General features: G+C 74.6%; 54 protein-coding genes and 2 riboswitches (2 of these 56 cut by a window edge). Of the genes, 10 read left to right on the top strand and 44 right to left on the bottom strand.

What is annotated here, in order from left to right; all coding sequences use genetic code 11:
- Window positions 1–25: riboswitch (FMN riboswitch) on the bottom strand (it extends 99 nt beyond the left edge of the window).
- 218 nt (window positions 26–243) lie between these two features.
- On the bottom strand, window positions 244–912 hold the full coding sequence (gene rpe / locus CCE02nite_RS03370) for a ribulose-phosphate 3-epimerase (RefSeq protein ID WP_141388181.1): 669 nt from the start codon (window positions 910–912) through the stop codon (window positions 244–246).
- A gap of 53 nt (window positions 913–965) precedes the next feature.
- On the opposite strand from rpe, the gene CCE02nite_RS03365 reads away from it, so the two are divergent.
- Complete coding sequence (locus CCE02nite_RS03365) at window positions 966–1565, top strand: GNAT family N-acetyltransferase (protein ID WP_255318607.1); 600 nt, start codon at window positions 966–968, stop codon at window positions 1563–1565.
- A 120-nt stretch (window positions 1566–1685) separates the two neighbouring features.
- Here CCE02nite_RS03365 and CCE02nite_RS03360 read toward each other — a convergent pair whose 3' ends face one another.
- The 25 genes from CCE02nite_RS03360 to CCE02nite_RS03245 all read right to left on the bottom strand — a co-directional run bounded on the left by CCE02nite_RS03360 (window position 1686) and on the right by CCE02nite_RS03245 (window position 26861).
- A complete protein-coding gene (locus tag CCE02nite_RS03360; protein ID WP_141388179.1) occupies window positions 1686–2972 on the bottom strand; it encodes a type II toxin-antitoxin system HipA family toxin in 1287 nt (428 codons plus the stop codon).
- Complete coding sequence (locus tag CCE02nite_RS03355) at window positions 2969–3196, bottom strand: helix-turn-helix domain-containing protein (protein WP_141388177.1); 228 nt, start codon at window positions 3194–3196, stop codon at window positions 2969–2971. The genes CCE02nite_RS03360 and CCE02nite_RS03355 overlap by 4 nt, the downstream gene beginning before the upstream one ends.
- Window positions 3197–3318: 122 nt before the next feature.
- A complete protein-coding gene (locus CCE02nite_RS03350; protein ID WP_141388175.1) occupies window positions 3319–4884 on the bottom strand; it encodes an RsmB/NOP family class I SAM-dependent RNA methyltransferase in 1566 nt (521 codons plus the stop codon).
- Between the two features lie 134 nt (window positions 4885–5018).
- A complete protein-coding gene (fmt, locus tag CCE02nite_RS03345) occupies window positions 5019–5972 on the bottom strand; it encodes a methionyl-tRNA formyltransferase (RefSeq protein ID WP_141388173.1) in 954 nt (317 codons plus the stop codon).
- Between the two features lie 96 nt (window positions 5973–6068).
- Window positions 6069–6716, bottom strand: a complete 648-nt coding sequence (locus CCE02nite_RS03340; protein ID WP_170227204.1) for an HAD family hydrolase — start codon at window positions 6714–6716, stop codon at window positions 6069–6071.
- The gene (locus CCE02nite_RS03335) at window positions 6713–9052 is read right to left on the bottom strand and encodes a primosomal protein N' family DNA-binding protein (protein ID WP_141388171.1); all 2340 of its coding nucleotides are present in this window, start codon (window positions 9050–9052) and stop codon (window positions 6713–6715) included. The genes CCE02nite_RS03340 and CCE02nite_RS03335 overlap by 4 nt, the downstream gene beginning before the upstream one ends.
- Window positions 9049–9192, bottom strand: a complete 144-nt coding sequence (locus tag CCE02nite_RS20360) for a hypothetical protein (RefSeq protein ID WP_170227203.1) — start codon at window positions 9190–9192, stop codon at window positions 9049–9051. The genes CCE02nite_RS03335 and CCE02nite_RS20360 overlap by 4 nt, the downstream gene beginning before the upstream one ends.
- Window positions 9189–10385 carry a methionine adenosyltransferase gene (gene metK / locus CCE02nite_RS03330; RefSeq protein WP_141388169.1) on the bottom strand — a complete coding sequence of 399 codons (1197 nt, stop codon included), beginning with the start codon at window positions 10383–10385 and terminating at the stop codon, window positions 9189–9191. Before metK ends, CCE02nite_RS20360 begins: the two co-directional genes overlap by 4 nt.
- 63 nt (window positions 10386–10448) lie before the next feature.
- Window positions 10449–11735, bottom strand: a complete 1287-nt coding sequence (coaBC, locus tag CCE02nite_RS03325; protein ID WP_141388167.1) for a bifunctional phosphopantothenoylcysteine decarboxylase/phosphopantothenate--cysteine ligase CoaBC — start codon at window positions 11733–11735, stop codon at window positions 10449–10451.
- 104 nt (window positions 11736–11839) lie between these two features.
- A complete protein-coding gene (rpoZ, locus tag CCE02nite_RS03320) occupies window positions 11840–12118 on the bottom strand; it encodes a DNA-directed RNA polymerase subunit omega (RefSeq protein ID WP_047234226.1) in 279 nt (92 codons plus the stop codon).
- Between the two features lie 177 nt (window positions 12119–12295).
- Window positions 12296–12946: a guanylate kinase gene (gene gmk / locus CCE02nite_RS03315; protein WP_141388165.1), complete on the bottom strand. Its 651-nt coding sequence runs from the start codon at window positions 12944–12946 to the stop codon at window positions 12296–12298.
- Between the two features lie 61 nt (window positions 12947–13007).
- Window positions 13008–13319: an integration host factor, actinobacterial type gene (gene mihF, locus CCE02nite_RS03310; RefSeq protein WP_021482878.1), complete on the bottom strand. Its 312-nt coding sequence runs from the start codon at window positions 13317–13319 to the stop codon at window positions 13008–13010.
- A 221-nt stretch (window positions 13320–13540) separates the two neighbouring features.
- Window positions 13541–14437 carry a tyrosine-protein phosphatase gene (locus tag CCE02nite_RS03305; protein ID WP_141388163.1) on the bottom strand — a complete coding sequence of 299 codons (897 nt, stop codon included), beginning with the start codon at window positions 14435–14437 and terminating at the stop codon, window positions 13541–13543.
- A gap of 128 nt (window positions 14438–14565) precedes the next feature.
- On the bottom strand, window positions 14566–15432 hold the full coding sequence (pyrF, locus tag CCE02nite_RS03300) for an orotidine-5'-phosphate decarboxylase (protein ID WP_304363320.1): 867 nt from the start codon (window positions 15430–15432) through the stop codon (window positions 14566–14568).
- Window positions 15429–18797 carry a carbamoyl-phosphate synthase large subunit gene (gene carB, locus CCE02nite_RS03295; protein WP_141388161.1) on the bottom strand — a complete coding sequence of 1123 codons (3369 nt, stop codon included), beginning with the start codon at window positions 18795–18797 and terminating at the stop codon, window positions 15429–15431. Before carB ends, pyrF begins: the two co-directional genes overlap by 4 nt.
- A gap of 2 nt (window positions 18798–18799) precedes the next feature.
- Window positions 18800–20059, bottom strand: a complete 1260-nt coding sequence (carA, locus tag CCE02nite_RS03290) for a glutamine-hydrolyzing carbamoyl-phosphate synthase small subunit (protein ID WP_170227202.1) — start codon at window positions 20057–20059, stop codon at window positions 18800–18802.
- Entirely contained in the window at window positions 20056–20760 is a 705-nt protein-coding gene (locus tag CCE02nite_RS03285; protein ID WP_141388159.1) for a PH-like domain-containing protein, read from the bottom strand. The genes carA and CCE02nite_RS03285 overlap by 4 nt, the downstream gene beginning before the upstream one ends.
- The gene (locus CCE02nite_RS03280; protein WP_141388156.1) at window positions 20757–22121 is read right to left on the bottom strand and encodes a dihydroorotase; all 1365 of its coding nucleotides are present in this window, start codon (window positions 22119–22121) and stop codon (window positions 20757–20759) included. Before CCE02nite_RS03280 ends, CCE02nite_RS03285 begins: the two co-directional genes overlap by 4 nt.
- Window positions 22118–23215: an aspartate carbamoyltransferase catalytic subunit gene (locus CCE02nite_RS03275; protein ID WP_141388154.1), complete on the bottom strand. Its 1098-nt coding sequence runs from the start codon at window positions 23213–23215 to the stop codon at window positions 22118–22120. The genes CCE02nite_RS03280 and CCE02nite_RS03275 overlap by 4 nt, the downstream gene beginning before the upstream one ends.
- The gene (gene pyrR, locus CCE02nite_RS03270) at window positions 23212–23862 is read right to left on the bottom strand and encodes a bifunctional pyr operon transcriptional regulator/uracil phosphoribosyltransferase PyrR (protein WP_141388152.1); all 651 of its coding nucleotides are present in this window, start codon (window positions 23860–23862) and stop codon (window positions 23212–23214) included. The genes CCE02nite_RS03275 and pyrR overlap by 4 nt, the downstream gene beginning before the upstream one ends.
- 186 nt (window positions 23863–24048) lie before the next feature.
- A complete protein-coding gene (gene nusB, locus CCE02nite_RS03265) occupies window positions 24049–24468 on the bottom strand; it encodes a transcription antitermination factor NusB (RefSeq protein ID WP_087472016.1) in 420 nt (139 codons plus the stop codon).
- 40 nt (window positions 24469–24508) lie between these two features.
- Window positions 24509–25072 (bottom strand): elongation factor P, encoded by a 564-nt coding sequence (gene efp, locus CCE02nite_RS03260; RefSeq protein ID WP_047234234.1) that lies wholly within the window; start codon window positions 25070–25072, stop codon window positions 24509–24511.
- A gap of 112 nt (window positions 25073–25184) precedes the next feature.
- Entirely contained in the window at window positions 25185–25676 is a 492-nt protein-coding gene (locus CCE02nite_RS03255) for a hypothetical protein (RefSeq protein WP_255318606.1), read from the bottom strand.
- Window positions 25673–26323 (bottom strand): hypothetical protein, encoded by a 651-nt coding sequence (locus tag CCE02nite_RS03250; RefSeq protein ID WP_141388150.1) that lies wholly within the window; start codon window positions 26321–26323, stop codon window positions 25673–25675. Before CCE02nite_RS03250 ends, CCE02nite_RS03255 begins: the two co-directional genes overlap by 4 nt.
- A gap of 91 nt (window positions 26324–26414) precedes the next feature.
- Window positions 26415–26861: a type II 3-dehydroquinate dehydratase gene (locus tag CCE02nite_RS03245; RefSeq protein WP_141388149.1), complete on the bottom strand. Its 447-nt coding sequence runs from the start codon at window positions 26859–26861 to the stop codon at window positions 26415–26417.
- Between the two features lie 263 nt (window positions 26862–27124).
- On the opposite strand from CCE02nite_RS03245, the gene CCE02nite_RS03240 reads away from it, so the two are divergent.
- Window positions 27125–27907 (top strand): glycerophosphodiester phosphodiesterase family protein, encoded by a 783-nt coding sequence (locus CCE02nite_RS03240; RefSeq protein ID WP_255318605.1) that lies wholly within the window; start codon window positions 27125–27127, stop codon window positions 27905–27907.
- Window positions 27908–27947: 40 nt separating this feature from the next.
- Here CCE02nite_RS03240 and aroB read toward each other — a convergent pair whose 3' ends face one another.
- The 3 genes from aroB to aroC all read right to left on the bottom strand — a co-directional run bounded on the left by aroB (window position 27948) and on the right by aroC (window position 30960).
- The gene (gene aroB, locus CCE02nite_RS03235; RefSeq protein WP_141388397.1) at window positions 27948–29066 is read right to left on the bottom strand and encodes a 3-dehydroquinate synthase; all 1119 of its coding nucleotides are present in this window, start codon (window positions 29064–29066) and stop codon (window positions 27948–27950) included.
- A 71-nt stretch (window positions 29067–29137) separates the two neighbouring features.
- A complete protein-coding gene (locus CCE02nite_RS03230; RefSeq protein ID WP_141388147.1) occupies window positions 29138–29743 on the bottom strand; it encodes a shikimate kinase in 606 nt (201 codons plus the stop codon).
- Window positions 29743–30960 carry a chorismate synthase gene (aroC, locus tag CCE02nite_RS03225; protein ID WP_141388145.1) on the bottom strand — a complete coding sequence of 406 codons (1218 nt, stop codon included), beginning with the start codon at window positions 30958–30960 and terminating at the stop codon, window positions 29743–29745. Before aroC ends, CCE02nite_RS03230 begins: the two co-directional genes overlap by 1 nt.
- Window positions 30961–31184: 224 nt before the next feature.
- On the opposite strand from aroC, the gene CCE02nite_RS03220 reads away from it, so the two are divergent.
- A complete protein-coding gene (locus tag CCE02nite_RS03220; RefSeq protein ID WP_170227201.1) occupies window positions 31185–31733 on the top strand; it encodes a prepilin peptidase in 549 nt (182 codons plus the stop codon).
- Between the two features lie 367 nt (window positions 31734–32100).
- On the opposite strand, the gene CCE02nite_RS21270 is transcribed toward CCE02nite_RS03220, so the two are convergent.
- From CCE02nite_RS21270 to CCE02nite_RS03175, 9 genes are all read right to left on the bottom strand, one after another.
- Entirely contained in the window at window positions 32101–32514 is a 414-nt protein-coding gene (locus tag CCE02nite_RS21270; protein WP_371861895.1) for a peptidoglycan-binding domain-containing protein, read from the bottom strand.
- A gap of 84 nt (window positions 32515–32598) precedes the next feature.
- Complete coding sequence (locus CCE02nite_RS03210) at window positions 32599–33477, bottom strand: shikimate dehydrogenase (protein ID WP_141388139.1); 879 nt, start codon at window positions 33475–33477, stop codon at window positions 32599–32601.
- Entirely contained in the window at window positions 33474–34628 is a 1155-nt protein-coding gene (gene mltG, locus CCE02nite_RS03205) for an endolytic transglycosylase MltG (protein WP_141388137.1), read from the bottom strand. Before mltG ends, CCE02nite_RS03210 begins: the two co-directional genes overlap by 4 nt.
- Window positions 34625–35161 carry a Holliday junction resolvase RuvX gene (gene ruvX, locus CCE02nite_RS03200; RefSeq protein ID WP_255318604.1) on the bottom strand — a complete coding sequence of 179 codons (537 nt, stop codon included), beginning with the start codon at window positions 35159–35161 and terminating at the stop codon, window positions 34625–34627. Before ruvX ends, mltG begins: the two co-directional genes overlap by 4 nt.
- On the bottom strand, window positions 35158–37845 hold the full coding sequence (gene alaS / locus CCE02nite_RS03195; protein WP_141388135.1) for an alanine--tRNA ligase: 2688 nt from the start codon (window positions 37843–37845) through the stop codon (window positions 35158–35160). Before alaS ends, ruvX begins: the two co-directional genes overlap by 4 nt.
- Before the next feature lie 71 nt (window positions 37846–37916).
- Window positions 37917–38276, bottom strand: a complete 360-nt coding sequence (locus tag CCE02nite_RS03190; RefSeq protein WP_141388133.1) for a hypothetical protein — start codon at window positions 38274–38276, stop codon at window positions 37917–37919.
- Complete coding sequence (locus CCE02nite_RS03185) at window positions 38276–38671, bottom strand: DUF948 domain-containing protein (protein ID WP_087472004.1); 396 nt, start codon at window positions 38669–38671, stop codon at window positions 38276–38278. The genes CCE02nite_RS03190 and CCE02nite_RS03185 overlap by 1 nt, the downstream gene beginning before the upstream one ends.
- A 249-nt stretch (window positions 38672–38920) precedes the next feature.
- Window positions 38921–39547 (bottom strand): 30S ribosomal protein S4, encoded by a 627-nt coding sequence (gene rpsD / locus CCE02nite_RS03180; RefSeq protein ID WP_047234514.1) that lies wholly within the window; start codon window positions 39545–39547, stop codon window positions 38921–38923.
- A gap of 197 nt (window positions 39548–39744) precedes the next feature.
- Window positions 39745–41217, bottom strand: a complete 1473-nt coding sequence (locus tag CCE02nite_RS03175; protein WP_141388130.1) for a replication-associated recombination protein A — start codon at window positions 41215–41217, stop codon at window positions 39745–39747.
- A gap of 126 nt (window positions 41218–41343) precedes the next feature.
- Between CCE02nite_RS03175 and CCE02nite_RS03170 the strand changes: the two genes are divergently transcribed.
- Both CCE02nite_RS03170 and CCE02nite_RS03165 read left to right on the top strand, forming a co-directional pair.
- Entirely contained in the window at window positions 41344–43590 is a 2247-nt protein-coding gene (locus CCE02nite_RS03170; protein ID WP_308463677.1) for an MMPL family transporter, read from the top strand.
- Window positions 43591–43695: 105 nt separating this feature from the next.
- Entirely contained in the window at window positions 43696–44454 is a 759-nt protein-coding gene (locus CCE02nite_RS03165; RefSeq protein ID WP_064316078.1) for a response regulator transcription factor, read from the top strand.
- On the opposite strand, the gene CCE02nite_RS03160 is transcribed toward CCE02nite_RS03165, so the two are convergent.
- The 3 genes from CCE02nite_RS03160 to aspS all read right to left on the bottom strand — a co-directional run bounded on the left by CCE02nite_RS03160 (window position 44430) and on the right by aspS (window position 48346).
- Window positions 44430–44816, bottom strand: coding sequence for a hypothetical protein (locus CCE02nite_RS03160; protein WP_141388127.1), 387 nt, complete (start codon window positions 44814–44816; stop codon window positions 44430–44432). The genes CCE02nite_RS03165 and CCE02nite_RS03160 overlap by 25 nt on opposite strands.
- Window positions 44813–46273, bottom strand: coding sequence for a glycosyltransferase family 2 protein (locus CCE02nite_RS03155; protein WP_141388125.1), 1461 nt, complete (start codon window positions 46271–46273; stop codon window positions 44813–44815). Before CCE02nite_RS03155 ends, CCE02nite_RS03160 begins: the two co-directional genes overlap by 4 nt.
- 258 nt (window positions 46274–46531) lie before the next feature.
- Window positions 46532–48346 (bottom strand): aspartate--tRNA ligase, encoded by a 1815-nt coding sequence (gene aspS / locus CCE02nite_RS03150; RefSeq protein WP_141388123.1) that lies wholly within the window; start codon window positions 48344–48346, stop codon window positions 46532–46534.
- A gap of 221 nt (window positions 48347–48567) precedes the next feature.
- Here aspS and CCE02nite_RS03145 point away from each other — a divergent pair, with 221 nt between their 5' ends.
- Window positions 48568–49035, top strand: a complete 468-nt coding sequence (locus tag CCE02nite_RS03145; RefSeq protein ID WP_141388121.1) for a PPOX class F420-dependent oxidoreductase — start codon at window positions 48568–48570, stop codon at window positions 49033–49035.
- Between the two features lie 35 nt (window positions 49036–49070).
- Window positions 49071–49385, top strand: a complete 315-nt coding sequence (locus CCE02nite_RS03140) for a DUF1330 domain-containing protein (RefSeq protein ID WP_141388119.1) — start codon at window positions 49071–49073, stop codon at window positions 49383–49385.
- Window positions 49386–49451: 66 nt separating this feature from the next.
- Here the strand turns inward: CCE02nite_RS03140 and CCE02nite_RS03135 are convergent, their stop codons facing one another.
- Window positions 49452–51113 carry an Rv2578c family radical SAM protein gene (locus CCE02nite_RS03135; RefSeq protein WP_141388117.1) on the bottom strand — a complete coding sequence of 554 codons (1662 nt, stop codon included), beginning with the start codon at window positions 51111–51113 and terminating at the stop codon, window positions 49452–49454.
- A gap of 163 nt (window positions 51114–51276) precedes the next feature.
- A riboswitch (TPP riboswitch) is annotated at window positions 51277–51396 on the top strand.
- A gap of 107 nt (window positions 51397–51503) precedes the next feature.
- On the opposite strand from CCE02nite_RS03135, the gene CCE02nite_RS03130 reads away from it, so the two are divergent.
- The 3 genes from CCE02nite_RS03130 to CCE02nite_RS03120 are packed head-to-tail and all read left to right on the top strand — an operon-like array spanning window position 51504 to window position 54830.
- On the top strand, window positions 51504–52211 hold the full coding sequence (locus CCE02nite_RS03130; protein WP_141388115.1) for an ECF transporter S component: 708 nt from the start codon (window positions 51504–51506) through the stop codon (window positions 52209–52211).
- The gene (locus CCE02nite_RS03125; RefSeq protein ID WP_141388113.1) at window positions 52204–54045 is read left to right on the top strand and encodes an ABC transporter ATP-binding protein; all 1842 of its coding nucleotides are present in this window, start codon (window positions 52204–52206) and stop codon (window positions 54043–54045) included. The genes CCE02nite_RS03130 and CCE02nite_RS03125 overlap by 8 nt, the downstream gene beginning before the upstream one ends.
- Window positions 54042–54830 (top strand): energy-coupling factor transporter transmembrane component T family protein, encoded by a 789-nt coding sequence (locus tag CCE02nite_RS03120; RefSeq protein WP_170227199.1) that lies wholly within the window; start codon window positions 54042–54044, stop codon window positions 54828–54830. The genes CCE02nite_RS03125 and CCE02nite_RS03120 overlap by 4 nt, the downstream gene beginning before the upstream one ends.
- 34 nt (window positions 54831–54864) lie before the next feature.
- On the opposite strand, the gene CCE02nite_RS03115 is transcribed toward CCE02nite_RS03120, so the two are convergent.
- Both CCE02nite_RS03115 and hisS read right to left on the bottom strand, forming a co-directional pair.
- Window positions 54865–55533: a M23 family metallopeptidase gene (locus CCE02nite_RS03115; RefSeq protein ID WP_218027015.1), complete on the bottom strand. Its 669-nt coding sequence runs from the start codon at window positions 55531–55533 to the stop codon at window positions 54865–54867.
- A 41-nt stretch (window positions 55534–55574) separates the two neighbouring features.
- Window positions 55575–56190: the 3' portion of a histidine--tRNA ligase gene (gene hisS, locus CCE02nite_RS03110; protein ID WP_141388107.1), read on the bottom strand. It continues 791 nt past the right edge of the window; only the last 616 of its 1407 coding nucleotides appear in the window; its start codon lies beyond the right edge, outside the window; its stop codon occupies window positions 55575–55577.

Raw genomic sequence — 56190 nt, 5'->3', positions numbered from 1 at the left:
AATTGCACCGACCCCGGAGCACGTTCGTGCGTACTGCTGCTCTCAACCGAGCATGCTACTCGCGCATTCCTCGGGACCGGCACGTCCGCCCGTCGAGCGAACGTGAACCGGGCCACCCCCCGCTTCTCCGTGCTGGTTGGTGAGGCGTCTCGGTCGGGTGGGGTGGTGATGATCGCTTGGCACACTATTTTTGTCGCCACGAGAGAAGGAGCCCTCTGCTCGGGCTCCTTCTCGGGTCGGCCGTCAGTGAGCGTGCGCCGAGGCGTCCGCCAGCTCGCGCAACGCCTGGATCTCACCCGGCACGCTCTCCGCCCCGTACACCGCCGACCCCGCGACGAAGACGTTCGCCCCCGCGTCGGCCGCCCGCTCGATCGTCGAGCGCGACACTCCCCCGTCGACCTGGATCCACACGTCCAGACCCGACTCGCTCACGGCCTCGCGCGCCCGTCGGATCTTGGGGAGCGTCCCGTCGATGAACGACTGCCCGCCGAAGCCCGGCTCGACCGTCATGACGAGGATCATGTCGACCTCCGCCAAGAGGTCCAGGAAGGGCTCCACAGGCGTCGCAGGGCGCAGTGCGAGGCCCGCGCGGGCACCGAGGCGCCGCAGCTCGCGAGCGAGCCGCACAGGGGCAGCAGCGGCCTCGGCGTGGAACGTCACGGACGACGCCCCGGCCTCCGCGTACGCCGGCGCCCAGCGGTCCGGGTCCTCGATCATGAGGTGCGCGTCGATCGGGACCGGTGACACCTGCGCCAGGCGCTCGAAGACCGGCAGCCCGAGCGTGAGGTTGGGCACGAAGTGGTTGTCCATCACGTCGACGTGCGCGTAGTCCGCGGTCGAGATGGCGTTCAGGTCGCGCTCGAGGTTCGCGAAGTCGGCGGACAGGATGCTCGGTGCGATGAGGGCTGCCATGGGCCCCAGCCTAGGGCGCGTCCCGCCGACGCCCGCGCTCGTACGCTCGTCCCGTGAGCACCCACTCCTCCCCCGGCCCGACCGCCCCGCCGGACGCTCCTGTCGCGTCGACCGCGGTGCACCCGACCGTGACGGTGCGACCCGTCACCGCGGACGACCTCGCGCGCGTCGCCGAGATCGCCGCTCCGTACGTCCGCGACACGTGCGTGACGTTCGAGGAGGAGGTCGGGGACGTCCCGGCCTGGCAGCGCAAGCTCGACGACGTCACCGCGCGCGGTCTGCCGTTCCTCGTCGCGGAGGTCGAGGCCCCGTCCCGGCCGGGCGGCACGAGCGACCCGGTGGTCGCGGGCTACGCCTACGCGTCCGCGTGGCGACCCAAGCCGGCGTACCGGCACACCGCCGAGGACACGATCTACCTCGACCCGGCCTTCGCCGGGCGCGGGATCGGCACCGCGCTCCTCGCCGCGCTCCTGGAGGCCTGCGCCGCGGCGGGGGTCCGCCAGGTCGTCTCCGTCGTCGCCGACGTGCCCGAGGCCGCAGGCTCGCTCCCCCTCCACCGCCGCTTCGGCTTCGTCGAGGCCGGCCGCCTGACCGCCGTCGGCTTCAAGCACGGCCACTGGGTGGACACGATCCTCCTCCAGCGTTCCCTCTGACCCGTCCTGCGGCGAGGCGGGCCGCCGACCAGGCGGTCTCGGCAGGTCGAGCAGGCGGAGCCTGTGCGTCAGGCGGTGCGGACGCGGCATGAGCACCTGCTCGGCCGGCGCGGTCGACGCTCAGGCGAGGAGGCCGCGGCGGAGGTCGGTCGTGCGCTGCTCGACGGTGCGCCAGGCGTGGCGGCTGACGCCGGGGTGGGCGTCGCGGTCGACGTCCGCGAGCGCCGCGAGGAGTCCGTCGAGGGTCTGGGCGACGGCGCGCTGGGCGCGGCGTCGGGGCAGGCCCCAGGTGGTGCCCTCGGTGACGAGGTCCTCGGCGGTGAGGCGGTCCATGTCGCGTTCTCCGGCGACGTCCATGGCGAAGACGCGCGAGGCGTGGTCGTGGTGGAGGTGCATGGAGACGTCGTAGGCGGGGGCGAGTCGTACGGTGCCGTCGGCGTGGCGCAGGACGGAGATGTTCTTGGCGTGGGCGTCGGTGTTGCCGATGGCGAGGTTGAAGGTGGTGAGGGCGAGGAGGGGGTCGGGGCGGGTGCCGTCGTCACGGAGGGTGCGGGCGATGGCGGCGAGGGAGGGGAAGCGGCGTCCGTGCTGGAACTTGCGTTCGGGGTCGCGGGTGTTGATGCCGAGGGCCTGTGCGGTGTCCTCCTGGTGGAGGCGTGCGGTGCCGGTGGGTTCGGCGGGGTCGGGGACGCGGTCGTAGCGGGTGACGACGATGGCGCGTTCGCCGTCGAGCTCGGTGACGTGGGCGTCGACGGTGGTGAGGCCGATGCGGCGGGCGAGGTCGAGGGCGGCGGCCTCGGTGTTGACGAGGTCGGCGGTGGGTGAGTCGGCGGGGCGGGCGACCTTGAGGATGTGGGTGGTGGGTGCGGAGCCGTGGGGGCGGGCCCAGCCGTGCTCGTCGTGGAGGAGGGTGATCTTGGGTTCCATGCCGGGCAGGGAGCTGGTGAGGTGGTCGGTGCGTCCTTCTCCCCCGCTGCGGGCGACGGCGGCGCGCAGGAGCCGCGCGACGGCGGTGTCGTCGAGTCGTTCGGGGGTGCCGGGGGTGGGGAGGGGCTGTCCTTCGGGCGCGAGGAGGACGGCGCCGGCGGTGTCGTGGCCGTAGTGGACGAGGAAGGCGAGGGCGTCGTCGGGGTCGATGCCGGCGTCGATGGCCATGGCGTCGCGCGTGCGGCCTTCGGGGAGGAGTCCGTCGAGCCAGGCGGCGACGCGCGCGGGGTGGGGCGAGGGTTCGTCGGGTGGGGTGATGGGGAGCAGGTGGGAGAGGACTCGGGCGTCGTGTCCCCAGCGGTCGAGGGCGTCGGCCGTCCAGGTGAGGGTGACGCGGGGCGTGCCGTCGGTGGTGCGCAGGCCGGCGGGTGCGAGGGTCGCGACGGGGGTGCCGTAGAGCCAGGCGGTGACGGTGGTCATCGGCGTTCCTGGAGTCGCAGGTCGACGTCGAGGGTGTCGAGGAGCTCGAAGAGTCGTTGGACCCAGAGGTTCTCGACGCCGTTCTCGAGCTCGGAGAGGTACTGGCGGGTGATGCCGAGCTCGTCGGCGACCTGTGCCTGCGTGAGCCCTCGGGTCCGGCGGACGCGGCCGAGGTAGGCGCCGAGGTCGCGGGGGCTCCGGGGGGTGGTCCAGGTGTCGGCCATGCTCGCTCTCCTGCCGTCGGCACGCGGGGCGCGTCAGGATTCCCTGACACGCTACGGCGTCAGGTTACTCCGACACACGTAGGTTGTCGAGATATGCCGACATCCATCTCGAGGCTCCGCCGTCACACCATCCTGCGCAGGAGAGTCAGGTGCATGGCGTCGGTGCCGTGGACGTGCGGCCAGAGCTGGACGTCCTGGCGGTCGCCGAGCTCGATGGTGCCGCGCGCCTCGGGACGCACGACGTCGCGCACGACCGCGGGGGCGTCGAGGAGCTCGACGTCGTCGCGGCGGCGCAGCACGTCGGCCACGACGACCTGGGTCTCGGCGAGGTGGGGCGAGCACGTGACGTAGCCGACCACTCCCCCGGGCCGGACCGCGTCCAGGGCGGAGTCGAGGAGCTCGCGCTGGAGACCGGTGAGGGTCGCGAGGTCGGCAGGGGTGCGGCGCCAGCGGGACTCGGGGCGACGGCGCAGCGCCCCCAGGCCCGTGCAGGGGGCGTCGAGGAGCACCCGGTCGTACGCGCCCGGCTCGTCCTGCCCGACGGCGCGCCCGTCGCCCGTGCGGACGGCCTCCACGGCGTCGGCCGGGACGGCGGCGAGCGCCTTCTCCACGAGGCGTGCACGGTGCGGCTGGACCTCGTTGGCGACGAGGCGCGCGCCCCGCTCGGCCGCGAGCGCCGCGAGGAGCGCGGCCTTGCCCCCGGGGCCGGCGCACAGGTCGAGCCAGCGGGCGTCGTCGGTCCCGGCGAGCGGTGCCGCGGCGAGGGCGAGGGCGACGAGCTGGCTGCCCTCGTCCTGGACGCCGGCGCGGCCGTCGCGGACGGCGGAGTACGCGGCGGGGTCGCCGCCCTCGAGCCGCAGCGCGGTGGGTGCCCACCGGGCGGGCGTGACGCGGTCGTCGCCGTCGGCCAGCTCGTCGGGGTCGGCGAGGCCGGGGCGGGCGACGAGCGTGACGCGAGGGGCGTCGTTGTCGGCGGCGAGGAGCGCGTCGAGCTCGGCGACGGGGCGTCCGTTGCCGGCGAGGGCGTCGCGCAGGGCGCGGGCGATCCAGACGGGGTGGCTCTGGGTGGCCGCGAGCGCCGCGAGGTCGTCGGGGGCGTCGTCGGCGATGGTGGTGAGCCAGTCGTCGAGGGTGGTGCGCGCGACGCGGCGCAGGACGGCGTTGACGAGCTGGGCGCTGCCGGCGCCGGTGCGTTCCCGGGCCAGGCCGACCGTCTCGGAGACGGCGGCGTGCTGGGGCACGCGCATGCCGAGGAGCTGGTGCGCGCCGAGCCGCAGGACGTCGAGCACGGGCGGGTCGAGGCGGTCGAGGGGGCGGTCGAGGCAGAGCGCGAGGATCGCGTCGTAGCGACCGCGCAGGCGCAGGGTGCCGTAGGCGAGCTCGGTGGCGAACCCGGCGTCGCGGCCGCGGATGCCGCGCTCACGCAGCAGCGGGGGCAGGACGAGGTTGGCGTAGGCGTCGGAGCCGTCGACCTGACGCAGGACGTCGAACGCGACGGCGCGGGCCGGGTCGGTGCCCTTGCGGCGCTGGGAGGGCGCGTTCGAGCTGCGGGACGTCTCGCCGCGGGATCGGGCGGCGCCGCGCTGGCGGCCGCGCGCGTCGCGGCGCTCGTCGTCACGGCGCTCCCGGCCGCCGTCCGCACTGTTCGAACGGGCGTCCGAGCCGCTGCCGCGGGTGGCTCCAGACATGTTCGAACGCGCGTTCGAGTCCCGTCCCCCACGCCGGTCCCCGCTCGCCGAGTCGTTCGAACGTGCGTTCGATCCACCGGTCGACGGGCGGCGGGACGCGTCGTCGCGGTCGCGGTCCGCGGGCGTGCCGCCGCTCATCGGACGACCTCCGCGCCGAGCACGAGATCCTCGGGGAGGCGGGCCCCTCGGGCCCAGTCGGCGGCGGGCATCTGCTTCTTGCCCACGGGGGCGACGTCCCCGAGCTGGACGGCGTGCGTCGCGGTGCCGACGAGCACCTCCTTCTTCCCGGCCCGCACGCGCCCGGGGGCGAGGTCGGTGACGTCGGGGCGCGGCGTCACGGGGCCGAGCCCGAGGCGGACGGGCGCGCCGTCGGGACCGGGGACCGTGGTCCAGGAGCCCGGCGCAGGGGTGCAGCCGCGCACGAGCCGGTCGACCGCGAGCGCCGGGTGGTCCCAGCGGACCTCTGCGTCGGCGGGCGTGAGCTTCGCGGCGTGGGAGACGCCGTCGGCGGGCTGGGGCTGCGGGCGCAGGGTCCCGTCCTCGAGCGCGTCGAGCGTCGCGACGAGCAGCCCCGCGCCGGACCGGGCGAGGCGGCCCAGGAGGTCCCCGGCGGTGTCCCGGGGTCGGATGGTCTCGGTCGTCGTGCCGAGCGTGGGGCCGGAGTCCAGGCCCTCCTCGATGAGGAACGTCGTGGCGCCGGTGACCTCGTCCCCGGCGATGATCGCGCGCTGCACGGGCGCGGCGCCGCGCCAGGCCGGCAGGACGGAGAAGTGCAGGTTGACCCATCCGTGGCGCGGCACGGCGAGCACGTCGGGGCGCAGGATCTCCCCGTACGCGACGACGGGTGCCGCGTCGACGTCGAGCTCGGTCAGGCGTGCGAGGAAGTCCTCGCCGCGGGGGCGGTCGGTGATCACGGGGATCCCCGCCTCCTCGGCGCGCACGCGGATGGGGCTCGGGGTCAGGCGCCGTCCCCGGCCCGACGGCGCGTCGGCGCGCGTGAGGACGGCGACGACGTCGTGGCGGGAGTCGAGGAGGGCGTCGAGGGACGGGACCGCGGTATCCGGGGTCCCGGCGAACAGCAGGCGCATGGGCCCGAGTCTAGGTGCCGCCCCGCTCCCGCCCCGCAGGACGTCGTCGGTCGCGGTCGTCGTCCTCGCACGGCCATCGACGTCCCGTCGTCACCGTCACGGCGCGACGTGGACGCCGAGGTGTCGCAGGGCGGCGCGCAGGCCGGGCGTGCCGTCGAAGAGGTGCGTGCGCAGGCCGAGCCGGGCGGCGGCGTCGATGTTCGCGGCGCTGTCGTCGGTGAAGAGCGTGCGGGCCGGGTCGAGGCCGAAGCGCTCGACCGCGAGCGCGAAGATCGCCGGGTCCGGCTTGGCCAGGCCCTCGCGCCCGGAGACGAGCACGTCGTCCATGAGCGTCGTCGCGGGCGCGGCAGGCGCGGCGTGCGGGTAGAGCTCCGCGGACCAGTTGGTCAGGCCGTACAGGCGCAGCCCGAGGTCCCGCAGCTCGCGCACGAGCGCCTCCGAGCCCTCCACGGGACCGGTGAGCGTCGCGGGGAACTCCGCGACGTACCGGTCCAGGAGCGTCACGTGGTGCGGGTGGGAGGCCTCGACGGCGGCGCGTGCGTCCGCCCACGTGGCTCCCGCGTCGCGCTCGTGGTTGAGGACGCGGAAGTCGACGTCGGCGAAGAACGCGTCGACGACCTCACGGTCCAGCCCTGCGTAGGCGCCGTACGGGTCCCAGCCCACCAGGACGTTGCCGAAGTCGTACAGCACGGCGTCGATCGCGCGCGCCGGGGCGCCGTCGGCCGTCGCGGGGTGGTGCGTCACAAGATCTCCTTCGGGTCGAGCTCCACCCGCACGCTACCCGGCTCGCGCCGCGCCGAGCGCACCGCGAGCGACGCGGCGAGCTCGCGCGCGAGCCGCCGACCGTCGCGGACAGGCACGCGCACGACGGCGCGCACCGGCGGGGCGTCCAGCAGCCCCGGTCCCGCGCCGTCTCCGGTCCCCGCGCCCGACCCCGTGCCCGTCCCGGCGCCCGGCGCACGCCCGCGCGGCGGAGGCGCGGGCACCTCCACCGGTCCGAGGACGGCGTCGGGCCGCGCCAGCTCGACCCGCCCCAGCAGGGCCGCGACCGCCGGACGGTCGCCCGTCACCGCCGCCACCCGCACGGCGGGCGGCAACGACAGCTCGGCCCGCTCGTCGAGCTCGCGGTCCGCGAGGAGCGCCGGGTCCCAGCGCACGAGCGCGTTCGTCGGTGCCGGGGCGGCGTCGCCGACGAGCAGCACCTGCCCGCCCGCCGTCGCCGGACGCACCAGCGCTGCCGCGGCGAGCCAGCGCGCGAGCGCGTCCTGCGCGACGTCCAGTCCGACGTGCGCGGTGCTCACCGCGGCGTCGAGCAGCAGCGCGGCCACGTACCCGCCCTCGGCGACGGGCTCGGCACCCGGCGTCGCGACGACCAGCGCCGGACGCGAGGACACCGCGCCCAGCACCCCGCCCGCCGCGGCGGCGCCCGACACCTGCACGGGGACGCCCGCGAACGCGCGCCCCAGCTCCTCCGCCGTGCGCTGCGAACCGACCCGCACCGACCGCAGGCCCGTCCAGTGGCACTCCGCGCACGACCAGCCGCCCGCGAGCGCCCCGCACCACGCGCACTGCGGGGTCGCGCCCGCTCCCGACAGCGCGAGCGGGCCGTGGCACACGGTGCAGCGCGCGGGGGTGCGGCAGCGCCCGCACGCGACGACGGGCACGTACCCGGAGCGGGGCACCTGCACCAGCACCGGTCCCTGCTCGAGCGCGGCGCGTGCCGCGCGCCACGCCGCCGTCGGGATGCGGGCCGCGGCGCCCGGGCCCTCGGCCGCGAGCTCCACCGACGTCAGTGCCCGCACCCGGGGCGCGCGCGCCCGCACGACGTCGCGCGGCGCGGCCAGGTCGTGCGCCCAGCCCCGCGCGACGAGCGCGTGTGCCGCGACCGTACGGCCGTGCGACCCGAGGAGGAACGCGGCCCCCTCCTGGTCGCTGCGCAGCGCGAGCACCTCGCGCGCGTGCGGGTAGGGCGCGCGCGGCTCGGCGAGCGTGTCCTCGCCGTCGTTCCAGCACACCACGAGCCCGAGGTCCGCGACCGGGGCGAACGCCGCCGCCCGGGTCCCCACGACGACGCGCGCCCGCCCGTGCAGCACGGCGAGGAACCCGCGGTACCGGGGGGCCGGCCCCTCGTCCGCGGTCAGGCGCACCACCTCCCCGCCCGTGGCCGCGTCCCACGCGGGCAGGCCCGCGGCGTCCAGGGCGGCGCACACCTGGTCCACGTCGCGCGCGTCCGGCACGACGACGAGCGCCCCCCGGCCGCCCGACCGCGCGGCGCGCACCGCCTCCGCGACCGCGGCGGCCCAGTGCGTCACGGGCAGGGGGTCCGCGCCCCGGCGCGCCCGCCCGGCGCCACGCCCGCGCTCGACCGAGGCTGTCCCCGAGTCAGGAGGGGCGGGCGGCGCGAGGCCGGGCAGTGCGGTCCACACGGCCCGCGGGGCGCCCCCGCCCGCGACGTGCGCGAGGAACGCCGCTCCGGCGCGGTACGGGGCCCACACGGACCCGCCGGACGCTGCCGGGGACCCTCCGGCCTCGGGCGCGTCGAGGTACGGCTCGCCGGCCCCGGCGTCGCCCACCGGTGGCGTGCCACCCGTGGCGTCGCCCTCGGGTGCCGCGGCGACGGCGGCCGCGAGCGCCTGCTCGGCGCGCGCGTGCCGCGGGGGGACGGCGAGGCGGAGCACGTCCGACAGGGTGCCCGCGTAGTGGTCGGCGACCGAGCGCGCGAGCCGGGCCACGGCGGGCGAGAGCACCTGCTCGGGCGAGACGACGCGGCGCAGCGGCAGGAGGCGGCCGTCGTGGTCGGACCGCTCGGTCCGCTCCAGGACGTACCCGTCGACGTCGCGGCCCGCGAACCGCACCTTGACCCGGACGCCGGGTCGCGCGTCGTCGGACATCGCCGCGGGTACGAGGTAGTCGAACGCGCGGTCCAGGTGCGGGGGCGCCAGGTCGAGCGCCAGCCTCGCGACGGGCAGGTGTGCGGCGACCTCCTGGGACGGCGCCGCCGGACGCCGCGGAGCGGGGGCCACGGAGACACCCGGCAGGGTGTCCTGCACCGCCTGCGACGTGTCCTCGGGCTCGCTCACGACGTCATCGAACCACGCGCCGCCGTCACGACCGGGTGGGCGGACAGCGCCTCGGCGAGCACGAGGACCGGCGGGTGGACCGGCTGGTGGGCCAGCAGCCGGACCAGGACGGCCGCGCGAGGCCGGGCCGGCCTCCTCACACCTGGGACTGCAGGTCCGCGACGCGGTCCGTGCGCTCCCACGTGAACTGCTCCAGCTCGCGCCCGAAGTGCCCGTACGCGGCCGTCGCCGCGTAGATGGGGCGCAGCAGGTCCAGGTCGCGGATGATCGCCGCGGGACGCAGGTCGAACACCTCGCGGATCGCGGCCGTGATGCGCTCGACCGGCACCTTCTCCGTGCCGAACGTCTCGACGTACAGGCCCACGGGGTGCGCCTTGCCGATCGCGTACGCGACCTGCACCTCGCAGCGGCGCGCGAGGCCCGCCGCGACGACGTTCTTCGCGACCCAGCGCGTCGCGTACGCGGCAGAGCGGTCCACCTTCGACGGGTCCTTGCCGGAGAACGCGCCGCCGCCGTGACGGGCCATGCCGCCGTAGGTGTCCACGATGATCTTGCGCCCCGTCAGGCCGGCGTCGCCCTGCGGGCCGCCGACGACGAACGTCCCCGTCGGGTTGACGAACAGGCGCGTCTCGCGCGTGTCGAGGTCCACCCCCGCGGCCTCGAGGACCGGCGCGACGACGTCGTCCGCGACGAGCCGGTGCAGCGCGTCCTGGAGCACGTCCGGGTCGTGCTGCGTGGACAGGACCACCGTGTCGAGCGTGACCGCACGGTCGCCGTCGTACCCGATGGTGACCTGCGTCTTGCCGTCCGGGCGCAGCCCCGGCACCGTCCCGTCCCGGCGCACGAGCGCGAGGCGCTCCGCGAGGCGGTGCGCGAGCCAGACCGGCAGCGGCATGAGGCTCGGGGTGTCGTCGCTCGCGTACCCGAACATCAGACCCTGGTCACCCGCGCCCTGCGCGTCGAGCGGGTCGTGGTCGCTCTGGTCGTCGCGCTCCTCGAGGCTCTTGTCGACCCCCTGCGCGATGTCGGGCGACTGCTGCCCGATCGACACCGAGATCCCGCACGAGTCCGCGTCGAACCCGATCGCCGAGGACGTGTACCCGATGCGGCGCACGACGTCGCGCACGATCTGCGGGATCTCGACGTACGCGTCGGTCGTCACCTCGCCCGCGACGTGCACGAGGCCCGTGGTGACCATCGTCTCGACCGCCACGCGGGACGTCGGGTCCTGCGCCAGGAGCGCGTCGAGGATGGAGTCGGAGATCTGGTCGCACACCTTGTCCGGGTGCCCCTCGGTGACGGACTCGGACGTGAACAGACGCAGATCAGCCATGCCGCACAGCCTACTGTCCCGAGGCGTGGGCGCGGGCATCCGGTAGGCGAGACGAGACGCGGGTCACTCCGCCCGTGCGACCCCGCCGCCCAGGGACCCCGCGGCCACCCGGCCCGCGACGGCGTCCCACACGGCGTCCGCCACCGCGCGCTTGGTGCCGCCCGCCGTCGCGACGACCTCGCCGGCCCCGTCGACGACGGTCACGTCGTTCGCGTCGACGCCGAACCCGAGCCCCTCGCCCACCGCGTTCACGACGAGCAGGTCCGCGCCCTTGCGGCGCGCCTTCGCCCGGCCGTGGTCGAGCACCGACCCGTCCGCGTCGCCCGTCTCGGCTGCGAACCCCACGACGACCTGGCCGGCGCGCAGCCGGTCGTGCGCGAGCTCGGCGAGCACGTCCGGGTTCTCCACCAGCGCGATCGGCTCCGGCCCGCGGCCGGGCACCTTCTTGATCTTCGCCCCGGGCGCGTGCGCCGGGCGGAAGTCCGCGACCGCCGCGGCCATCACGACGACGTCCGCCGACGCCGCCGCGGCGCGCACGGCCTCGCGCAGCTGGGCGGTCGTCTCGACCGCGACGACGTCGTCCAGGGCGGCGCCCTGCACCAGCGCGGCGACGTCCGGGGCGAGGTTCGCCGCGACGAGCGTCACGTGGGCGCCCCGCGCCCGCGCCGCCCGCGCGAGCTCGACCCCCTGGCGCCCGCTGGACCGGTTGCCGATGAACCGGACCGGGTCGATCGGCTCGCGCGTGCCGCCCGCGGACACGACCACCCGTCGGCCCGCGAGGTCGCGCCCCGCAGCGGCGTCCGCGACGCCGGGACCGTCGCCGGAGCCCTGCGCGACGGCCAGCGCGACGCGCGCGATCTCGTCCGGCTCGGGCAGGCGGCCCGGGCCCGTGTCGGCACCCGTCAGGCGGCCCGACGCCGGCTCGATCACGTGCACGCCGCGCTCGCGCAGCGTCGCCACGTTCGCGCGCGTGGCCGGGTGCTCCCACATCTCGGTGTGCATCGCGGGCGCCATCACGACCGGGCAGCGCGCGGTCAGCAGCGTCGAGGTGAGCAGGTCGTCCGCCCGGCCCGACGCCGCCCGCGCGAGCAGGTCCGCGGTCGCGGGCGCCACGACGACGAGGTCCGCGCCCTGGCCCAGCGCGACGTGCGGCACGTGCTCCACGTCCTCGAACACCTGGTCCGTCGCGGGCTCGCCCGACAGCGCCTCCCACGTGGGCGCGCCCACGAACCGCAGCGCCGACGCCGTGGGCACCACGCGCACCCGATGACCCTGCTCGCGCAGCAGCCGCAGCAGCAGCACGGCCTTGTACGCCGCGACCCCGCCGCTCACCCCGAGCACGATCCGCATGTCGCTCCTCCCGCCGGTCCGGCTCCACACCGCGCCCGCCCGGCCCGGACGGCCGTGGACGCACGAACGCCGCGCCCCCCTGCGGAGGTGCGCGGCGTACGGGCTCAGGCCTCGTCGGCCTCGTCGGGCTCGGCCTCGATCGTCAGCAGGCCCGCGTTGATCTCCCGCATCGCGATCGACAGCGGCTTCTCCTGGTTGCGCGTCTCGAGCAGCGGCCCGACGTTCTCCAGCAGACCCTCGCTGAGCTGCGAGTAGTACGCGTTGATCTGGCGCGCACGCTTGGCCGAGTAGATGACCAGCGCGTACTTCGAGTCGACGTGCTCCAGCAGGTCGTCGATCGGCGGGTCGGTGATGCCCTCGGGGGCGGCGACGGTTCCGGACACAGTTCGCTCCGTGGGTTCAAGGGTCTGCAGCCGAGGGCTGCAGCTGGTCGATGGCGGCGGCGCGCCGACCGCTCCGTCCGGGGCCGGGCGGGCGCGGCCCCGAGCTGTCGCCGGGTCCGCGGACCGGGCCTGCGGCCCACCGGGGAGCGGGCCCGCGCGCGGGCACCGCAGGACAGTCTACTCGCTGTGCTGCTCGGTGCGCCCGGACGTCGCGCGGCCCGCCGATCGCGCGGGCTCGCCCGTCCCGCCCTCGACGGGCCGGGGCTCGAGCCCCATGACGCGCACGAGCTCGTCCGTCGCGCGGTGCACCTCGTCGTTGACGATGACGTGGTCGAACTCCGACTCCGCCGCGAGCTCGACCCGCGCCGTCGTGAGCCGGCGCTCGCGCTCCTCCGCGTCCTCCGTGCCGCGGCCCACGAGGCGGCGCACCAGCTCGTCCCAGCTCGGCGGGGCGAGGAACACGAACCGCGCCTCGGGCATCGAGGCGCGGACCTGGCGCGCACCCTGGAGGTCGATCTCCAGGAGCGCCGGCACGCCCGCGGCGAGCTTTTCCTCGACCGCGCGCCGGGGCGTGCCGTAGCTGTTGCGACCGTGCACCACCGCCCACTCGAGCAGCTCGCGCTCCGCGACCATGCGGGCGAACTCGTCCGTGCCGACGAACAGGTAGTGCACCCCGTCCACCTCGCCCGGCCGCGGGTCGCGCGTCGTCGCCGACACGGACAGCCACACCTCCGGGTACCGGGCGCGGATGTCGGCCGAGACCGTCCCCTTCCCGACGGCGGTCGGTCCGGCCAGGACGGTCAGACGGGCGGGGCTGGGTGAGACCACCGGCGCCGTCGCCCCCTCGGCGGGGACGGACGGCGTCGGCTCGGACGGGTGCGCGGAAATGTCAGCCAAACCTCTCGATGAGGGCCGCGGACTGGTGAGGACCGAGGCCGCGGACACGACGTGTCTCGGCGATCCCGATCTCCTCCATGATCGCCCGAGCCTTCACCTTACCCACGCCGGGCAGGGACTCCAGCAACGAGACCACCTTGAGCTTGCCGATCATGTCGTCCGTCTGCCCACGCTCGATGACCTCCTTCAGGGAGCCCTGGGAGTACTTGAGCCTGTTCTTCACCTCGGCGCGCACGCGTCGGGCCTCTGCGGCCTTCTCGAGCGCCGCCGCGCGCTGTTCTGGGGTCAGGGGTGGAAGTGCCACGCAAGTCACCTACTCGTCGTCAGGCGGATGGGCCCACACAGTCGTCCCGGCGTGCCCGACGAGGAGCCCTAATCGGGTGAATCACCCGGGCGACCTGCGCCGACGCACGGAGCCGACCCCTCGAAAGTAGCGAGCCGCGACCGATCGGGCAACGACTGGGCAGGGCGCGTCGCGCGCCGTCGGCGCGGCGAGGGGCGCCGTGAGGTGACCGAAGAGGACCCTCAGGACGCCACGAGGCGCGCACCGAGCGCGTCCCGCACGGCCGTGGTCACCCCGCACGCGACGAGGTAACCGTCCACGCTCCCGTGCTCGCGGGCCGCGAGCTCCCACGCGCCCTCGAGGTACTCCGGCTCCACCGTGAGGACCGGGGCCAGGGCTTCCGGGGACAGACCCGGGATGGGCGGCACGAGCGCGGCGAGGCCCTCCACGGCCGAGCGGCTCGCGAGGTACTCCGCCAGGCGGTCCTCCTCCCCGACGCCCGCGACGTACTGGGCGAGGGCGACCACCCACCCGGTGCGGTCCTTGCCCGCCGAGCAGTGCACGACCGCGGCTCCCTCCGACGACGCGACCTCGCCGAGCACGCGCCCGACCGTCGCGCGGATGCCGGGGTCCTGGACGAACGTCGCGTACACGCCGTGCATCATGCGGCGCGCGACCGCCGTCGGGTCGTCCGCCGCCAGCAGGCCCGCGATGAGCGCCGCGGGGTCGGCCGACGCTCCCCCGCCGTCGCCGCTCCCGGCCTGGAGGCCCCGCGCGGGGTCCATGCCGCGGCGCAGCACCTGGACACCGCCCGGCACCGCGTCCGCGCCGTCGCGCTCGAGCTCGTCGTCCCCGCGCAGGTCGAGCACCGTCGACACCCCCAGGTCGGAGAGCGCCGCCTGGCCCGCCGGGGTCAGACGCGACAGGCTCGCCGTCCGCAGCAGGACGCCGGTGCGCAGGGGCTCGTCGTGACCGACCGGCACCGCGCGCCCCCCGACGTCGCGCGCGTTCCAGGTGCCCGGCACGTCCAGCGCACCCGGCACCGCACCGGCCACGGGCGCGGGCGCGGGTACGGGGGAGCTCTCCTCACCGCGCTCGGGCGTGGCGGAGGGGCTCGAGGTCGCGTCGTGGGAGGTCATGGGCGCAGTCTCGCACGGCACGACGGCGGGGCGGCTCCGGCGGGACGCCGGCGTCAGCCCCCTGACGTCGGCGCGACGACGGGGCCGGCACCCGCAGGTGCCGGCCCCGTCGCCCAGGTGGGTGACGCTCAGCCGCGCAGGGCGCGCGCGACCTCGTCCGTGGCCGACCGGGCCGCCGCGCGCAGCGCGTCGACGTCCGGTCCCGCGCGCAGGACGCCGCGCGAGGAGGACGCGAGGACCTGGCGACGCGCGTCCCCGAACACGGCGGCGAGCTCCCGCTCCCCCGCGCCCTGGGCGCCCACGCCCGGCGCGAGCAGCGGCCCGTTCACGGCGGTCAGGTCCGTCCCGGTCCGCTCCGCGGCGTCGCCGACGGTCGCCCCGACCACGAGGCCGACCGAGCCCATCGGCTCGGCGCCCTGGTTGAGGGCGGCCGCGTGGGCGGCCATCGCCGCAGAGACGCTCGGCCCGGCCGGCCGGCCGTCGGTCGTGAGCGTGCGCGCGTGCTGCACCTCGTGCCCCTCCTTGTTGGAGGTGAGGCACAGGACGAACAGGCCGCGGCCGGACGACAGGGCGAGGTCGACCGCCGGCGCGAGCGACCCGAAGCCGAGGTACGGCGAGACGGTCAGCGCGTCCCCCGCGAGCGGCGAGCCGTCCCGGAGGAACGCCTCGGCGTACGCGTCCATGGTGGAGCCGATGTCGCCCCGCTTGGCGTCGACGACGACGAGCGTCCCGGCCGCCCGGGCGGCGGCGATGACGTCCTCGAGGGCTGCGACCCCGCGCGAGCCGTGGCGCTCGAAGAACGCCGCCTGCGGCTTGACCGCGGCCACCCGCCCCCCGACCGCCTCGACGACCCGCAGGCCGAGCTCACGGACGCCGTCGGCGTCGTCGGGCAGGCCCCACGCGTCGAGGAGGCTCGCGTGCGGGTCGATCCCGACGCACAGCGGTCCGTGGTCGTCCATCGCGGCGGCGAGCCGCGCGCCGAAGGCCGCGCTCACGCGCCCACCCGCTCCGCGGCGGCGGGCAGCGTGACGCCGGCCGTCAGGCCCTCGCCCGCCATGTGCTCCTGGAGGCTGGCCACCGCGAACGGTCCCGCCAGGACCGCCTCGATGCCCTGCACCGCCGCGGCGAGCTGGTCGACCGTCGTCGCGATCGGCTTGTCCGCCGCCGTCGTGGCGGCGCGGATCTCGTAGCCGTCGGCACGCGCGCCCTGACCGGACGGGGTGTTGATGACCATGTCCACCTCGCCGGCCGTGATGAGGTCGACGATCGTCGGCTCCCCGTCGGCGCCGCGGCCCGCGGAGAACTTGCGCACCACGCGCGACGCGATGCCGTTGCGGCGCAGCACGCTCGACGTGCCGTCCGTCGCGAGGATCTCGAAGCCCAGCTCCGCGAGCCGCTTGACCGGGAAGACGATCGAGCGCTTGTCACGGTCCGCGACCGAGACGAACACGCGGCCCGACGTCGGCAGCCCGCCGAACGCCGCGGCCTGCGACTTGGCGAACGCGTGCGGGAAGTCGCGGTCGAAGCCCATGACCTCGCCCGTCGAGCGCATCTCCGGGCCCAGGACCGTGTCCACGACCACGCCGTCCGCGGTGCGGAAGCGCTTGAACGGCAGCACCGCCTCCTTGACCGCGATCGGCGCGTCGAGCGGGAGCGTGCCGCCGTCGCCCTCGGCGGGCAGCACGCCCGCCGCACGCAGCTCGGCGATCGACTCGCCCGCCATGACGCGCGCCGCGGCCTTCGCGAGCGACGTGCCCGTCGCCTTGGAGACGAACGGCACCGTCCTCGACGCGCGCGGGTTGGCCTCCAGGACGTAGAGCACGTCCGAGACGAGCGCGTACTGCACGTTGAGCAGGCCGCGCACGCCGACGCCCTTCGCGATGGCCTCGGTCGAGCGGCGGATGCGCTCGATCTCCTGCTCCGAGAGCGACACGGGCGGCAGGACGCACGCCGAGTCGCCGGAATGGATGCCGGCCTCCTCGATGTGCTCCATCACGCCGCCGAGGAACAGCTCGGTGCCGTCGTAGAGCGCGTCGACGTCGATCTCCATCGCGTCGTCGAGGAACCGGTCGATGAGCAGCGGTGCGGGCAGCGTCCCGGCCGTGCGGTCCTCCGCCGCGGCAGCCACGAGCGCGCGCTCGACGTAGCCCGTGAGCTGCTCGGCCGAGTACACGATCTCCATGCCGCGCCCGCCGAGCACGTAGGACGGGCGCACGAGCACCGGGTAGCCGATGCCGGCCGCGACGTCCTTCGCCTCGTCGAGCGAGCGCGCCGTGCCGAACGCCGGGGCGGGCAGGCCCGCCTCGACGAGCACGCGGCCGAACTCGCCGCGGTCCTCCGCGGCGTCGATCGCCTCGGGGCTCGTGCCGAGGATCGGCAGGCCCGCGTCCGCGAGCCGCTGCGCGAGCGCGAGCGGCGTCTGGCCACCGAGCTGGACGATGATGCCCTTCACCGGCCCCGCGGCGAGCTCCGCCTGGTAGACCTCGAGCACGTCCTCGAACGTGAGGGGCTCGAAGTACAGGCGGTCGGACGTGTCGTAGTCGGTCGAGACCGTCTCCGGGTTGCAGTTGACCATGACCGTCTCGTAGCGCTCGCGCAGCGTGAGCGCCGCGTGCACGCACGAGTAGTCGAACTCGATGCCCTGGCCGATGCGGTTGGGGCCCGAGCCGAGGATGATCACGGCCTCGCGCTCGCGCGGCGCGACCTCGGTCTCGAGGTCGTACGACGAGTAGTGGTACGGCGTGCGGGCCGCGAACTCGGCCGCGCACGTGTCGACCGTCTTGTAGACGGGGCGCACGCCCAGGGCGTAGCGGACCTCGCGCACCGTCGCCTCGCCGGCAGGCCCCATGCCGCGCAGGCGCGCGACCTGCGCGTCGGACAGGCCGTGCTTCTTCGCCTCGCGCAGCACGTCCTCCGTGAGCGCGGGCGCGTCGGCGACGGCCGCCGCGACCTCGTTGACCAGCTGGATCTGGTCGAGGTACCACGGGTCGATCTTCGTGGCCTCGAACACCTGCTCGACGCTCGCTCCGGCGCGCAGCGCCTGCTGGACGCCGATGATGCGGTTCTCCGTGGGGCGCGCGATGCGCACGAGGAGGTCGTCGAGGTCCGCGCCCGAGACGGGCTCGCCGTCCCAGTGGAACACCGAGCCGCCCTTGTCGATCGAGCGGAGCGCCTTGCCGAGCGCCTCGGTGAAGTTGCGCCCGAGCGCCATGGCCTCGCCGACGGACTTCATGGTCGTCGTGAGCGTCGGGTCCGCAGCCGGGAACTTCTCGAACGCGAAGCGCGGCACCTTGACGACGACGTAGTCGAGCGTGGGCTCGAACGAGGCCGGGGTGACCTGCGTGATGTCGTTGGGGATCTCGTCCAGCGTGTAGCCGACGGCGAGCTTCGCCGCGATCTTGGCGATGGGGAAGCCGGTCGCCTTGGACGCGAGCGCGGACGAGCGCGAGACGCGCGGGTTCATCTCGATGACGATGACGCGGCCCGTGTCCGGGTCGACGGCGAACTGGATGTTGCAGCCGCCCGTGTCGACGCCGACCTCGCGGATCACGGCGATGCCGATGTCGCGCAGCTTCTGGTACTCGCGGTCCGTGAGCGTCAGCGACGGCGCGACCGTGATCGAGTCGCCCGTGTGCACGCCGACCGGGTCGACGTTCTCGATGGAGCAGACGACCACGACGTTGTCGTGCTTGTCGCGCATGAGCTCGAGCTCGTACTCCTTCCAGCCGAGGATCGACTCCTCGAGGAGCACCTCGGTCACCGGGGAGTAGTGCAGGCCCTGCCCGACGATCCGGCGCAGTTCCACCTCGTCGTAGGCGAAGCCCGAGCCGAGGCCGCCCATCGTGAAGGACGGGCGCACGACCATGGGGTAGCCGAGGTCGCCCGCGGCCGCGATCGCCTCGTCGACCGTGTGCACGATGACCGAGCGCGCGGACTCGCCGCCGCACTTCTCGACGACCTCCTTGAACTGCTGGCGGTCCTCGCCCTTCTGGATCGCCTCGATGTTCGCGCCGATGAGCTCGACGCCGTACTCGGCGAGGACGCCCGCCTCGTCGAGCGCGATCGCCGCGTTGAGCGCGGTCTGCCCGCCGAGCGTGGGCAGCAGCGCGTCGGGGCGCTCCTTCGCGATGATCGAGGTGAGCACCTCGGTCGTGATGGGCTCGACGTAGGTCGCGTCGGCGAACTCGGGGTCGGTCATGATCGTGGCCGGGTTCGAGTTCACGAGGACGACCCGCAGGCCCTCCTCCTTGAGCACGCGGCACGCCTGGGTGCCGGAGTAGTCGAACTCGCACGCCTGGCCGATGACGATCGGGCCGGACCCGATGACCAGGACGCTGGAGATGTCGGTTCTGCGAGGCACGGTCAGCTCTCCTTGGTGTTCTGGTCGGCGGCTGCGGAGCTCTCGGCGCGTCGGGACGCCATGAGCTCGACGAAGCGGTCGAAGAGGTACGCGGCGTCGTGGGGGCCGGCCGCGGCCTCGGGGTGGTACTGGACGGAGAAGGCGGGCAGGTCGAGGCACTCGAGCCCCTCGACCACCTGGTCGTTGAGCCCGACGTGGGACACGACGACGCGCCCGTAGCGGCCGCCGTCGTGCGGGGCGACGGACTCGCCGTCGAGCGGCGCGTCGACCGCGAACCCGTGGTTGTGCGCGGTCACCTCGACCTTGCGGGTGCGGCGGTCCATGACGGGCTGGTTGATGCCGCGGTGGCCGTACGCGAGCTTGTACGTGCCGTACCCGAGGGCGCGCCCGAGGATCTGGTTGCCGAAGCAGATGCCGAAGAACGGGGTGCCGCGGTCCAGGACCCCCCGCAGCAGCTCGACCTCGTGCGTCGCCGCCCCGGGGTCGCCCGGGCCGTTGGAGAAGAACACGCCGTCGGGCGCGAGAGCCTCGATGTCCTCGATCGTCGACGCGGCGGGGACCACGTGCACGCGCACGCCGCGCTGGGCGAGGCGCTGCGGCGTCATGGACTTGATGCCGAGGTCGACGGCGACGACGGTCGCGACGGGCTCGCCGTCGGGCGTCGTGCCCTCGAAGGGCTCGACCACGTACGCCTCGTCGGTGCTCACCTCGCGCGCGAGGTCGGCGCCGGCCATCGCGGGCGCCGCCTTGACCTCCGCGACGAGGTCCTCGACCGTGCGGGGGTAGCCGTCGCGCACGAGCGCGTCGCCGGAGAAGATGCCGGCGCGCATGACGCCGAGCTCGCGCAGGTGGCGCGTGAGGGCGCGCGTGTCGACGTCGCTGATGCCGACGACGCCCTGCGCGGCGAGCTCCTCGTCCAGGGTGCGCTGCGCGCGCCAGCTCGACGCGCGGCGGGCGGCGTCACGCACGACGTACCCGGCGACCCAGATCTTGCCGGACTCGGGGTCCTCGTCGTTGACGCCCGTGTTCCCGATGTGGGGGGCCGTCATGACGACGATCTGGCGGTGGTAGGACGGGTCGGTGAGCGTCTCCTGGTAGCCGGTCATGCCGGTGTTGAAGACGATCTCGCCGACCGTGGTACCGCGCGCGCCGTAGGCGCGCCCGGTCTGCACGGTGCCGTCCTCGAGGACGATCAGGGCCCGGTCGGCGGGCGGTGCGGTGGCGGAGACCTGGGTGGTCGCTGTGTTCACTGAGGCGGTCACGGTGCTTCCTCGTCGTTCTCGTCGGTGCCGGGTGTCGCGCTCTCGCGCGTCGGCGCCGGGTCTGCGGGGTCTGCGGGGGCGGCGCCGCTCGGCGCCCCGGGTCGTCGCTCGTGCGAGCCGTCGTCGGCGGCTCCGTCGCGGTCGTCGTCGGCTCGTCCGGCGAGACCCTGGACGGCCTCGAGGAGGCGCGCGACGTCGTGGTCGTGGCGGGGCAGGAGGCCCGTGTCGAGCCGGACCTCGGCCTCGGCCGGAGCGTCGGGCGCGTCCGCCGGAACCGGCTCGGCGGGCACGGTCCACGTCACGACGACGATGGCCTCCTTGCCGACGAACTTGCCGGCCATGCCGGGCGTGAGGGCTACGCCCCCGACCGCCGCGGCGGGCACCCACACGTCCGGGGCGCCGCTGCGCGCGACGTGCAGTCCGCCGTCGTGCACGGTGACCTGGGCCTGGGACCGGTCGCCGAGCCCGTGGGCACCGACGCGGGCGAGCCAGTCGCCCGCGAGCGTGCTGGACACGTAGAGCGCGTCGAGCGGCCCGAGGAGGACGGCGCCCCGCGCCGCCTCGGCGGGCGCCGCCGGCGGCGTCGGGACCACGCCCGCCGACCGGCGCGCGAGGCGGCGGCGGCCGACGAGGACGAGCGTCAGGAGGACGACGCCGAGGACGACCCAGATGCCGACCGCGACGGGCTGGGGCAGGTTCACGCCCGCACCCCCCGCGTGCCGGCGCCCGCCGGGACGGGCGTGCCGTCGAGCACCGTGGCGCGCCCGCGCAGGAACGTCGCGACGACGGCGCCGGGCAGCTCGCGGCCCTGGAACGGCGTGTTGGTGCTCGCCGTGACCTGGCCCGCGCCGTCGACGACGCGGCGCGCCGCCGGGTCGACGAGCGTGACGTTCGCGGGCTCGCCGACCTCGAGCGGACGCCCCTGGGCGCGCTCGCCGGTGTCGATCCGGCCGATGCGCGCGGGCGCGCCGGACAGCACGCGCGCGACGTCGGCCCAGGTCATGCGGCCGGTGTCGACCATGGTCTGCTGCACGACGCTCAGCGCCGTCTCCAGGCCGGTCATGCCGAACGCGGCCGCGGCCCACTCGCAGTCCTTGTCCTCGCGGGCGTGCGGCGCGTGGTCGGTCGCGACGATGTCGATCGTCCCGTCCGCGAGGCCCTCGCGCACCGCCTCCACGTCCGCGGCGGTCCGCAGCGGCGGGTTGACCTTGAAGGTCGGGTCGTAGCCGCGCGCGAGGTCGTCGGTGAGGATCAGGTGGTGGGGCGTGACCTCGGCGGTCACGTCGATGCCGCGGCCCTTGGCCCAGCGCACGATCTCGACCGAGCCCGCGGTCGACAGGTGGCAGACGTGCAGGCGCGACCCGACGTGCTCCGCGAGGAGCACGTCGCGCGCGATGATCGCCTCCTCGGCGACCGCCGGCCAGCCCGCGAGGCCCAGCTCGGCCGACACGACGCCCTCGTTCATCTGGGCGCCCTCGGTGAGACGCGGCTCCTGCGCGTGCTGGGCCACGACGCCGTCGAACGCCTTGACGTACTCCAGGGCACGGCGCATGAGGATCGGGTCGTCGACGCACTTGCCGTCGTCGGAGAACACGCGCACGCGCGCCGCCGAGTCGGCCATGGCCCCGAGCTCGGCGAGCTGCTGGCCCGCGAGCCCGACGGAGACCGCCCCGACCGGGTGCACGTCGACCCATCCGGCGTCGCGACCGAGGCGCCACACCTGCTCGACGACGCCGGCCGTGTCCGCGACGGGCGTCGTGTTGGCCATGGCGTGGACGGCCGTGAACCCGCCCGCCGCGGCGGCGCGGGTGCCGGACTCGATCGTCTCGGCGTCCTCGCGGCCCGGCTCGCGCAGGTGGGTGTGCAGGTCGACCAGGCCGGGCAGCGCCACGAGGCCGGTCGCGTCGACGACGACGGTCCCGCCGTCCTCGGACCCGGCGCGCGCGGTGCCGACCGGGGCGATCTCGGCGATCACGCCGCCGGAGAGCACGAGGTCGACGGGGTCGCCGCCCAGCGGGCGCGCGCCGCGCAGGACGTACGTGGTGGTTGCGGCGCTGCTCACGAGGCGGGGACCCTTTCGACGGCGGGGACGGGCTGGGCGGGCGACAGCGGCGCGGCCGCCGCCACCGGGGCGGCGTCGGCCTCGTCGCTGCCCGCGAGGAGGAGGTAGAGCACGGCCATGCGCACGGCGACGCCGTTCGCGACCTGCTCGACGATGACGGCGCGCGGCGAGTCCGCCGCCTGCGCGGAGATCTCGAGCCCCCGGTTCATCGGGCCGGGGTGCATGACGATCGCGTGCTCGGCGAGCAGCCCGAGGCGCCGGGCGTCGAGCCCGTACTTGCGGCTGTACTCGAGCGGGTTGGGGAAGAACGCTCCCCCGCCGGACCCCGAGCCGCTCATGCGCTCGCGCTGCACGCGCAGCATCATCACCGCGTCCGGGCCGCCGTGCGCGGTGTCGCCGGCGAGGGCCGCGTCGAGGTCGTAGGAGACCTCGCACGGCCACGTCTGGACGCCGACCGGCAGGAGCGTGGGCGGGGCGACGAGCGTCACGTGCGCGCCGAGCGTGTGCAGCAGGTGCACGTTCGAGCGCGCGACGCGCGAGTGCAGCACGTCGCCGACGATCGCCACGTGCCGCCCGTCGAGACCCGCGCCGCGCGCGGCCGCGTCGTCCGGGCCGCTCGCGCCCGGGGCGGTGAGCCCCGTCCCGGACAGGTGGCGGCGCAGCGTGTACGCGTCGAGCAGCGCCTGCGTGGGGTGCTGGTGCGTGCCGTCCCCCGCGTTGAGGACCGCGGCGTCGAGCCAGCCCGCGTGGGCGAGCAGGTGCGGGGCCCCGGAGGCCTGGTGGCGGACGACGACCGCGTCCGCGCCCATCGCCTGGAGCGTCAGCGCGGTGTCCTTGAGCGACTCGCCCTTGGACACGCTCGAGCCCTTGGCCGAGAAGTTGATGACGTCCGCGGACAGGCGCTTGGCCGCGGTCTCGAACGAGATGCGCGTGCGCGTCGAGTCCTCGTAGAAGAGGTTGACGACCGTCCGGCCGCGCAGCGTCGGGAGCTTCTTGATCTCACGCGCCTGCGTCGCGGCCATCTGCGCGGCCGTGTCGAGGATGCGCACCGCGTCGGCGCGCGCGAGGTCCTGGGTGGACAGCAGGTGCCTCATGCGCGGTCCTCCGTCCCGGGGACGGCGGACCGGATGACGACGGCGTCCGCCGGGGCTTCCCCGTCCGCGGGCGCGCCGTCCACCTCGGCGAGGCGCACGCTGACGCGCTCGGACGTCGAGGTGGGCAGGTTCTTGCCGACGAAGTCCGGGCGGATCGGCAGCTCGCGGTGTCCGCGGTCGACGAGGGCCGCGAGCTGCACGGCGCGCGGGCGGCCGAGGTCGCTGATCGCGTCGAGCGCGGCGCGGATGGTGCGCCCGGAGTACAGGACGTCGTCGACGAGGACCACGACCTTGCCGTCGATGCCCGACGCCGGCAGGCGCGTCGCACCGATCGTGCGGGTCGGGTGCCGGTGGAGGTCGTCGCGGTACATCGTCACGTCGAGCTCGCCGACGATGGCGTGCGGGTCGGGCGCGCCGTCGGCGGGCGTCCCCTCGATCGCGGCGAGGCGCTCGGCGAGCCGCGTCGCGAGCGGGACGCCGCGCGTCGGGATCCCGAGGAGGACGAGGTCGTGGGCCCCCTTGTTGCGCTCCACGATCTCGTGGGCGATGCGCGTCAGCGCGCGGGAGATGTCGGCGGCCGTCAGGACGACGGTCCCGGCCTCGGGGGTCGATGCGGGTGGTGTGGGCACAGCAGCGCCAGAGCTCATGTCCGGCGACCTCCTTCCCCGCCTCACGGGACGGGCCTTAAAGGATGTCTGACGGTCACCCACCCTACCGCCGCGCACCGCGGCGGCGGGTACGCGTCCCGCCGGGTAAGACGCGGCGTCGGTCACACCCGTGACCGACGCCGCGACGAGGGGTCGTACCGGCCCCGCAGCGGGGCCGTGGAGCGCTCAGGCCGTGATCGTCGGCTTCATCTCGACGATGCGTGCGAGCAGCCCGTTGACGAACGACGGCGAGTCGTCGGTCGACAGGGAGCGCGCGAGGTCGACGGCCTCGTCGATCGCGACGACGTCCGGGACGTCGTCGTTGAAGAGGATCTCCCAGCCGCCGATGCGCAGCAGGGCCCGGTCGACCGCCGGCATCCGCTCGAGCGTCCACCCGTGGGAGTACGTCTCGATCAGCTCGTCGATGCGGTCGCGGTGCGCGAGCACGCCCTCGACGATGTCGACCGCGTACTGCGGCAGGGCGGTCTGCGCGGTGCCGGGGTCGGCGACGCGCTCCGCGAGGAGGGTCGTCGGGTCCACCTGACGCTGCTCCGCCTCGAAGAGGACGTCGAGCGCGCGCTTGCGCGCCTTGGTGCGTGCGGCCATGTGTGTCGTCAGCCCGTCGTCTGTCCGTCGGTGCCGGCGGTCAGTCGTTCACGCGGCCGAGGTACGAGCCGTCGCGCGTGTCGACCTTGACCTTGGTGCCCTGCTCGAGGAAGAGCGGGACCTGGATCTGCGCGCCCGTCTCGAGCGTCGCCGGCTTGGTGCCGCCCGTCGAGCGGTCGCCCTGCAGGCCCGGCTCGGTGTACGTGATCTCGAGGACGACCGAGGCCGGGAGCTCGATGTAGAGCGGCTGGCCGTCGTTCGACGCGATGAGCACGTTCTGGTTCTCGAGCATGTAGTCCTTGGCGTCGCCCACGATCTCGGGCGAGACCGTGATCTGGTCGTACGTCGAGGTGTCCATGAACACGTAGTCCGCGCCGTCCTGGTACAGGTACTGGAAGTCGCGGCGGTCGACGTTGGCCGTCTCGATCTTCAGGCCGGCGTTGAACGTCTTGTCGATCGTCTTGCCCGTCATGACGTTCTTGATCTTGGTGCGGACGAACGCGCCACCCTTGCCGGGCTTGACGTGCTGGAACTCGATCACGGTCCACAGCTGGCCGTCGAGTCGCAGCACGGTGCCGTTCTTGATGTCGTTGGTGGTCGCCACGTTCGTCTTCCTGTCGGAGGGTCTTCGGGCTCCGCGGCACCGGACGACGCGAGTCGACCGGGCGCACGAGGGCGGAGCGCGAAATGGGCCTTGACGATCTTACCGGAGCGTCCTACCCCAGCGCGACGAGGACCGCGTTCGCCGCGACACCCACCGTCGCCGCCCAGCACATCGAGGCAAGGGTCCCGATGACGAAGCGCTCGGACGCGACGGGGTGCTCGCGCAGCTCCGGGTAGCGACCCAGGCCCTTGATCGCGACGACGAAGGCGATCCCGCCGGGCTCGCCCGCGAGCAGGCAGCCGGTGATCGCGAACCTCTCGAGGATCCCGATCCACGTGCCGCCCCGCAGCGCCTTGACGGCCTCCGTGCCGATGGGCCCCGTCGCCGGCGGCGGGGGCGGGGGCACCGGGACGGCCGCCGGGTCAGCGCCGCCCGCAGCGGTGCGCGTCCGCGCGGCACGGCCGGGTCGCTGCCGTCCCGGGTCGCCCGCCCGCGCCGCGGCGCGCAGCACCCACTGCGTCACCGGTCCTCCCCCGAGCACGCTCGCGGCGAGCGCGACGACCCACACCACCACCACCAGCACGACCGACACCGGGTCCGTCATTCCTCGCCCTCCTGCTGTTCCTCCGGCGGCCCGCCCCGACGGCTCGCGCAGAGCTCGCCGAGCAGCCTTGCGACCACGGGCCGCACCGCCGCCTCCTCCGGCCACAGCGCCGTGCGCAGCCGCTGGCTGACCGCCTGCTCGGACACCCCGAGCGCGCGAGCCACATCCTTCTGGGTGCCGCCCACACGCGCGAGCGTGTCGACCGCCTCCCACCCCGGCGCGGTCCGTCGGTCCACGACCGCAGCGAGGAGGCGCAGGAGCGCCTCGACCTCGGCGGCGCGCGCCTGCGGCTCGCCGCGGACGGCGACGGGCGCCGTGGCCGCGCGCGACTTGGCCTGCTCGACCGCCTCGCGCGCCCGCACGAACGCCTCCCCCGACGCCTCGCGCGAGACCGCGGGCAGCGGACGGTCGACGGCCCCCGCCCCGACGCCGACGCTCCAGCCGCCGTCGCGCAGCAGGTCGAGCACCGCGTCGACCACCGTCGCCGGGTCGTCGAGCACGCCCTGCACCTCGTCGCCCACCGTACGGTCGAACGGGACCACGAGCCCGGGACGACCGGCCAGGAGCACCTCGAGGCGCGCGAGCACCTCGGGCACCCGGTCGCGGTGACCGGTGCTCCCCCGCTGGTCCACGGTGAGGACGAACATGTGATCCAGGCTATACCCTTGATATGGATGTATCAAGCATGAGGACTTGATAGGTCGCGATCAAGGCAGCGGAGTGCAGGAGGACGATCGGTCAGCCACGCAGGCGAGCCGCGAGCGCCTCGAGCGCGAGCCGGTAGGAGTCGAACCCGAACCCCGCGATGGTGCCGGTCGCGACCGCCCCGACGACGGAGTGGCTGCGGAACGCCTCGCGCGCCGCGGGGTTGCTCAGGTGCACCTCGACGAGCAGGAGGCCGGAGGTCGTGACCTGCGCCGCGGCGTCGCGCACGGCGTAGGAGTAGTGCGTGAACGCGGCCGGGTTGAGCACCACGTGGGCGCGCGCGTCGACGGCCTCGTGGAGCCAGCCCACGAGCTCGGACTCGTCGTCGGTCTGCCGCACGTCGACCGTGAGGTCGAGCGCGCTCCCCCACGCGAGGGCGGACTCCTGGAGGTCGGCCATCGACGCCGAGCCGTAGATCTCCGGCTCGCGCACACCGAGCCGGCCGAGGTTGGGTCCGTTGAGGACCAGCACGCGTTCCATGGCGCCCGAGCCTAGCGGCGTCGCCTCCGCGCGTGCGGCGCGGGTTCGCCCCGGGACCCACCACGGCGTGGGGACGCGCCTCGACGAGCGTCGGGCGGCGCTGTCGTGCACGCTGGCGAAGTGAGCCTCTCCGCCGTCCCCCGCCCCTGCCGGGTCGGCGACGTGCCCGCCGAGGGGCGCCGGCCCGTCGGCCTTCCGGCGCGACGCCCGTGCGGCATCACCACCGTCACCAGGCCCGACTGCCGCGCCGTCCGGGGGCCGGCGTGAGTGCCACGACGGGCCGTGTCGGCGGCTACCTGGAGGCGCCGTTCGTCGCGCTCGCGCACCGCGGGTTCTCGCGCGCGGGCCTGGAGAACTCCATGACGGCCTTCGCCGCCGCCCGCGACCTCGGGCTGCGGTACGTGGAGACGGACGCCCACGCGACGTCGGACGGCGTGGCCGTCGCGCTCCACGACGCGTCGCTGGACCGCACGACGGACGCGCGCGGGCTCGTCGCCGACCTCCCGTGGCGCACCGTGCGCGAAGCCCGGATCGGCGGGACGGAGCCGGTGCCGTCGCTCGAGGACGTGCTGGGCACCTGGCCGGACCTGCGGGTGAACGTCGACGTGAAGTCGGCGGCGGCCGCCGAGCCGGTGGCCCGGGCGATCGAACGCACGCGCGCGCACGACCGCGTGTGCGTCGCGTCGTTCGCGGCGTCGCGCCGCGAGGCGACGGTGGCACGGCTGTCGCGCCCGGTCACCGTCTCGGGTGCACGGGGCGCGGTCCTGGGCATGTTCCTCGCCGGGCGGGCGCGCACCGACGCGCTGGCCCGCCTCGCGGCACGCTCGGTCGACTGCCTCCAGGTCCCCGTGCGCGGGGGCTGGGTGCGCGTCGTCGACTCGGGGTTCGTCCGGGCCGCGCACCGGGCGGGCGTGGCGGTGCACGCGTGGACGGTGAACGACCGCGCGACGATGCACCGGCTGCTCGACCTCGGGGTCGACGGGATCGTCACCGACCGCGCCGACCTCCTGCGCGACGTGCTTCGTGCGCGGGGGCTGTGGGCGTGACCGGACCGGCCCGCACCGAGCGGGGCGGGGTCGCGGCCCGTCAGAGCGCGACGGGGCCGCGTCCCACCGGCGCGTCGGCCGCGATCTCGGCGTAGGCCGCGGCGAGGAGCGTCGGGTCCGGGCCCTCGAGCCGGGTGGGCCGCGCGACGTCGTCGAGCACGACGAACCGCAGGAGGTCGCCGCGCGACTTCTTGTCGCGCCGCATCGCGGACAGGAGCTGCTCCCAGCGGTCGCCGCGGTACGTGAGCGGCAGGCCGAGCGAGCCGAGGATCGCGCGGTGCCTCTCGACGACGGCGTCGTCGAGCTTCCCGGCGAGGCGCGACAGCTCGGCCGCGAACACCATGCCGACGGACACCGCGGCGCCGTGGCGCCACTGGTAGCGCTCCGTGAGCTCGACCGCGTGGCCCAGCGTGTGCCCGTAGTTGAGGATCTCGCGCAGGCCGGCCTCCTTGAGGTCCTCCCCCACGACACGTGCCTTGACCGCGATCGAGCGCTCGACGAGCTCGGCGACGACGGCCCAGGTCTCGTCCGTCGTCGGCCGGGTGCCCCAGGCGGCGAGCGCGTCGGCGTGCTCCTCGACGAGCTCGAGGATGCGCTCGTCGGCGATGAAGCCCGTCTTGACGACCTCCGCCATGCCGGCGACGAAGTCCCAGCGCCCGAGGGACTCGAGCGCCGCGAGGTCGCACAGCACGCCCGCGGGCGGGTGGAACGACCCGACGAGGTTCTTGCCCTCGGCGGTGTTGATGCCGGTCTTGCCGCCGACGGCCGCGTCGACCATCGCGAGCAGCGTCGTCGGCACGTGGACCACGCGGATGCCACGCAGCCAGGTGGCCGCGACGAACCCGCCGAGGTCCGTCGTCGCGCCGCCGCCCACCGTGACGACCGCGTCCGTGCGGGTGAAGTCCAGCTGGCCGAGCACGCCCCACAGGAACGCCGCGACCTGCGCGGTCTTGGCCTCCTCCGCGTCCGGGACCTCGGCGACGTACGCCTCGTAGCCCGACGCCTTGAGGTCCTCGTGGACGACCTCGGCCGTCGCGGCGAGGGCCGCGGGGTGCACCACGAGCACGCGGCGCACCCGGTCGCCGAGCATGGTGGGGAGCTCGCCGAGCAGGTGCCGGCCCACGACGACCTCGTACGGCTGGTCCCCGGCGACCCGCACGCGCGTCGGCGCGGGGCGCTCGTCGGTCGGCCCGGCGACGAGCTCGGTGTCCGGGGCGGGGGTCGTGTCGCTCACGCGTTCTCCTGTTCGGCCGGGGTGTCGGCGGGGGCGGGCGCCGCGGCACGGTTCGTCGCGCCACCGCCCGCGAGGTGCGCCCGGATCTCCTGGGCGACCTGGGCGGGCGTGCGCGCGTCGGTGACCACGTGCAGCGTCGCGACCCGCTCGTAGACGGGGCGGCGCGCCTCCATGAGCGCGGCCCACCGCGCTCGGGGATTGCCCAGGAGCAGCGGGCGCGACTGGTTGAGCCCGACCCGCGGCGCGGCGTGCGCGAGGCTCACGTCGAGGAACACGACGGTGCCGCCCGCCGCGACGTAGGCCGCGAGGGCGGTCTGGGTGTGCTCGTCGAGGACGGCGCCGCCACCCAGGGCGAGCACGCCGTCGTGCGTGGCGAGCGCCGTCGTCACCGCCTCGCGCTCGAGCTCGCGGAAGTGCGGCTCGCCGTGGTCGACGAAGATGTCGGCGACGGGCTTGCCCGCCGCGGTCTCGACGTCGGTGTCCGTGTCGCGCTGCGCGAGGCCCAGCAGGTCCGCGAGATGCCGCGAGACCGTCGACTTGCCGCTGCCGGGCGGGCCGACGAGGACGACGACCGGGCGCGTGCCCGGGGGGACGGGCGTCATCAGCGCTGCAGCTCCGGGATCGCGGCGAGGTAGGCCTCGGCGTTGCGGCGGACCTCCGCGACGGAGTCGCCGCCGAACTTCTCGAGCGCCTGCTCCGCGAGCACGAGCGCGACCATCGCCTCGGCGACGACCGCCGCCGGCGGGACGGCGCACACGTCGGAGCGCTGGTGCTGGGCCTTGGCGACCTCGCCCGTCACGACGTCGACCGTCGCGAGCGCGCGCGGCACCGTCGAGATCGGCTTCATCGCGGCGCGCACGCGCACGACCTCGCCGTTCGACATCCCGCCCTCGACGCCGCCCGCGCGGTTGCTCAGGCGGTGGATGCGGCCGTCGGTGCCACGCTCGATCTCGTCGTGCGCGGCGGACCCGCGGCGGCGCGCGGTGCGGAACCCGTCGCCGACCTCGACGCCCTTGATCGCCTGGATGCCCATGAGCACGGCGGCGAGCCGGGCGTCGAGGCGCCGGTCGCTCTGCGCGTACGTCCCGAGGCCCGACGGCACGCCGTAGGCGAGCACCTCGACGACGCCGCCGAGCGTGTCGCCCGCCTTCTGGCACTCGTCGATCTCGGCGACCATCGCGGCGGACGTCGCGGCGTCGAAGCAGCGCACCGGGTCGGCGTCGAGCGCGGCGACGTCGTCCGGCCCCGGCACCGCGGCGTCCTCGGGGACCTCGACAGGGCCGATGCCCACGACGTGGGACACGAGCCGGACGCCCAGCGCCTGCTCGAGGAACTTCGCGGCCGCGGCGCCGAGGGCGACGCGCGTCGCCGTCTCGCGCGCGGACGCACGCTCCAGCACGGGCCGGGCGTCGTCGAAGCCGTACTTGCGCATGCCCACGAGGTCGGCGTGGCCGGGGCGCGGGCGCGTGAGGGGACGGTTGCGCGCGATCTCGCGCACGTCGCCCGTGCCGGCGTCCACCAGCAGCGCCTCGGGCGGCACCGGGTCGGCGGACATGACGTCGACCCACTTGGGCCACTCGGAGTTCGCGATCTCCAGCGCGAGCGGGCCGCCCTGGGTCACGCCGTGGCGCAGTCCACCCAGGACGCGCAGCACGTCCTGCTCGAACTTCTGGCGCGAGCCGCGCCCGTACCCGAGGCGACGGCGCGCGAGCGCGGCCTTCACGTCGTCCGTCGTGAGCTCGACGCCCGCGGGCAGCCCGTCGAGGATCCCAACCAGCGCCTCACCGTGCGACTCACCCGATGTCAACCAACGCAGCATGATCGCCATCCTCCCACGTCGGCACGCACGTCCCGGCGGGCGCCCGCAGTGCGGACCAGGCACCTGCCGAGTCGAGCGCAGATCCTGTGGACGACGACAGCACCCGGCACCGTCGGCGCGCTACGGTGCTGCGCGTGATGGAGCAGGGGGACGAGACGGCAGTTCCCGTATGCCCGACGGCCGCCGTTCGGGCACCCCTCCGATGGCCGGAGCGGGTGCGGGCCGTGCAGGACACCGCCGGACGGACGGGGTTTACGCTCGCCGCGATCGCCGCAGCGGGTGCCGCCTGGTGGGGCGGGAGGTCGTGGGCAACCCCGGCGTTCGTGCTCGTCGCCGCGGCCGGAACCCTGGTCGCAGTGGTCGACGTGCGCACGCACCGCCTGCCCGACGCGGTGGTCCTGCCCACGTGGGCAGCCACGGTCACTCTGCTCGGGACTGTGGCTCTCGCGACGGGCGACCTGAAGCAACTCGCGCTGACCCTGACCGGCAGCGCCCTCGCGTTCGGCGCCTACGCCACCTTGAGGCTCGCCTACCCTCCAGGGCTGGGGTTCGGCGACGTGAAGCTTGCCGGACTGCTCGGAGCACCGCTCGCGTGGCTCGGCTGGGCGGAACTCGGGCTCGGGCTCATGCTGCCGTTCGTCCTCGGAGGTGCGTGGGCGGTGGGCCTTCTGCTCATGGGTCGCGCCCGGCGGGACACTGCCGTGCCCTTCGGGCCGTTCATGGTGCTCGGAGCAGTGTTGGCGTGCATCGATGTGACGCAGATCGCGTGGTAGATGGTCGGGTCGCACGGGACCTGAATGCCAACGCCGTGGCGCTGCCTACCAGAACGTCTAAGGCTCGGCACCGGTCGAACTGCGCGGTCCATGAAGTGGTGCGATCCGCGCGAGCGTGCCGTCCAAGCCGACGAAGGGCCATAGTTCGCCGCGAGCGGTGGTCACGACTCCGATCGCCGCGTTCAGGTACCGTCGCGATCGAGCACAACAAAGTCTGGTGAACGATCAGTGCTAACGAGTAGCGAGACCTTACCGTCGGGAACCGTGTCGGCACCGTTGCCGCAAGATCAGCAAGTCTCCCTTGACACCACGGATCGACGCGGCGTGACTCGAGCGTGCTCGGGCCACGCCGCGTCGGAACTACTCGTCAGTACGAGTGGCAGGACGGTCGAGGCGTCCCGTTGCTCCAGAGCACCCACTTGATCGCGTTGCGCGTCTGAGGACCGTAGACGGCATCGGCGATCAAACCGCGGTCTTGCTGGAACTTCAGGACCGCGGCTCGCGTAGCCGGACCGAACGAGCCATCGAGGGCAAGATTGAAACCGTGGCACTCGTTGAGCGAGTCCTGAAGCGCACGCACCCCTGCGCCAGTGTTTCCATACCGCAGGTTGCACGTATAGGTCCCCGCGGCTGAGGCGTAGGGAGTTGCGATGCCGTTGCGAATGCCGATCGTGTTGCATGTCGGGTACGCAGCAGAGGCAGACGCGGCGGTGAGAACACCCCCGCTCACGAGCAGTCCGGCAGTGATCGTGACAGCGAGCAGCCGTCGTACGATTCCCATAAATCCCCCTAAAAGAGACATCAGTGTCGCGGGCAAACGTAGACCGTGGCTGATCGCCGCGCAACTACGGGACACCCAGGGCGCTTACGCGGGGACCCCCAGCGCGGACGCCAGCGCCCGATCCATCGCGCCGAGCGGGGCCACCTTGCCCGTCATGAGGCGCACCTGCTCGGCCGCCTGATGCAGGAGCATGCGCTCGCCGCCGACGACCGTGCCGCCCGCGGTGGCCCACACCGCAGAGAGCGCCGTGGGACGGGGGTCGTAGACAACGTCGAGCAGCACGCCCGTCACGCGAACGGCCGCCTGTACCAGCGCCTCGGCCACCGGGTCGGCCGCGCGCGACGGAAGGGTCGCGACGACGACGTCGGCCTGCCCAAGGCGGGCGAGGAGCGCGGGGGACGATGGATCGAGGATCTCGAAGCGCGGCTCGACGCCCATGCGGTGCGCCGCACGCTGGAGCGTGCCGGTGCGCCCGAGCGAGCGCACCAGGACCGTCGGCGCCGTGCAGCCGAGCTCGGCGACAGCGGCCAGCGTGGACGCGGCGGTCGCTCCCGCGCCGAGCACGACGGCCCTCCGCGCGTCCCGCTCCCCCAGCCCCTCCCGGAGCGCGGCGACGAGACCGTGCACGTCGGTGTTCGTCCCGACGAACGTCGGGCGTCGGCCACCCGTGGGCTGCACGACGAGCGTGTTCACCGCGCCGACGACGTTCGCGAGCGGGTCGACGTGGTCGAGCAGCGGGATCACCGCGTGCTTGAGCGGCATGGTCAGGCTCAGGCCCGCCCACGACGCGTCGAGCCCGTTGACCAGCGCCGGGAGCTGCTCCTCGGTCGTGTCGATCGCCTCGTACGTCCAGCCTTCAAGCCCGAGCTCCGCGTACGCGGCGCGGTGGAGCACCGGGGACAGCGAGTGGGCGACGGGGTGGCCGAGGACGGCCGCCCGCCGCGGCGCGCGTCTCGCGCTCACCCGCCGTTCTCCGCCTGCCACCGACGAAGCTCGGCGACGTTCGCCTCGTGCTCGTCCCACGTCACGGCGAACTTCGTCTCCCCGGTCTCGAGGTTCACGGCAGTCCAGAAGATCCAGTCCCCCGACTCAGGGTTCACGACCGCGGCCAACGACTCGGCGCCCGGGCTCGCGATCGGGGTCGGCGGCAGCCCCTTGTGCACGTAGGTGTTGTAGGGGTTGTCGGGGTTCTGCGTGTCGTCACGCGTCAGCTCGGTCCCCGGCTTGTTCAAACCGTAGGCGACCGCCGCATCGATCTGGAGCGCCATGTTGATCTCCAGGCGGTTCTCGATCGCGCGCGCCATCTTGGGACGGTCCGGCGCGTACTTCGCCTCTCGCTCGATGAGCGAGGCCTTGTTGAGCACGGTCTCGCGGTCTTCCGGGGCCACCCCGAGCTCGTCGAGCTTCATGACCGTCTGCGAGACCATCCCCTGGATGACCCCCTGAGGGCTCACGTCGCCGGGCTCGAGGACGTACGTCGTCGGGTAGAGCCAGCCCTCGTAGTTGCCGTTCGCCTCGGCCGGCAGGCCCGTCGCGGCGGTATCGGCCATGGCGGCCTCGAAGTCGGCGACCGGGATGTCCGTCACGGAGGACGCCTTCTCGAGGATCTGCTTGACCGTATAGCCCTCGGGAATGGTGATCTTTGTCTCGACGCGCGAGTCGTTCGCGACGAGGCGCGCGACGGCATCCTTCGCGGGCATGCCGAGGAGCAGGGTGTGGGTGCCCGGCTGGATCTTCCCCGCGTTCGGGTTCTCGTCGAACGCCTTCGCGAAGGCCGCCGAGCTAGCGACGACGCCGGCCTCGGTGAGCACAGCGCCCATGTCACGGCCGGTGGAGCCGGGCTCGATGACGACGTCGACCGGATCGGTACCCGGGCCCTCGAAGTCCTTGGCCTCGAGCGGGTTGTCGAACCCGAAGAGGTCGGAGGCGTTGTTGAGCAGCAGGTACCCCGCACCGCCCACCACGAGGAGGGAGACGAGCAGCACCACGAGGGCGCGGCGGCGCCGGCGCTGGCGTCGCTTCTTCGCCGCCCGGCGGGCGCGCTGCTCCGAGCGCGACGAGCGCGCGGGCTGCTGCTCGCCCTGGACGGCGGGCCGTTCGAACAGGTCGGTCACGGTCGGTGGTCTCCTGTCGGGTCTACAGGTTCTCCGGCGCGCGCTCCCGCGCCCCGCTCGGCGTCGAGAGCGGATTGCAGAATGATAACGGCGGCGGCCTGGTCGACGACGCTACGGTGCTTGCGACCGGCGCGTCCCGACGCGTGGAGCGCCTGGTGCGCGCTCACGGTCGACATCCGCTCGTCGACGAGGTGCACCGGCACCGGTGCGACGACGCGTGCCACCAGCCCAGCGTACGCCCGGGCGCCCTGGGCAGCGGCGCCCTCCCCACCGGCGAGGTGGCGCGGGAGACCGATGTAGACCACCTGGGCGCCGCGCTCGTCGGCCTCGGCGGCGATCCGCGCGACGTCCGCCGGGACCGCGCCCCCGGACCGCGTGTCGCGCGCGAGCGTCTCGACCGGGGTCGCCACGAGCCCGTCGGGGTCGCTCGCCGCGAGGCCGACGCGCACGCTGCCCACGTCGACGCCGAGGCGCGCCCCGCGCGGGAGGGGGGCGCGCCCGTCGTCACCGGGCAGCGAGGGGACGGGCGTCACGCGGCCGCCGCGGCGCCGTCGCGCACGCCCTGGAGGGCGGCCGGCAGCGCGGACACGTCCGTGCCGCCGCCCTGGGCCATGTCGTCCTTGCCACCGCCGCCGCCGCCCAGCGTCTGGGCAGCAGCCTTGGCGAGCACGCCGGCGCGAAGGCCCGCGGCACGGGCCGACGCGTTGGTCACGACGACCACCTGCGGTCGGCCCTTCGCGACGCCCCCGACCGCCACGACGGCCGGCCCGGCCTCGCCGAGGCGGCCGCGCACGTCGAGCGCGAGCGCGCGGAGGTCGTCGGCAGAGGCGACCTCGCCGGCGTCGTGCACGACGACGCGCGTACCGCCCGCGAGCTCCGCGCCCGCGGCGAGCGTGCCGGCGACCGCGAGGAGCTGCGACTGCCGGAGCTGGGCGAGCTCCTTCTCGGCGTCGCGCAGGCGCGACACGAGCGCACCCACGCGGTCGGGCAGCTCCTCGGTCCGCACGTTGAGCAGGCCGGTGAGCTGGCCCACGAGCGCGTGCTCCTTGGCCTGGAACCCGTACGCGCCGTCGCCGACGAGCGCGTCGACGCGGCGCACGCCCGAGCCGATCGACGACTCGCCGAGCAGCGTCACGAGGCCGAGCTGGCCCGTCTGCTGCACGTGCGTCCCGGCGCACAGCTCGCGCGACCAGTCGCCGCCGATCGACACCACGCGCACGACGTCGCCGTACTTCTCGCCGAACAGCGCCATGGCGCCGAGCGCCCGCGCCTCGGTGATCGGCATGAGCTGGTCCGTGACCTCGAGGTTCTCCTGGAGCTGGGTGTTGACCCGCTCCTCGATCTCCGACAGCGCGCCCGCGGGCACGGCCGACGAGCGACGGAAGTCGAACCGGATGCGGCTCGGCGCGTTCTCCGAACCTGCCTGGGTCGCGTCCTTGCCGAGCGACTCCTGAAGAGCCTTGTGGATCATGTGCGTCGCCGAGTGGGCGCGGCTGATCGCCTTGCGGCGGTCGCGGTCGATCGTCGCGGTGCCGGGGTCGCCGAGCGCCGCGGTCCCCTCGACGAGGCGACCACGGTGCACCGACAGGCCCTTGATCGGGCGCTGGACGTCGTCGACCTCGATGGTCGCGCCGCCGTCGAGCACGATCGTGCCGTGGTCGGCGAGCTGGCCGCCGGCCTCCGCGTAGAAGGGCGTGCGGTCGAGCACGACCTCGACGTCGGCGGGCGCGGTCGCGGCGGGCGCGGGCACGCCGTCGACGAGCAGCCCGGCCACGCGCACGGCGGCCGAGGACTCGGTGTAGCCGAGGAACTCCACCGGCGCGGAGAGCTCGCCCGCGAGCGACTCGTAGGCGGCCGTGTCGACCCCGCCCGAGCGCTTGGCGAGCGCGTCGGCGCGGGCCCGCTGGCGCTGCTCGGTCATGAGCGCGCGGAACGCCTTCTCGTCGACCTGGACACCCTGCTCGGCGGCCATCTCGAGCGTGAGGTCGATCGGGAAGCCGTACGTGTCGTGCAGCGCGAACGCCTGGTCGCCGCCGAGCAGCGGCACCCCGCCCGTCCCCGCGGCGGCCTTGGCCCGGGTGACGGCCGTGTCGAGGATCGTCGTCCCCGAGGTGAGGGTGCGCCGGAACGCGTCCTCCTCCGTGTAGGCGACGTTCGAGATGCGCTCGAAGTCGGTCGCGACCTCCGGGTACGACGGCGCCATCGCGTCACGGCTCACCGGGAGCAGCGCCGGCATCGCGCGGTCCTCCACGCCCAGCAGGCGCATCGCGCGCACGGAGCGGCGCAGCAGGCGCCGCAGCACGTAGCCGCGGCCCTCGTTGGAGGGACGCACGCCGTCGCTCATGATCATGAGCGCCGAGCGCACGTGGTCGGCCACGACGCGCATGCGCACGTCGTCCTCCCGGTTCGCGCCGTAGCGCCTGCCCGAGAGCGCCTCGGCGGCCGCGATGACGGGGAACACCTCGTCGATCTCGTAGAGGTTGTCCTTGCCCTGGAGCAGGTAGGCGACGCGCTCCAGGCCCATGCCCGTGTCGATGTTCTTGCGCGCGAGCTCCGAGACGATCCGGAACTCCTCCTTCGACCTCACGTCGTCGATCGCGTACTGCATGAACACGAGGTTCCAGATCTCGAGGTAGCGGTCCTCGTCGACGACGGGGCCACCCTCCTGGCCGAACTCCGGGCCGCGGTCGATGTAGATCTCCGAGCACGGGCCGGCGGGACCGGGCTGGCCCGTGGACCAGTAGTTGTCCTTCTTGCCGCGCGCCTGGATGCGCTCGTCCGGCAGGCCGGCGATGCGCTTCCAGAGCTGCCGCGCCTCGTCGTCGTCGTGGTAGACGGTCACCCAGACGGTCTCCGGGTCGAACCCGTACTTGCCCTCCTCGCGCGAGCCCGTGACGAGGTCCCACGCGTAGGTGATCGCGCCTTCCTTGAAGTAGTCACCGAAGGAGAAGTTGCCGTTCATCTGGAAGAACGTGCCGTGGCGCGTCGTCTTGCCGACCTCGTCGATGTCGAGCGTGCGCACACACTTCTGGACGCTCGTCGCGCGGTCCCACGGCGGGGTCTGCTCGCCCGTCATGTACGGGATGAACGGGACCATGCCCGCGATCGTGAACAGCGTGGACGGGTCCGGGGAGACGAGCGACGCCGAGGGCACGACGGTGTGGTCGCGGTCGGCGAAGTAGTCGAGCCAGCGCTTGCGGATCTCGGCGGTGCGCATGATGTCCTTCGGGCAGTCGGTGGGTCGTGCGGGGTGCTTGCTGTGGGTCGCGGCGGCCGGGGCCGCGCGTCCTAGAAGGAGTAACCGAGGAGGTCCTCGACGTCGTCCGTGTCGTCGAACGGGCTGGGGTCTCCCGCGGCCGGGCGCGCGTGGCGGCCGGCCGCGCGGCGCGCTCGGACGACGTCCGGGTCCTCCTGCCCCTCGGCGAGGAGCGCTGCCATGAGCTCCTGCTCGCGCGCGTCGCGCGCGAGCGTGAACTCGGTGCGGAAGTCGCGGGCGATCTCCACGACCTTCTCGCCCAGGCCGTTCACCTGCTCCGTCGCCTGGTCCACGAGCGACGCGGGCGCGTACCGCGCGAGGATCTTCTTGCCGCGGACGACGACCACGACCGTGATCGCCACCCCGACGCCGATCCAGAAGACCCGGCGCATCAGCGCGACCCCTCGGCACGGCCGGCGCCGTCCGACGAACGGCGTCGTCCGAACGAGCGGGCGGCGGCCTGGCGCACGCCGTAGGTGAACGCGGCGACCTTGACCAGCGGGGCGCCGAACGTCGCGGCGTACAGCCCCGTGAGCGCCGAGACGTTCTCGCTCACCTGGGCCGCCGACGTCGTGATCGTGTCGACCTTGACGAGCTGGCTGTTGGTCGTGGCGACGGTCGTCGCGGCCTCGTCGAGGATCGGGACCGAGTGGTCCGTGACCTCCTTGATGCTCGCGCGCGCCTCGTCGAGCACGCGGCCGAGCTTGAGGAGCGGCACCGCGAGCAGGCCGACGAGCAGCACGAACGCGATGGCTGCGATGAGGCCGGCCACGTCTCCCAGGGACATTCTTCCTCCAGTGCCAGTCACGGTGCCTTGTGCGCGGACGTCGCGCGTCGTGCGCGGGGCGGTCCACCTCGTCGCGGGGTCCTGGCGGACGTGCCCACGACTCCGCGAAACACTACCCGCACCAGGGCGGGGACCGCCGTCGGGCACGACACGACGACGGCGCCGCCGCGGTGCGGCGGGCGCACCGGTCCGGACGCACGAACGCCTCGCTCGCCGACGAAGCGGTGAGCGAGGCGTCCGGAGCGAGGGTCAGCGAGCGTAGTACTCGACGACGAGCTGGACCTCGCACTGCACGGGGACCTCGGCGCGCTTCGGGCGACGCGTGAGGATCGCGCTCAGCTTCTCGAGCTGGACGTCCAGGTAGCCCGGGACGGCCGGGAGGACGTCGCGGTGCGCGCCCGCGGCCGCGACCTGGAACGGCGTCGTCGCCTGGCTCTTCGGCTTGACCTGGAGGGTCTGGCCGGGCTTCACGCGGAACGACGGGCGGTCCACGATCTTGCCGTCGACGAGGATGTGGCGGTGCGTGACCGCCTGGCGCGCCTGGAGGATGGTGCGGGCGAAGCCGGCGCGCAGCACGAGCGCGTCGAGGCGGGTCTCGAGGTTCTCGACGAGCGCCTCACCGGTCAGACCCTTGTCCTTGCGGGCCTCCTCGTACGCACGCGCGAGCTGCTTCTCGCGGAGCATGTACTGGGCGCGCAGACGCTGCTTCTCGCGGAGACGGACCGCGTAGTCCGACTCGGTGCGGCGGCGGGCGCGACCGTGCTCACCCGGGGGGTAGGGGCGCTTCTCGAAGTGCTTGACGGCCTTCGGGGTGAGGGCGATGCCCAGGGCGCGGCTCAGGCGGACCTGGCGGCGCGAGCGCTTGACAGACGTCACAGCGGTATCTCATTCCTGTCGTGTGTGTACTGACGTCACACCTGGTCCCGAGAGGTCGGGTCCGGGTGCGGGACCAGCCGATGGACCACGCGCCTCTCCGGGGGAGAGACGGCGGGTCGGGGCCGAGGTCCCAGGTGGTCGCCGTGAAGGCGACCTGAGCAGTCTACCGCACCCCCGGGGCGCGGATCCCCGGCAGGTCAGCGCGCCGGCTCGTCCTGCGCGAGGATGTCCCGGATCCGGCCGAGGCGGTCGGTGACCTGGCGCTCGTACCCGCGGTCGGTCGGCGTGTAGTACCGCGACCCGACGAGCGAGTCGGGCAGGTACTGCTGCGCCGCGACGCCGTGGGGCGCGTCGTGCGCGTACCGGTACCCCGTGCCGTGCCCCAGCTGCTTCGCGCCCGGGTAGTGCGCGTCGCGCAGGTGCGTCGGGACGGACCCGGCCTTCCCGGCCCGCACGTCCGCGAGCGCCGCGTCGATCCCGAGGTAGGCGGCGTTGGACTTGGGCGCGGTCGCGAGGTGCACGACGGCCTCCGCGAGGACGATCCGCCCCTCGGGCATGCCGATGAGCTGGACGGCCTGGGCGGCGGCGACGGCGGTCTGCAGCGCGGACGGGTCGGCCATGCCGACGTCCTCCGCGGCCGCGATGACGATGCGCCGGGCGATGAAGCGCGGGTCCTCCCCCGCCGCGATCATGCGTGCGAGGTAGTGCAGGGAGGCGTCGACGTCGGAGCCGCGCATCGACTTGATGAACGCGGACACGACGTCGTAGTGCTGGTCGCCGTCGCGGTCGTAGCGCACGGCGGCGACGTCGACGGCGCGCTCGACGGCGTCGAGGTCCACGCTCACGGGGCCGGACGACGCGTGGTCCGGCCCGGGCTCGCCGTCGCCGTCGACGCCCGCGTCCTCCGAGGCCCCCGCAGGGACCGGGACCGGGGCGTCCGAGAGCGCGGCGCCGGCTGCCGCCTCGAGCACGGTGAGCGCCTTGCGCGCGTCTCCCCCGGCGAGGCGCACGAGGTGGTCCTCCGCCTCGTCGGTGAGCTCGACGAGACCGCCGAGCCCCCGGTCGTCGGCGACGGCGCGGCGCACGAGGGCGCGGACGTCGTCGTCCCCGAGAGGCTGGAGCGTGAGCAGGAGCGAGCGGGAGAGGAGCGGCGAGTTGACGGAGAAGCTCGGGTTCTCGGTGGTCGCCGCGACGAGCGTGACCCAGCGATTCTCGACGCTCGGCAGGAGCGCGTCCTGCTGCGACTTGGAGAAGCGGTGCACCTCGTCGATGAACAGGACGGTCTCGTCGCCGCCGGTCGCGAGGCGGCGGCGGGCGTCCTCGACGACGGTGCGCACGTCCTTCACGCCCGCGGTGACGGCGGAGAGCTCGACGAAGCGGCGGCCGGACGCGGTCGCGATGAGGTAGGCGAGCGTCGTCTTGCCGGTGCCGGGCGGGCCCCAGAGGATGACGGAGCCGGGCGCGGCACGGCCGCCGGACGCGTCCGACTCGATGAGCCGCCGCAGGGGCGAGCCGGGGACGAGCAGGTGCGCCTGGCCCGCGACCTCGTCGAGGGCGGCGGGGCGCATGCGCACGGCGAGCGGGGCCCCCGGTCCGGGTCGCGGCGTGCCCTGCGCGCCGGAGGTGGCGGCGCCGAAGAGGTCGCCGCCGAACAGATCACCGGTGGACATGCCCCGAGCCTACGCACCGCCGCCCACGCTCCCGGTCGCCGCCGGTGTGGGGAGGTCGGGTGAACGTCGTCCACAGCGTCGCGAGGGATCTGACACGCGGCGCGGGCGGATGGGATGCTGGCGCTCGTGTTCTCGAGCCTCGGTCGTCGTGTCGCCCGTCATCCCCGTCTCACGGTCGTCGTGTGGGTCGTCCTCACGGGGCTCGGGTTCGCGCTCGCGCTGTTCGGCGTGCACGGCGAGAGCGTGTTCGACCGGGTGACCACGGGGGCTCCCTCCATCCCCGGGTCGGACAGCGAGCGCGCGACCGAGATCCTCGCCGAGAACGACGAGGGCGGCCCGGAGATCACGCTGCTGGTGAGCGAGGTCGACCCGGCGGACGCGCAGGTCGTGGAGGCCATGACCGAGGTGAACGCGGACCTCGTGGCGATCGAGGGCGTGGACACGGTCATCAACCCGTACGTGATCCCCGGCGGCGTGGAGGACCCGGCCGCGCAGTCGCTCGTCGCGAGCGACGGGGACGGGTTCCTCACCGTGGTGACGCTGCGCACCGACCTCGACGCCGAGCGCACGGACGCCGTGGCGGAGCGCGTCGTCGAGCAGCTCGAGGCGGTGCCCGGCGTCCTCGCGGAGGCCGCGCCCGACGCCGCCGGGGAGGCGACGGGGCTCGTGGGCTCGAACGCGCTCATCGTCGACGCCATCACGGGCCAGGTGGAGGAGGACCTCACGACCGGCGAGAAGTTCGCCCTGCCGGTCGCCCTGCTCATCATGGTGCTGGTCTTCGGCGGGTTCCTCGCGGCCGCGATGCCGATGGCGGGGGCCGTCGCCTCCATCGGGACGGGGCTGGGCGTGCTGCTGGGCCTCACGTACGTGCTCGACGTCGACGCGTCCGTGGTCAACGTCGTGACCCTGCTCGGGCTCGGGCTCTCGATCGACTACGGGCTGCTCGTCGTGTCGCGGTTCCGGGAGGAGCTGCACCGCCTCATCGAGGCCGGCGACGACCCGGCGCTGCGGCGACGGCGCGGGGACGGCGTCGTCCACGCGGCGCTCGTGCGCACCATGGAGACGGCGGGCCGCACCGTCGCGTTCTCCGCGCTCACCGTCGCGATCTCGATCGCCGGGCTCATGGTGTTCCGCCCCGACATCCTGCGGTCCGTCGGCGCCGGTGGCCTCGGCGTGGTGCTCGTCGCGGTCGCGACGGCGCTCACGCTCGTCCCCGCGCTGCTCGCGTTCTCGGGCCGCCGCCTCGCGAAGCCTGGCGTCCTCGGCCACGTCCCCGGCCTGCGCCGCGTGCTCGCCCGGACCGCGGACGTGCAGTCCGACGAGGGCGCGTTCTCCCGCCTCGCGGCGCGCGTGCAGCGCCACCCCGTGTGGGTGCTGCTGACGACGGTCGTCGTGCTCGTCGTCCTCGCGCTGCCCGTCCTCGGGCTGCACATGCGCAACTCCGGCATCGAGCTGCTCCCCCAGGGCTCCCCGCAGCGCGAGTTCGTCGACGAGCTCGCCGCCCGGTACCCGTCGAGCGAGAGCGCCCAGGTGGTGGCCGTGGTCGACGCGAGCGTCGAGGAGGCGCAGGCGTGGGCGGACGAGGTCGCCGGGCTCGACGGCGTCGCGTCCGTCGACCCCGCGGCGCCGCTCGGCGACTACGCCGTCGTGGGCGTGCACGTCGACGCGGACGACGCCGGTGGGCCGGAGGCGGTGTCCGTCGTGCGGGAGGTGCGGGCGACCGACAGCGCGTTCGACGTGTGGGTCACGGGGCAGGCGGCCGGGCAGGTCGACTTCCTCGACGCGCTCGGCGAGCGCGTGTGGTGGGCCGTCGGGGTCGTCGTCGGCGCGACGCTCCTGCTGCTGTTCCTCATGACGGGGTCCGTCGTGGTACCGGTCAAGGCGCTCCTCACGAACGCGCTCTCGCTCGCGGCCTCGCTCGGCGTGCTCGTCTGGGTGTTCCAGGACGGGCACCTCGAGGGCCTGCTCGACTTCTCCTCGGTCGGGGGGATCGAGACGTACGTGGTCGCGCTCGTCGTCGCCTTCGCGTTCGGCCTCGCCATGGACTACGAGGTGTTCCTGCTCGCTCGCGTCAAGGAGCTCTTCGACGCCGGGCACCCCAACGACGAGGCGGTGCGCCTGGGGCTCCAGCGCTCCGGCCGGATCATCACGTCTGCGGCGGCGATCATCATCGTCGTCTTCGCGGGCTTCGTGTTCGGCGACCTCCTCGTCATCAAGGAGGTCGGGTTCGCGCTCGCCGTCGCCGTGCTCATCGACGCGACCATCGTCCGGCTGCTCCTGGTCCCCGCGACGATGACGCTGCTCGGCCGGTTCAACTGGTGGGCGCCCCGGCCGCTGCGCCGGCTGCACCGCAGGATCGCGATCACGCACTGAGATCACCCGCCCGGACGAGGCCCTGTCGGGTGTCGTTCGTGCGCGGGCTCCGCCACCTGCGGTTACGGTGGTCGGCAGCACACGGGGTCACACGGGGGGAGACGGATGGCGGACGACAACCGCACCGCGGTCATCGTCGAGGACGACGCGGAGATCCGTGAACTCCTCCAGACGGTGCTCGGACAGGCGGGATTCACGACCGAGGCGGCGGCGACAGGCGTCGAGGGCGTCGAGCTCGTCCGGCGTACCGACCCTGTGGTGACGACCCTCGACGTCAGCCTCCCGGACATCGACGGGTTCGAGGTCTGCCGTCGCATCCGCCGCGTCTCGGACACGTACGTGGTCATGCTCACCGCGCGCACCGACGAGATCGACACGCTCCTGGGTCTCGACGCCGGCGCGGACGACTACCAGACCAAGCCGTTCCGGCCGCGCGAGCTGCGCGCCCGCATCGAGGCTCTCCTGCGGCGACCACGCCACGGCCCGCCCGCGGAGGGCGTGGACCGGCCGCGCACGGCCCCGCCGCCCGGCGAGCCGGATCTCGTCGGCGCGGACGGCCTCCTGCTCGACGTGCCGCGGCGGACCGCCACGGTCGACGGCTCGGCGGTCCACCTCACGCGCAGCGAGTACGACATCCTCGGCGCGCTCGTCGAGGCGTCGGGCCGTGTCGTGAGCCGGAACGAGCTCGTCCGCGTCCTGTGGGGAGAGGAGTACGACGCCGGCACCTACGTCACGGACGCCGACCGCCGCAGCGTGGAGGTCCACGTCGCCAACCTCCGCCGCAAGCTCGGAGACGGTCCGACGACGCCGCGATGGATCCGCACGGTCCGAGGGGTCGGCTACCGCTTCGACCCGATGGGCTGACCGAGCGCCGTCGGCGGGTCGCTCAGCAGCCAGGTCACCTCCTCGAGCACGGTGCGGGCGGCGGCACGCAGCTCGTCGAGCGCCCGACGCTCGTCCGCGACGCGGCGCGCACCGCTCCGGTCGAGCACCCGCGTGACCGCCGCGCCCACCTCCTCGGCACCCACCATGAGCGACGTGGAACGCACCGTCAGGAGCGTGCTGCGCGCCTCCCCCTCGTCACCGCGGGCCAGCGCGCCGGCCGCGGCCTCGATCCGCGGGACCAGGAGATCCCGGTAGGCGACGAAGAAGCGTCGGACCGCCTGCGCGTCCCCGTCGAGGTCGTCCGCGAGCGCAGTCCAGGCCCTGCGCAGCTCGTCCTTCACGCGACGAGTCCGTGGTGGCGCCGCACCAGCCGGCGCAGCATGAAGACGGTCTGGGCGATGGTGACGATCCCGAGGACCGGCCAACCGACGGACAGCACCGAGGACCGGGCGCCCGGCGGGAGGATCGTCCAGGCCCAGAGCACGCAGGCCAGCCCGACCAGGGCGACGAGCAAGGGGCTCAGGAACGCCCAGCCGCTTCCGCGCTCCGCCTTCGCCTGCGCCGCCCAGTTGTCCGTGCGCGACCGTGCGAGGAACTTCACCCACGCGCGCGCGAAGTGCCCGACCCGGATCCACATGTAGAGCTCGGCGGGCACCAGGGTGGCCGCGAACAGCACGTCGCGCCACGTGCGGTCCTTGATCGAGAGGGCGGTCCGTACGTTCAGGGCCACGGCGACGACGGGCGGGACGAGCCAGACCGGCGAGAACTCGAAGGCGTGGATGCTCAGCGCTCCGGCGACGAGCAGGCCGAAGAGGAGGCGCGTGACGGCGTTGACGAGCATGCCGACGTTCTCCATCCACCGCAGGCGCAGGTTGGGATGGAAGGGCTGGCCCCGCGTGTCGCCACGCTGCCCGGGCCACATCAGGTCGATGGCACCGTAGTTCCACTTGACCTGCTGGCCGTCGAGCGCCCGGAGCGTGGTCATGCCGCCAACGGTGGCACGCGCGGTCGCGGAGATCTTCGTCGAGTACCCCAGGGACTTGATCTGCAGGCTGAGGAGCGAGTCCTCGACCTCCGAGTCGGAGACCCACGGGTCGCGCTGGTGGTGAGCGAGCATGACCGCCTCGAGCGCCGACATGCGGAACAGCGAGGCCTGGCCGCCGAGGACGGCCATGTTCCGGCCGCGCAGGAGATTCTGCATGTTGAACGCGGCGAACTGGGCGCGCTGGCCGGTGAGAAGGAACCGGCTGAGCGGACCGCGCGGCGTGACGTTGTCGACGGTGTAGATGGCGGAGATGCCGCCGATGCGCGGGTCGGACGACATCTCGGCCTCGAGTCGCTCGACGGCGTCCTTGGCCAGCACGGTGTCGCCGTCCACGCCGAGGAGGTAGTCCGCGCCGTGCACGAGCCGGTAGCCGTAGTTCAGGGCGCCGACCTTCTTGTCGGGGAGCGCGCCGAGGTCGTGGACGTACACGCGCGTGGTCTGCTCGACACCGCGGCGGCGCGTCGTGTGCTCCCCGGCGAGCTTGGAGGCCTTGGCGAAGGTGCGGTCGCTCGTGTTGTTGACCACGACGTGCACGACGTCCGGCAGGCGGGTCTGGCGCAGGATGCCCTTGAGCACGGACTTGATCGTCGATCCCTCGTTGTAGGCGGGGATGATCGCGCCGATCGTCGCGCGGCGGACAGGGGCCTGGACCACGACCTCGTCGGGCGTGAACTGGTAGCGGTCGAGCTCCGTGCCGAAGGGCGCGGGCTCGTCGACGTCGACCGGGTCGCGGTCGGTGAGCAGGGCGGTCATGAGTGCCTCGTTCGTCGTGGGGTTCAACGAGCACGATCCTGCGCGCCCCGGCGCGAGGCACCCGCCGAGTCGGCGCAGCGAAACCTCAGGATCTGCTCAAGATCCGGGCGGGACGCCGGGAAGAGGCGTGGGCGCCGACCCCGCCCGGTCCGGGAGTCGTGCCCCGCCGCGACGCGGCTCGGGGCGGTGGCGTCCGGACGCGCCGAGGGCGCGCCACCCGGCGGGGGTGGCGCGCCCTCGGCGTCGTGCGGGCTGCGGCTACGCGTCCGTGCGCCCGGTCGCGTCGTCGTCCTGGCCGCCGTCGCGCGCAGGAGCGGCGGGCTTCGCGTCGACGCCGGCCTCCTTGCGCTGCTCGGGCGTGATCGGGGCCGGTGCCTGCGTGAGCGGGTCGAACCCGCCGCCCGACTTCGGGAAGGCGATGACGTCGCGGATCGAGTCCGACTTGGTCAGCAGCGCGACGATGCGGTCCCAGCCGAACGCGATCCCGCCGTGCGGCGGCGCGCCGAACTTGAACGCGTCGAGGAGGAAGCCGAACTTCTCCTGCGCCTCCTCGGGCCCGATGCCCATGACGTCGAACACGCGCTCCTGCACGTCGCGGCGGTGGATACGGATCGAGCCACCGCCGATCTCGTTGCCGTTGCACACGATGTCGTACGCGTAGGCGAGCGCCTCGCCCGGGTTCTGCTCGAACGTGTCGACCCAGTCCGGGGTGGGCGACGTGAACGCGTGGTGCACGGCGGTCCAGGCGGAGTGGCCCAGGTCGACGTCGTCGTCCTCGCCCGTGGGCTTGAACAGCGGCGCGTCGACGATCCAGACGAACGCCCACGCGTCCTCGTCGATCTGCCCCGTGCGCTTCGCGATCTCCTGGCGCGCGGCGCCGAGCAGCGCACGCGAGTCCGACGTCTTGCCGGCGGCGAAGAACACCGCGTCGCCCGGCTGCGCGCCGGTCGCGTCGCGCAGGCCCTCGCGCTCGGCGTCGGACAGGTTCTTGGCCACCGGGCCGGCGAGCGTCCCGTCCTCCTGGAACGTGACGTACGCGAGCCCGCGCGCGCCGCGCTGCTTGGCCCACTCCTGCCAGGCGTCGAACTGGCGGCGCGGCTGCGAGGCCCCGCCCGCCATGACGACGGCGCCCACGTACTCCGCCTGGAACACGCGGAACGGCGTGTCCTTGAAGTAGTCCGTGAGCTCGACGAGGGGGTTGCCGAAGCGCAGGTCGGGCTTGTCCGACCCGTAGAGGCGCATGGCGTCGTGGAACGTCATGCGCGGGATCGGCGTCGGGATCGTGCAGCCGATCAGCTCCCACAGCGCGACGAGGATCTTCTCCGCGAGGGCGATGACGTCGTCCTGCTCGACGAAGCTCATCTCGACGTCGAGCTGCGTGAACTCGGGCTGGCGGTCAGCGCGGAAGTCCTCGTCGCGGTAGCAGCGTGCGATCTGGTAGTAGCGCTCCATGCCGGCGACCATGAGCAGCTGCTTGAAGAGCTGCGGCGACTGCGGCAGCGCGTACCAGGAGCCGGGCGCGAGCCGCGCGGGCACGAGGAAGTCGCGCGCGCCCTCGGGCGTCGAGCGCGTGAGGGTCGGTGTCTCGATCTCGACGAACTCCTCCGCGTCGAGCACGCGGCGCGCGGCCTGGTTGGCCTTGGCGCGCAGGCGCAGCGCGTGCGCGGACGCGGGGCGGCGCAGGTCGAGGTAGCGGTGCTTGAGGCGCGCCTCCTCGCCGATCGTCTCGGTGTCCGCGAGCGCCGTGGAGACCTGGAACGGCAGCGCCTCGGACGTGTTGAGCACGACGACGTCGCTCGCGACGACCTCGATCTCGCCCGTCGGCAGGGACGGGTTCTCGTTGCCGTCGGGGCGGCGCGAGACCTCGCCGGTGACCTGGAGGACGAACTCGTTGCGCAGCGGGTGCGCGACGGCCTCGTCGCGGATGACCACCTGGGCGATCCCGGAGGCGTCGCGCAGGTCGATGAAGGCGACGCCGCCGTGATCGCGCCGCCGGTCGACCCAGCCCGTGAGGGTGACGGTCTGACCGGTGTGCTCGGCCCGCAGTGAGCCGGCCGTTCGGGTGCGCAGCACGGAGGATTCCTTCCAGATGGGCGGTGGGGGTCGCGCTCCCGCGGGCGGGCGCGCGTCCGGACGAGTCTAGTGCGGGCGGGCGCGCGGCTCGACCGGATACCGTGACGGTGCCGCCGCGCCACGGGGCGCCCGACAGCGTCGTGCGTCCAGGATCCCGCCTCCGGGCCGGTGGCACCGGCGCGCGCCGACCGGCCCGCCGCCCGCACGAGGAGGGATGACCCGTGGCACGCACCATCGCGACGAACCGGCGCGTCGAGCGCGACGAGCTCGAGCAGTTCCTCCGCTCCCGGCACGACGGCGTGCTGGTCACCACCCGCGCCGACGGCCGGCCCCAGCTCAGCCCGGTGACGTACGGGGTCGACGACGCGGGCCGGATCGTGGTGTCGACCTACCCGGAGCGCGCGAAGGCCGTCAACGTGCGCCGCGACCCGCGCGCGTCGCTGCTCTCGCTGGGCGAGCGCTTCTCCGACCCGTGGGTGCAGGTCGACGGCGAGGCCGAGGTGATCGACCTGCCGGACTCGGTCGAGCCGCTCGTCGACTACTACCGCTCCGTCGGCGGCGAGCACCCGGACTGGGACGAGTACCGCGAGGCCATGGTCGCGCAGGGCAAGTCGCTCGTGCGCCTGACGGTCACACGCTGGGGCCCGGTCGCGACGGGCGGCTTCCCCGCGCGCCTCGCGGACGGCTGACGGTCCTGGCCGCGCAGCGGCGTAGCGTGCCGACCATGCCGATCACGCTGTGCGTCCTCCTCTGGCCCACGGAGGGCAACGCCGACCTGTTGAGCGAGTACGAGGACGACGTCCTCGCCCTGGTGCCCGTGCACGGCGGCCGCGTGCTGTCGCGCGTGCGTGCACTGCCCGGCCAGGACGCGACGCTGCCGACGGAGGTCCAGGTCATCGAGATGCCCGACGACGACGCTCTCACCGCGTACCTGGCCGATCCCGCGCGCGTGGCGCTGGCCGAGGTCCGCGACCGGGCCGTGGCCCGGACGGACGTCCTCCGGGTCGCTGCCGTGCCGGATCGCGACACGTCCTCCTGACTCGCCCGCCGGACGCGCCGGGACCGCGGTCGCAGGATCCGCGTCACCCCGGACGGTGCCACCTGGTCAGAACAAGACCTGCTCCACTCCCCCGCCGACGACGTCCAGGCCCCCGCCGTCGACCGGCATGCCCGCGAGGGCGCCGTCGTGACCGGGCCCACCGGGCTCCGGAGGTGACCCGGCGAGGCTCCCGGTCGGGTAGATGCCGTCCGTCGGCGGCCCCGCGTCGTGCTGCCGGTCGCCGAGACCGCCGAGCTCGCCCCGGCGGTACCGGCCCTCGACACCCGCGGGCTCGCGGTGCCCGGAGACCGCGAAGCCGCGCGCCTCGAGCATCGGGCGCACGCGGTCCCACAGCCACGACCGGTAGGCCTTCGAGGCGTACGTGCCGCGTGCGTAGACGCGCTCGTACCCGGGCACGAGCTGCGGGTGCTCGCGCGCGAGCCAGCCCATGTACCACTCGCGCGTGCCCGGCTTGAGGTGCAGGGGCAGGACGGTGACCCCCGTCGCACCGGCGTCCTTCACCGCGTCGAGCAGGTCGGTGAGCGCGCGGGTCGAGTCGGTCAGCCAGGGCAGCACGGGCGCGACCATGACGCCGCACGGCAGCCCCGCCTCGCGGACGGCCCGGACGAGGTCGAGCCGGGCGCGGGGCGACGGGGTACCGGGCTCGACGCTCGCCTGGAGCGCCGGGTCGAGGAGCGCGAGCGAGACGCCGATCCCGACCTCGACGCGCGAGGCGGCGTCGGCGAGCAGGGGCAGGTCGCGGCGCAGGAGCGTCCCCTTGGTGAGGACGGACAGCGGCGTGCCGGACGCTGCGAGGGCGTCGATGATGCCGGGCATGAGCCGGTAGCGGCCCTCGGCCCGCTGGTAGGGGTCGGTGTTGGTCCCGAGCGCGACCGCCTCCCGGCCCCACGACCGCCGACCGAGCTCGGCGCGCAGCACGTCGTCGACGTTGACCTTGACGACGACCTCACGGTCGAAGTCCTCCCCCGCGTCCAGGTCCAGGTACTCGTGCGTGGGCCGCGCGAAGCAGTTGTGGCTCACGACCCCCGCCGCGACGAAGTCGCGCGTGCCCGTCGTGATGTCGACGAGCTCGGTCTCCTCCCCCGGCCCGTCGAGGGCCTCGAGGGAGTCGACGCGCAGCGCGTCGCCGCCGGTGACGTCTCGTCCTTCGAGCGCGACCCCCTCGTCAGCGAGCGCCGCGGCGCCCGGGCCGACGAGCACGTCGCCGAGAGCGAGGTGGGCGCGAGGACCCGCGCCGCCGACGACGTGGCGCCAGCCGCGTTCCGTGAGGAACCGGTGGTCGCCGCTCGCGACGAGCCGCGTGCCGTCGGCGAGGGTCACGCGGTAGGCGCGCTTGCGGGTGGTCCACCGGTCGAGCACGCGCGTGCGCACGTACCGCCGGTACGCGCCGTGCGGCGCGGTCCCCATGATCTCGTCGCCGACGCGCAGCTCACCGATCGGGCGCTGGGTGCCGTCGGCCAGGAGCACGGGCGTGGCGGGCGCCAGGCAGTACGAGCACGCGTGGCTGCATCCCCGGTACGGGTTGACCGTCCAGCGGAACGGCATGCGCGACATCGCCGGAACCTTGGACAGCGCGCTCTTGGCGGTCACCTCGTGGAACGTGATCCCCGCGAACTCCGGCGTGCGCACGCTGCGCACGAGGCCGACGCGCTCCAACCCCGGGAGCGCGCCGTCGTCCGCACCGATCGCCTGTCCGTCCCACCGCACGAGAGCATTCGAACAGGTGTTCGAACCGGTGTCAAGAACGCTCGGGGTGGCGCGCGCACCTCACGGGCAGTCGCGCGGACGAACGCCTACCCGCTCGCCACGCCGTCCCGCGGGCTGAGACACCGGGATTGTCGAGAGCGCACGCAGGCCCTAGGGTCGGGGCCGAACGCCTCCGGGGAGCGCACGAGCGCTGAGAGTGCAGGCCGGACACCCGTCCCCCCTGCAGACCCGTGGAACCTGATCTGGTTCGTACCAGCGAAGGGAGCAGGGCCGACGTCACCGTCCCCTGCACGCTCGTGCCCGCGCGCGCCGCGCCCGGCCGTGCGTGCAGGCCGAGGCGGTGGCGCCGTCGTGCACCCCTCGCCCCGGGGGCCCGACGGAGGGATCCGCATGGCCGAGCCCCGCACCACCCCGCAGCAGACGACCCCGAGCGCCGCCCCCGGGGCGGCCGTGGGGACCACCGACGACCCGACCACCGGGACGGCGGGCCGCGCGCTCCCGGCGACGCCCCCGCGTGCCGCGCGCCGCCGGGGCCCGACCCTGCACGAGACGGTGCTGATCGCCGTCCTCGGTGTCGTCTTCGGGTTCGTGTACTGGGCGTTCGTGCAGCTCTGGGCCCCCTTGCAGCTCGCGATGGGTCCGCTCGCGGACCTCGCCGCGAACGTCCTCGCGGGCGCGTGGATCGTCGTCGGCCCGCTCGCCACGTACATCGTGCGCAAGCCGGGTGTCGGCATCCTGGCAGAGACTCTCGCCGCGCTCGTCGAGGTCGTCTTCCTCGCCTCCCCCGCCGGGCCGCTCCTGCTCGTCGTGGGCCTGGTCCAGGGCCTCGGCGCCGAGCTGCCGTTCGCGCTCACGCGCTACCGCCGGTTCGGCTGGTGGGTGTTCGTCGCGTCCGGCGTGAGCGCCGCGCTCGTCACGTTCGCCTTCAACGCCGTGCGCTTCGGCTGGCTCGGGCAGGACTACGCGTCGCTCCGGCTGGGTGTCCAGGTCGTGTCGTGCGTCGTGCTGTGCGGCCTGGCGGCCCGTCTCCTCGGCGACGCGCTCGCCCGCACCGGCGCTCTCGACGCCTTCGCGATCGGCGCGGAACGCCGTGGCTGAGGAGACCGCGCACGTGCCCGACGCCGTCGCGCTCGACGCCGTCGCGGTCACCGGCATGACCGTGCACCTGGGGCACCACGGCACCCGGGTGCTCGACGGCGTCGACGTCACCGTCCCGGCCGGGACGAGCCTGCTGGTGCTCGGCCCGTCCGGGTGCGGCAAGTCGACCTTCCTGCGCGCGCTCGTCGGCGTCGTCCCGCACACGCTCCCGGGCTCCGTCGCGGGTGGGCTGCGCGTGGCGGGGCTCGACCCGCGCGAGGTGCCGCCGCCCGTGCTCGCCACCCGGGTGGGCCTCGTCCAGCAACGGCCCGGCGACCAGCTCTGCCTGGCACGCGTGGACGAGGAGCTGCGGTTCGCGCTCGAGAACCGCGGCGCCGACCCCCGCACCATGGACGACCGCGCGGCCGCCGCGCTCGCCGCGGTCGGCGCCGCGCACCTGCACGACCGTCCGACCCACGCCCTGTCGGGCGGCGAGGCGCAGCGCGTCGCGGTCGCCGCCGCGCTCGTCACCGACCCGGAGCTCGTCGTCCTCGACGAGCCCACCGCGCTCCTGGACCCCGCCGCCGCCCACGAGGTCGGGTCGCTCGTCGCCGGCCTCGCCCGGACACCCCGGCCCGACGGCGAGGCGTCGCCGGGCCGACTCGCCCACCGTTCCGTCGTGCTCGTCGAGCACCGCCTGGACGACCTGGGTGCGCTGCCCGGGGCCACGTTGGTGCTCGACCGCGCGGGCCGGGTCGTCGCGCACGGCCCCACGCACCGCGTCCTGCGCGAGCACGCGCGCGACCTCGCCGACCTGGGGTGCTGGCTGCCGCTCGCTGTCCGCCTGGAGCAGGCGGGCGCCCCGGGGCCGCTCGGCTCCCCTGCGACGGACGACTGGCTGGTCGACCTCGTGCGGTCCTCGCCGGCGGGCTCGACGGCGCCGGACCGACCCCTGGCCGCGACACCGGCGGGCACGGTGCGTCCGGTCGCGCTCCGGGCGCGCGGGCTCGCCGTCCACCGGGGCGGCCTCGGTGCGGGACGCGCCCGCCGGGGCGAGCACCCCGTCGTGCGCGACGTCGACCTCGACGTCCGCGCGGGCGAGGTGCTCGCCGTCGTCGGGCCCAACGGAGGCGGCAAGTCGACGCTCCTGCGCGGTCTGGCCGGTCTCGAGCGCACCACGGGCGACGTCGCGACCGCGACCGGCGAGCCCGTCGCGATGGTCTTCCAGGACCCCGAGCACCAGCTCGTCGCGCGCACCGTGCGCGAGGAGGTCGCGTGGTCCGCGCGGCTCGCCCGCCTCGCCGACGTCGACGCGCGCGTCGCCCGGACCCTCGCCGCGTTCGGGCTCACGCACCTCGCCGACACGAACCCGTACCGGCTCTCGGGCGGCGAGCAGCGGCGCCTGTCCCTCGCGACGGCGACGGTGCTCGACCCGCCGGTCCTCCTCGCCGACGAACCGACGTTCGGCCTGGACCGTGGCCAGGCCGACGCGGCCGCCCGCGTGCTGCGGGGGCGGGCCGACGCGGGCGGTGCCGTGGTCGTCGTCTCGCACGACCTCTCGCTCGTCGCGGCGATCGCCGACCGGGTGGCCGTGGTCGTGGACGGCGCGCTCACCACGGTCGCGGAGCCTTCCACGGTCCTCGCCGACGACGCGCTGTGCGCTCTCGCGGGCCTGCGCCGCCCACCGCTGCTCGACTGGTGGGCACGGACCGGCCGCGCGCGCGGCCTCGACCCGGGCGCGCTCGTGCGCGCGCTCGACACCCTGAGCGGTGCCGCGTGCGACGCCGTCGCCAGCGACGGAGGTTCGGGCGTCCCGGAGCCCGGGGCTCTCGTCTCCGCGGAGGTGGCCCCGTGACCGCACGCTCTCCGTCCGTCCTCGAACGCTGGAACCCGACGGTGAAGCTCGCCACCGCGCTCCTCCTGTCCGCCGGCGCGCTGCTCGTCACCGACCCGGTCACGCCCGCGACGGCCTGGCTGCTGACGGTCGTGGCCCTGCTCGCGCTCGGCCGTGTGCCGGTGCGCACGCTCGTGCTGGCCCACGTCCCGTTCGTGGTCTTCGCGTCGAGCCTCCTCGTCGTCAACGTCGTCACCCGGCCGGGCGGCGACGTCGTCGCGCTCGGGCCGCTCACGATCGGCGCGGACGGGCTCACGATCGGTGCCGCGCTCGCGCTGCGCACGCTGTTCGTCGGGGCGCTGTCGCTCGTGCTCGTCCTCACGACCGACCCGGTGCGCCTCATGACGAGCCTGCACCAGCACGCCCGCCTCCCGGCGACCTGGACGTTCGCGGTGCTCGCCGCGCACCGGCTCCTCGTCGAGCTTCCCGACGCCTGGCACACGATCCGCTGCGCCCAGGCGGTGCGCGACCCGCGGCGTCGCCGCGGTCGGCTCCCCGGCTCGCCGCGGTCGCTCGGCGCGGCGGCGTTCGCCCTCCTCGTCGGTGCGGTGCGCCGGTCCGAGCGGCTGACGGTCGCGCTCGAGTCGCGCGGCCTGGGCTCCGGCCCCCGGACGACGTCGCGCCCGGTGCCGCTGGGCGTGCCCGACGTCGTCGCGGCGGGGGCGGTGCTCGCCCTCGCCGGGGCGCTCGTCGCGGTCGGGGCGCTGGCGGGGTGGGTCACGGGGATCGGTGCGCTCACCGCCTGAGGCGAGCGCGGCGGGCGGACCCGCCGACGCGTCCTCAGGCGGGCTCGACCACGGCTCCCTCGGCCGGGACCCCGAGCGCGACCGCGCCGGTCCGGCCGGCGCGGTCGTGCTCGCGGTAGTCGCGGAACGCCAGCGGCAGTCCGCGCGCGACGTGGGCGTCGGGGCCGTCCATGGCCTGGACGTGCACGTGCGGCTGCGTCGAGTTGCCCGAGTTCCCGCACCGACCCATCACGTCGCCGGTCGCCACCCGCTGCCCCGGACGCACCGCGACCGAGCCGCGCCGCAGGTGGGCGAGGACCACGAAGACGTCCGGCGCGTCGAGCGCGAGCACCACGTGGTTGCCCGCGAGCGCCGCGCCGCCGGCACGCGCCCGGGACGCCTGAGTCAGCGCGTACCCGAGCAGCGCGGGCGGCGAGCGCCGGGCCTCGTGGTCGGGCTCTCCGTCGTGCACCGCGACGACGGTGCCGGGGGCGGGGGCGAGGACGGGCAGGCCGAACGCGAGGAACCGTTCCGGCGGCTCGGTGCCGAGCACGGTGCGCCAGTCGCGCACGTCCGCGGTGCGGCGGCCGCGCACCGCGACGAAGTCGATCGCGTACGTCGTGGCGAACAGGTGCGTCCCGTGGCTCGGGACGCGACGCGCCGGGCTGTTCTGCACGAGCCAGGTCCCGATGAAGGGCAGCGCGAGCTCGAACGGTCCGGTCACGTCGCCTCTCCTCACGTCCGGCGGGCGCGTCTGCCGGTCGGTCAGCCGGCGGCCGGCACCACGCGCGGGAGCCGGTCCTCGGCGGGCGGCTCCCACGTCGCGGGGTCGGCGTCCACCTGCTCGCCCGAGCGGATGTCCTTCACCTGGTCCGGCGAGCGCGTCCCGTCCTCCTCGAGGCGCCCCGGGAACCAGACGAACGGGATCCCGCGCCGGTCGGCGTAGCGGATCTGCTTGCCGAACTTGGCGGCGGCCGGCGCGACCTCGACCGGGACTCCCCGTGACCGCAGGGCGGACGCGACGGCGTCGGACGCGCCGCGCGTCTCCTCGCTCGTCACCGCGACGACGACGGCGCTCGGCACGGAGCGCGTCGCCCGGACCAGGCCCGCGGACAGCAGGCGCGAGACGAGGCGCGACACGCCGATCGACAGGCCGACGCCGGGGTACGTGTTCGCGCCGTCGGACGCGAGCGTGTCGTACCGGCCGCCCGAGCAGATCGAGCCGAGCTGCTCGTGGCCCACGAGCACGGTCTCGTACACCGAGCCCGTGTAGTAGTCGAGGCCGCGCGCGATCTTGAGGTCGGCGACGACGACGCCCGGGGCCCGCACGCTCGCGGCCTCGATCAGCGCCCCGAGCTCGCCGAGCCCGGTCTCGAGCAGG

This window comes from Cellulosimicrobium cellulans (assembly GCF_006539945.1).
GTDB classification, from domain to species: Bacteria; Actinomycetota; Actinomycetes; order Actinomycetales; family Cellulomonadaceae; genus Cellulosimicrobium; species Cellulosimicrobium cellulans.
This window is presented reverse-complemented; position numbering and strand designations above follow the sequence as displayed.

Bases quoted from the DNA above. Each gene is read 5' to 3' on its own strand.
- rpe (WP_141388181.1), bottom strand. From the start codon at position 912: ATGGCAGCCCTCATCGCACCGAGCATCCTGTCCGCCGACTTCGCGAAC.
- CCE02nite_RS03360 (WP_141388179.1), bottom strand. From the start codon at position 2,972: ATGACCACCGTCACCGCCTGGCTCTACGGCACCCCCGTCGCGACCCTC.
- CCE02nite_RS03355 (WP_141388177.1), bottom strand. From the start codon at position 3,196: ATGGCCGACACCTGGACCACCCCCCGGAGCCCCCGCGACCTCGGCGCC.
- CCE02nite_RS03350 (WP_141388175.1), bottom strand. From the start codon at position 4,884: ATGTCTGGAGCCACCCGCGGCAGCGGCTCGGACGCCCGTTCGAACAGT.
- fmt (WP_141388173.1), bottom strand. From the start codon at position 5,972: ATGCGCCTGCTGTTCGCCGGGACCCCGGATACCGCGGTCCCGTCCCTC.
- metK (WP_141388169.1), bottom strand. From the start codon at position 10,385: ATGGCTGATCTGCGTCTGTTCACGTCCGAGTCCGTCACCGAGGGGCAC.
- coaBC (WP_141388167.1), bottom strand. From the start codon at position 11,735: ATGCGGATCGTGCTCGGGGTGAGCGGCGGGGTCGCGGCGTACAAGGCC.
- CCE02nite_RS03305 (WP_141388163.1), bottom strand. From the start codon at position 14,437: ATGACCTCCCACGACGCGACCTCGAGCCCCTCCGCCACGCCCGAGCGC.
- CCE02nite_RS03275 (WP_141388154.1), bottom strand. From the start codon at position 23,215: ATGAGGCACCTGCTGTCCACCCAGGACCTCGCGCGCGCCGACGCGGTG.
- pyrR (WP_141388152.1), bottom strand. From the start codon at position 23,862: ATGAGCTCTGGCGCTGCTGTGCCCACACCACCCGCATCGACCCCCGAG.
- nusB (WP_087472016.1), bottom strand. From the start codon at position 24,468: ATGGCCGCACGCACCAAGGCGCGCAAGCGCGCGCTCGACGTCCTCTTC.
- CCE02nite_RS03255 (WP_255318606.1), bottom strand. From the start codon at position 25,676: ATGACGGACCCGGTGTCGGTCGTGCTGGTGGTGGTGGTGTGGGTCGTC.
- CCE02nite_RS03250 (WP_141388150.1), bottom strand. From the start codon at position 26,323: ATGTTCGTCCTCACCGTGGACCAGCGGGGGAGCACCGGTCACCGCGAC.
- CCE02nite_RS03245 (WP_141388149.1), bottom strand. From the start codon at position 26,861: ATGGAACGCGTGCTGGTCCTCAACGGACCCAACCTCGGCCGGCTCGGT.
- CCE02nite_RS03230 (WP_141388147.1), bottom strand. From the start codon at position 29,743: ATGACGCCCGTCCCCCCGGGCACGCGCCCGGTCGTCGTCCTCGTCGGC.
- aroC (WP_141388145.1), bottom strand. From the start codon at position 30,960: ATGCTGCGTTGGTTGACATCGGGTGAGTCGCACGGTGAGGCGCTGGTT.
- CCE02nite_RS21270 (WP_371861895.1), bottom strand. From the start codon at position 32,514: ATGGGAATCGTACGACGGCTGCTCGCTGTCACGATCACTGCCGGACTG.
- alaS (WP_141388135.1), bottom strand. From the start codon at position 37,845: ATGCGCACCGCCGAGATCCGCAAGCGCTGGCTCGACTACTTCGCCGAC.
- CCE02nite_RS03190 (WP_141388133.1), bottom strand. From the start codon at position 38,276: ATGCGCCGGGTCTTCTGGATCGGCGTCGGGGTGGCGATCACGGTCGTG.
- CCE02nite_RS03185 (WP_087472004.1), bottom strand. From the start codon at position 38,671: ATGTCCCTGGGAGACGTGGCCGGCCTCATCGCAGCCATCGCGTTCGTG.
- CCE02nite_RS03175 (WP_141388130.1), bottom strand. From the start codon at position 41,217: ATGTCCACCGGTGATCTGTTCGGCGGCGACCTCTTCGGCGCCGCCACC.
- CCE02nite_RS03165 (WP_064316078.1), top strand. From the start codon at position 43,696: ATGGCGGACGACAACCGCACCGCGGTCATCGTCGAGGACGACGCGGAG.
- CCE02nite_RS03155 (WP_141388125.1), bottom strand. From the start codon at position 46,273: ATGACCGCCCTGCTCACCGACCGCGACCCGGTCGACGTCGACGAGCCC.
- CCE02nite_RS03140 (WP_141388119.1), top strand. From the start codon at position 49,071: ATGCCGATCACGCTGTGCGTCCTCCTCTGGCCCACGGAGGGCAACGCC.
- CCE02nite_RS03130 (WP_141388115.1), top strand. From the start codon at position 51,504: ATGGCCGAGCCCCGCACCACCCCGCAGCAGACGACCCCGAGCGCCGCC.